54 protein-coding genes (2 of these 54 only partly in view) are annotated in these 56,038 nt (G+C 62.0%); 16 read left to right on the top strand and 38 right to left on the bottom strand.

All coding sequences use genetic code 11. The features are described 5' to 3' along the window. A protein-coding gene (locus ACSHT2_RS00470; RefSeq protein WP_440639912.1) for an acetolactate synthase large subunit crosses the window boundary here: on the bottom strand, positions 1-727 show its 5' end (the start). 938 nt of this gene lie to the left of the window's left edge; the window shows 727 of its 1,665 coding nt (coding positions 1-727); its start codon is at positions 725-727; its stop codon lies off the left edge, out of view. Between the two features lie 154 nt (positions 728-881). Here ACSHT2_RS00470 and ACSHT2_RS00465 point away from each other — a divergent pair, with 154 nt between their 5' ends. Next, a complete protein-coding gene (locus tag ACSHT2_RS00465) occupies positions 882-1,754 on the top strand; it encodes a bifunctional helix-turn-helix transcriptional regulator/GNAT family N-acetyltransferase (protein WP_440639910.1) in 873 nt (290 codons plus the stop codon). 55 nt (positions 1,755-1,809) lie between these two features. Then, a complete protein-coding gene (locus tag ACSHT2_RS00460; RefSeq protein ID WP_440639908.1) occupies positions 1,810-2,196 on the top strand; it encodes an ester cyclase in 387 nt (128 codons plus the stop codon). 21 nt (positions 2,197-2,217) lie between these two features. Here ACSHT2_RS00460 and ACSHT2_RS00455 read toward each other — a convergent pair whose 3' ends face one another. The 3 genes from ACSHT2_RS00455 to ACSHT2_RS00445 form a co-directional block, all read right to left on the bottom strand. Further along, positions 2,218-3,438 carry an MFS transporter gene (locus ACSHT2_RS00455; protein WP_440639906.1) on the bottom strand — a complete coding sequence of 407 codons (1,221 nt, stop codon included), beginning with the start codon at positions 3,436-3,438 and terminating at the stop codon, positions 2,218-2,220. Between the two features lie 453 nt (positions 3,439-3,891). Continuing rightward, a complete protein-coding gene (locus ACSHT2_RS00450) occupies positions 3,892-4,860 on the bottom strand; it encodes an NAD(P)H-quinone oxidoreductase (protein WP_440639904.1) in 969 nt (322 codons plus the stop codon). Further along, a complete protein-coding gene (locus ACSHT2_RS00445; RefSeq protein WP_028182088.1) occupies positions 4,857-5,408 on the bottom strand; it encodes a hypothetical protein in 552 nt (183 codons plus the stop codon). The genes ACSHT2_RS00450 and ACSHT2_RS00445 overlap by 4 nt, the downstream gene beginning before the upstream one ends. 123 nt (positions 5,409-5,531) lie before the next feature. Here ACSHT2_RS00445 and ACSHT2_RS00440 point away from each other — a divergent pair, with 123 nt between their 5' ends. Both ACSHT2_RS00440 and ACSHT2_RS00435 read left to right on the top strand, forming a co-directional pair. After that, the gene (locus tag ACSHT2_RS00440) at positions 5,532-6,449 is read left to right on the top strand and encodes a LysR family transcriptional regulator (RefSeq protein ID WP_440639901.1); all 918 of its coding nucleotides are present in this window, start codon (positions 5,532-5,534) and stop codon (positions 6,447-6,449) included. Between the two features lie 68 nt (positions 6,450-6,517). After that, the gene (locus ACSHT2_RS00435; RefSeq protein WP_440639899.1) at positions 6,518-6,979 is read left to right on the top strand and encodes a cupin domain-containing protein; all 462 of its coding nucleotides are present in this window, start codon (positions 6,518-6,520) and stop codon (positions 6,977-6,979) included. 18 nt (positions 6,980-6,997) lie between these two features. Here the strand turns inward: ACSHT2_RS00435 and ACSHT2_RS00430 are convergent, their stop codons facing one another. After that, positions 6,998-7,576 carry a DUF308 domain-containing protein gene (locus tag ACSHT2_RS00430; protein WP_440643007.1) on the bottom strand — a complete coding sequence of 193 codons (579 nt, stop codon included), beginning with the start codon at positions 7,574-7,576 and terminating at the stop codon, positions 6,998-7,000. A gap of 88 nt (positions 7,577-7,664) precedes the next feature. Continuing rightward, positions 7,665-8,249, bottom strand: coding sequence for a TetR/AcrR family transcriptional regulator (locus ACSHT2_RS00425; protein WP_440639897.1), 585 nt, complete (start codon positions 8,247-8,249; stop codon positions 7,665-7,667). A 75-nt stretch (positions 8,250-8,324) separates the two neighbouring features. Between ACSHT2_RS00425 and ACSHT2_RS00420 the strand changes: the two genes are divergently transcribed. Then, positions 8,325-8,825 carry a peptide deformylase gene (locus tag ACSHT2_RS00420; RefSeq protein WP_440639895.1) on the top strand — a complete coding sequence of 167 codons (501 nt, stop codon included), beginning with the start codon at positions 8,325-8,327 and terminating at the stop codon, positions 8,823-8,825. Positions 8,826-8,906: 81 nt separating this feature from the next. On the opposite strand, the gene ACSHT2_RS00415 is transcribed toward ACSHT2_RS00420, so the two are convergent. Then, complete coding sequence (locus tag ACSHT2_RS00415; protein WP_440639893.1) at positions 8,907-9,269, bottom strand: ArsR/SmtB family transcription factor; 363 nt, start codon at positions 9,267-9,269, stop codon at positions 8,907-8,909. Further along, on the bottom strand, positions 9,269-9,931 hold the full coding sequence (locus ACSHT2_RS00410) for an SRPBCC family protein (protein WP_440639891.1): 663 nt from the start codon (positions 9,929-9,931) through the stop codon (positions 9,269-9,271). The genes ACSHT2_RS00415 and ACSHT2_RS00410 overlap by 1 nt, the downstream gene beginning before the upstream one ends. A 182-nt stretch (positions 9,932-10,113) precedes the next feature. On the opposite strand from ACSHT2_RS00410, the gene ACSHT2_RS00405 reads away from it, so the two are divergent. Further along, positions 10,114-10,485, top strand: a complete 372-nt coding sequence (locus tag ACSHT2_RS00405) for a cupin domain-containing protein (protein ID WP_440639889.1) — start codon at positions 10,114-10,116, stop codon at positions 10,483-10,485. Positions 10,486-10,540: 55 nt separating this feature from the next. Here the strand turns inward: ACSHT2_RS00405 and ACSHT2_RS00400 are convergent, their stop codons facing one another. The 6 genes from ACSHT2_RS00400 to ACSHT2_RS00375 form a co-directional block, all read right to left on the bottom strand. Continuing rightward, a complete protein-coding gene (locus ACSHT2_RS00400) occupies positions 10,541-11,422 on the bottom strand; it encodes an AraC family transcriptional regulator (RefSeq protein WP_440639887.1) in 882 nt (293 codons plus the stop codon). Positions 11,423-11,638: 216 nt separating this feature from the next. Beyond that, positions 11,639-12,898 carry a serine hydrolase domain-containing protein gene (locus ACSHT2_RS00395; RefSeq protein ID WP_440639885.1) on the bottom strand — a complete coding sequence of 420 codons (1,260 nt, stop codon included), beginning with the start codon at positions 12,896-12,898 and terminating at the stop codon, positions 11,639-11,641. Between the two features lie 229 nt (positions 12,899-13,127). Further along, on the bottom strand, positions 13,128-14,201 hold the full coding sequence (locus tag ACSHT2_RS00390) for a linear amide C-N hydrolase (RefSeq protein ID WP_440639883.1): 1,074 nt from the start codon (positions 14,199-14,201) through the stop codon (positions 13,128-13,130). A gap of 248 nt (positions 14,202-14,449) precedes the next feature. Beyond that, positions 14,450-15,556, bottom strand: a complete 1,107-nt coding sequence (locus tag ACSHT2_RS00385; RefSeq protein WP_440639881.1) for a glutaredoxin family protein — start codon at positions 15,554-15,556, stop codon at positions 14,450-14,452. 362 nt (positions 15,557-15,918) lie between these two features. Next, the gene (gene cydB / locus ACSHT2_RS00380) at positions 15,919-16,929 is read right to left on the bottom strand and encodes a cytochrome d ubiquinol oxidase subunit II (RefSeq protein WP_440639879.1); all 1,011 of its coding nucleotides are present in this window, start codon (positions 16,927-16,929) and stop codon (positions 15,919-15,921) included. Continuing rightward, positions 16,926-18,374, bottom strand: a complete 1,449-nt coding sequence (locus tag ACSHT2_RS00375; RefSeq protein ID WP_440639877.1) for a cytochrome ubiquinol oxidase subunit I — start codon at positions 18,372-18,374, stop codon at positions 16,926-16,928. The genes cydB and ACSHT2_RS00375 overlap by 4 nt, the downstream gene beginning before the upstream one ends. A 111-nt stretch (positions 18,375-18,485) precedes the next feature. Between ACSHT2_RS00375 and ACSHT2_RS00370 the strand changes: the two genes are divergently transcribed. The 3 genes from ACSHT2_RS00370 to ACSHT2_RS00360 are packed head-to-tail and all read left to right on the top strand — an operon-like array spanning position 18,486 to position 20,104. Further along, complete coding sequence (locus ACSHT2_RS00370; RefSeq protein WP_271530325.1) at positions 18,486-18,782, top strand: ArsR/SmtB family transcription factor; 297 nt, start codon at positions 18,486-18,488, stop codon at positions 18,780-18,782. After that, positions 18,779-19,846 carry a permease gene (locus ACSHT2_RS00365; RefSeq protein ID WP_440639875.1) on the top strand — a complete coding sequence of 356 codons (1,068 nt, stop codon included), beginning with the start codon at positions 18,779-18,781 and terminating at the stop codon, positions 19,844-19,846. Before ACSHT2_RS00370 ends, ACSHT2_RS00365 begins: the two co-directional genes overlap by 4 nt. 21 nt (positions 19,847-19,867) lie before the next feature. Beyond that, positions 19,868-20,104, top strand: coding sequence for a thioredoxin family protein (locus ACSHT2_RS00360; protein ID WP_440639873.1), 237 nt, complete (start codon positions 19,868-19,870; stop codon positions 20,102-20,104). A 516-nt stretch (positions 20,105-20,620) separates the two neighbouring features. Here ACSHT2_RS00360 and ACSHT2_RS00355 read toward each other — a convergent pair. The 3 genes from ACSHT2_RS00355 to ACSHT2_RS00345 all read right to left on the bottom strand — a co-directional run bounded on the left by ACSHT2_RS00355 (position 20,621) and on the right by ACSHT2_RS00345 (position 23,234). After that, positions 20,621-21,334 carry an SDR family oxidoreductase gene (locus tag ACSHT2_RS00355; protein WP_440639871.1) on the bottom strand — a complete coding sequence of 238 codons (714 nt, stop codon included), beginning with the start codon at positions 21,332-21,334 and terminating at the stop codon, positions 20,621-20,623. Between the two features lie 451 nt (positions 21,335-21,785). Then, positions 21,786-22,556, bottom strand: coding sequence for an enoyl-CoA hydratase/isomerase family protein (locus ACSHT2_RS00350; protein WP_440639869.1), 771 nt, complete (start codon positions 22,554-22,556; stop codon positions 21,786-21,788). A 45-nt stretch (positions 22,557-22,601) separates the two neighbouring features. Then, the gene (locus ACSHT2_RS00345; protein ID WP_440639867.1) at positions 22,602-23,234 is read right to left on the bottom strand and encodes a glutathione S-transferase family protein; all 633 of its coding nucleotides are present in this window, start codon (positions 23,232-23,234) and stop codon (positions 22,602-22,604) included. A 108-nt stretch (positions 23,235-23,342) separates the two neighbouring features. On the opposite strand from ACSHT2_RS00345, the gene ACSHT2_RS00340 reads away from it, so the two are divergent. Further along, complete coding sequence (locus ACSHT2_RS00340) at positions 23,343-24,275, top strand: LysR family transcriptional regulator (protein WP_440639865.1); 933 nt, start codon at positions 23,343-23,345, stop codon at positions 24,273-24,275. A gap of 429 nt (positions 24,276-24,704) precedes the next feature. Here the strand turns inward: ACSHT2_RS00340 and ACSHT2_RS00335 are convergent, their stop codons facing one another. From ACSHT2_RS00335 to ACSHT2_RS00300, 8 genes are all read right to left on the bottom strand, one after another. After that, positions 24,705-25,496, bottom strand: a complete 792-nt coding sequence (locus ACSHT2_RS00335) for a crotonase/enoyl-CoA hydratase family protein (protein WP_440639863.1) — start codon at positions 25,494-25,496, stop codon at positions 24,705-24,707. A gap of 61 nt (positions 25,497-25,557) precedes the next feature. Beyond that, positions 25,558-26,658, bottom strand: coding sequence for an NADH:flavin oxidoreductase (locus ACSHT2_RS00330; protein WP_440639861.1), 1,101 nt, complete (start codon positions 26,656-26,658; stop codon positions 25,558-25,560). Positions 26,659-26,728: 70 nt separating this feature from the next. Beyond that, positions 26,729-27,928, bottom strand: coding sequence for an ABC transporter substrate-binding protein (locus ACSHT2_RS00325; protein WP_440639859.1), 1,200 nt, complete (start codon positions 27,926-27,928; stop codon positions 26,729-26,731). 100 nt (positions 27,929-28,028) lie between these two features. Continuing rightward, positions 28,029-29,624 carry a class I adenylate-forming enzyme family protein gene (locus tag ACSHT2_RS00320; RefSeq protein WP_440639857.1) on the bottom strand — a complete coding sequence of 532 codons (1,596 nt, stop codon included), beginning with the start codon at positions 29,622-29,624 and terminating at the stop codon, positions 28,029-28,031. Between the two features lie 387 nt (positions 29,625-30,011). Further along, entirely contained in the window at positions 30,012-30,791 is a 780-nt protein-coding gene (locus tag ACSHT2_RS00315) for an SDR family oxidoreductase (RefSeq protein ID WP_440639855.1), read from the bottom strand. Between the two features lie 110 nt (positions 30,792-30,901). Further along, the gene (locus tag ACSHT2_RS00310) at positions 30,902-31,606 is read right to left on the bottom strand and encodes an SDR family NAD(P)-dependent oxidoreductase (protein ID WP_440639853.1); all 705 of its coding nucleotides are present in this window, start codon (positions 31,604-31,606) and stop codon (positions 30,902-30,904) included. A 17-nt stretch (positions 31,607-31,623) separates the two neighbouring features. Beyond that, complete coding sequence (locus ACSHT2_RS00305; RefSeq protein WP_440639852.1) at positions 31,624-33,945, bottom strand: molybdopterin-dependent oxidoreductase; 2,322 nt, start codon at positions 33,943-33,945, stop codon at positions 31,624-31,626. Between the two features lie 19 nt (positions 33,946-33,964). Next, positions 33,965-34,585 (bottom strand): TetR/AcrR family transcriptional regulator, encoded by a 621-nt coding sequence (locus tag ACSHT2_RS00300; protein WP_440639850.1) that lies wholly within the window; start codon positions 34,583-34,585, stop codon positions 33,965-33,967. Positions 34,586-34,756: 171 nt separating this feature from the next. Here ACSHT2_RS00300 and ACSHT2_RS00295 point away from each other — a divergent pair, with 171 nt between their 5' ends. Both ACSHT2_RS00295 and ACSHT2_RS00290 read left to right on the top strand, forming a co-directional pair. Further along, the gene (locus ACSHT2_RS00295) at positions 34,757-35,956 is read left to right on the top strand and encodes an acetyl-CoA C-acyltransferase (protein ID WP_440639848.1); all 1,200 of its coding nucleotides are present in this window, start codon (positions 34,757-34,759) and stop codon (positions 35,954-35,956) included. A gap of 92 nt (positions 35,957-36,048) precedes the next feature. Continuing rightward, positions 36,049-37,260, top strand: coding sequence for a multidrug effflux MFS transporter (locus ACSHT2_RS00290; protein ID WP_440639846.1), 1,212 nt, complete (start codon positions 36,049-36,051; stop codon positions 37,258-37,260). Positions 37,261-37,270: 10 nt separating this feature from the next. Here ACSHT2_RS00290 and ACSHT2_RS00285 read toward each other — a convergent pair whose 3' ends face one another. The 6 genes from ACSHT2_RS00285 to ACSHT2_RS00260 form a co-directional block, all read right to left on the bottom strand. After that, complete coding sequence (locus ACSHT2_RS00285; protein ID WP_440639844.1) at positions 37,271-37,924, bottom strand: flavin reductase family protein; 654 nt, start codon at positions 37,922-37,924, stop codon at positions 37,271-37,273. Between the two features lie 135 nt (positions 37,925-38,059). Continuing rightward, positions 38,060-39,073 carry an NAD(P)H-dependent flavin oxidoreductase gene (locus ACSHT2_RS00280; protein WP_440639842.1) on the bottom strand — a complete coding sequence of 338 codons (1,014 nt, stop codon included), beginning with the start codon at positions 39,071-39,073 and terminating at the stop codon, positions 38,060-38,062. Between the two features lie 21 nt (positions 39,074-39,094). Then, entirely contained in the window at positions 39,095-40,282 is a 1,188-nt protein-coding gene (locus ACSHT2_RS00275) for an acetyl-CoA C-acyltransferase (protein WP_440639840.1), read from the bottom strand. 14 nt (positions 40,283-40,296) lie between these two features. Further along, positions 40,297-41,427: an acyl-CoA dehydrogenase family protein gene (locus tag ACSHT2_RS00270; protein ID WP_440639838.1), complete on the bottom strand. Its 1,131-nt coding sequence runs from the start codon at positions 41,425-41,427 to the stop codon at positions 40,297-40,299. A 23-nt stretch (positions 41,428-41,450) separates the two neighbouring features. Next, entirely contained in the window at positions 41,451-42,632 is a 1,182-nt protein-coding gene (locus tag ACSHT2_RS00265) for an acyl-CoA dehydrogenase family protein (protein WP_440639837.1), read from the bottom strand. Positions 42,633-42,642: 10 nt separating this feature from the next. Beyond that, positions 42,643-43,380: an SDR family oxidoreductase gene (locus tag ACSHT2_RS00260; protein WP_440639835.1), complete on the bottom strand. Its 738-nt coding sequence runs from the start codon at positions 43,378-43,380 to the stop codon at positions 42,643-42,645. A 498-nt stretch (positions 43,381-43,878) separates the two neighbouring features. On the opposite strand from ACSHT2_RS00260, the gene ACSHT2_RS00255 reads away from it, so the two are divergent. Together ACSHT2_RS00255 and ACSHT2_RS00250 are read left to right on the top strand one after the other, a co-directional pair. Next, positions 43,879-44,622 carry an SDR family NAD(P)-dependent oxidoreductase gene (locus ACSHT2_RS00255; RefSeq protein WP_440639833.1) on the top strand — a complete coding sequence of 248 codons (744 nt, stop codon included), beginning with the start codon at positions 43,879-43,881 and terminating at the stop codon, positions 44,620-44,622. A 1-nt stretch (position 44,623) separates the two neighbouring features. Continuing rightward, positions 44,624-45,301 (top strand): glutathione S-transferase family protein, encoded by a 678-nt coding sequence (locus tag ACSHT2_RS00250; protein ID WP_440639831.1) that lies wholly within the window; start codon positions 44,624-44,626, stop codon positions 45,299-45,301. 32 nt (positions 45,302-45,333) lie between these two features. Here ACSHT2_RS00250 and ACSHT2_RS00245 read toward each other — a convergent pair whose 3' ends face one another. Continuing rightward, positions 45,334-46,533, bottom strand: coding sequence for a CaiB/BaiF CoA transferase family protein (locus ACSHT2_RS00245; RefSeq protein ID WP_440639829.1), 1,200 nt, complete (start codon positions 46,531-46,533; stop codon positions 45,334-45,336). Positions 46,534-46,632: 99 nt separating this feature from the next. Next, positions 46,633-47,265, bottom strand: coding sequence for a 2-hydroxychromene-2-carboxylate isomerase (locus ACSHT2_RS00240; RefSeq protein WP_440639827.1), 633 nt, complete (start codon positions 47,263-47,265; stop codon positions 46,633-46,635). Between the two features lie 239 nt (positions 47,266-47,504). Here ACSHT2_RS00240 and ACSHT2_RS00235 point away from each other — a divergent pair, with 239 nt between their 5' ends. Then, positions 47,505-48,017 (top strand): winged helix-turn-helix transcriptional regulator, encoded by a 513-nt coding sequence (locus ACSHT2_RS00235; protein ID WP_440639825.1) that lies wholly within the window; start codon positions 47,505-47,507, stop codon positions 48,015-48,017. 33 nt (positions 48,018-48,050) lie between these two features. Here the strand turns inward: ACSHT2_RS00235 and ACSHT2_RS00230 are convergent, their stop codons facing one another. Both ACSHT2_RS00230 and ACSHT2_RS00225 read right to left on the bottom strand, forming a co-directional pair. After that, entirely contained in the window at positions 48,051-49,853 is a 1,803-nt protein-coding gene (locus ACSHT2_RS00230; protein WP_440639823.1) for an AMP-binding protein, read from the bottom strand. A gap of 55 nt (positions 49,854-49,908) precedes the next feature. Next, positions 49,909-51,108, bottom strand: a complete 1,200-nt coding sequence (locus tag ACSHT2_RS00225; protein ID WP_440639821.1) for an ABC transporter substrate-binding protein — start codon at positions 51,106-51,108, stop codon at positions 49,909-49,911. A 342-nt stretch (positions 51,109-51,450) separates the two neighbouring features. Here ACSHT2_RS00225 and ACSHT2_RS00220 point away from each other — a divergent pair, with 342 nt between their 5' ends. After that, entirely contained in the window at positions 51,451-52,611 is a 1,161-nt protein-coding gene (locus ACSHT2_RS00220) for an iron-containing alcohol dehydrogenase (protein ID WP_440639819.1), read from the top strand. Between the two features lie 722 nt (positions 52,612-53,333). Here the strand turns inward: ACSHT2_RS00220 and ACSHT2_RS00215 are convergent. The 3 genes from ACSHT2_RS00215 to ACSHT2_RS00205 all read right to left on the bottom strand — a co-directional run. Then, positions 53,334-53,873: a hypothetical protein gene (locus ACSHT2_RS00215; protein ID WP_440639817.1), complete on the bottom strand. Its 540-nt coding sequence runs from the start codon at positions 53,871-53,873 to the stop codon at positions 53,334-53,336. Then, positions 53,870-54,718, bottom strand: coding sequence for a TIR domain-containing protein (locus ACSHT2_RS00210; RefSeq protein ID WP_440639816.1), 849 nt, complete (start codon positions 54,716-54,718; stop codon positions 53,870-53,872). The genes ACSHT2_RS00215 and ACSHT2_RS00210 overlap by 4 nt, the downstream gene beginning before the upstream one ends. Before the next feature lie 230 nt (positions 54,719-54,948). Next, on the bottom strand, positions 54,949-56,038 hold the 3' end of the coding sequence (locus tag ACSHT2_RS00205) for a sacsin N-terminal ATP-binding-like domain-containing protein (RefSeq protein ID WP_440639814.1). 4,457 nt of this gene lie beyond the right edge of the window; the window shows 1,090 of its 5,547 coding nt (coding positions 4,458-5,547); its start codon lies off the right edge, out of view; its stop codon occupies positions 54,949-54,951.

Here is a 56,038-nt window from a genome sequence, read left to right as displayed (position 1 = left end):
CCTTCCCCATCTGCGTCGTGAAGAACGGAATGCCGGTCCGCCGCACGAAGCTTGCGATGCCGTGCGTCGAGCGCGGCCGGCTGGTCGCCGCTCCCATCATCACCAGCGGGCGCCGTGCGGCCATGATCATCTCGGCGGCGCGGTCGAGCGCGGCGCGATGGGCGACGGGGATCTCGATCGGATGGACGGGGACCACGGGAACGCCGGGCACTTCGTCGCCGGCAACGTCTTCGGGCAGCTCGAGGTGCACCGGCCCGGGCCGCTCCTCCATCGCGACGCGGAAGGCGTCGCGCACCACGGTCGGGATGCTGGAGGCGCTGACGATCTGCCGCGACAGCTTGGTCAGCGGCTTCATGGTCGCCACCACGTCCACGATCTGGAAGCGGGCCTGCCGGCTGCTCATGATCGGCTTCTGGCCGGTGATCAGGATCATCGGCATGGCACCGAGATGTGCATAGGCGGCGCCCGTCGACAGGTTGAGAGCACCGGGGCCGAGCGTCGACAGACAAACGCCGGGCTTGCCGGTCAGACGCCCATGCGTGGCAGCCATGAAGGCCGCGGCCTGCTCGTGGCGGGTCAGGATCAGCTCGATCCTGGACGCCCGCAGCGATTCGACAAGATCGAGATTCTCTTCGCCGGGAATGCCGAAGATGCGATCGACACCCTCATTCTCCAGGGCCGCGACGAACAGGTCCGATCCCTTCGCTTTGCATTCCCGCTCGCTCAATGTCGCCTCCGCCTGTTGTAGACCCGAACTCCCCGCGCGGGCGCATGGTAGCGGCTCGCGGCACGGGAACAACTCACAAAGAGGCGCGCTACCGGAAGCTCGATCGGCTCTCGCGCGATTGACAGACCATGATATCTGACTAAAGTCAGACATCATGCTCGATGCCGTCTCCCGCGTCCGCCGCTTCAACCGGGCCGTCACTTCTGCCGTCGGTGCGCTCGACAATTCGTTCCTCGGGCGCAGCCGGCCGCTTGGCGCGGCGCGGGTGCTCAATGCGATCGGGCACGGACGCTCGGACGTGGCGGAAATCCGCGACTATCTCGGTCTCGATTCCGGGTTGATGAGCCGGCTGCTCCGCAGCCTCGAGGACGAAGGGCTGATCGAGACCACCGCGCGCGAAGACGATGCGCGCCGGCGCATGGCAAAGCTGACGCGGGCTGGCCGTCGCGAGTTCGCGGCCTACGAGGCGCTGTCGAACGCGCAGGCGGAAGGTTTCCTCGCGCAGCATTCGCAGCGCGAGGCGCTGCTGGCGGCGATGGATCTGATCGCCTCCGCACTGACGCGCGAGCGGGTCGCGCTGGACGAGATGGATCCGCGATGCGAGGAAGCGCGCTACTGCCTCGGCGAATACTATGCCGAGCTCGGCCGCCGCTTCAGCCAGGGCTTCGACGTCTCGCTGTCGCGCGATCCCGATGCCAAGGACATGCGCCGCCCGCGCGGCACCTTCATCGTCGCGATGTCGGACAGGCTGCCGATCGGCTGCGTCGGCTTGAAGGGAACCGATCACGGCTATGCCGAGATCAAGCGGCTGTGGGTGGCGCCTGCCGCGCGCGGATTGCGGCTCGGCCGCCGCCTGATGGATGCGGCCGAGAACGCGGCGCGGGAACTCGGCATCACGCTGCTGCGGCTCGACACCAACAGCGCGCTGCCCGAAGCTGGTCAGCTTTATCGCAGCACGGGCTGGAGCGAGATCCCCCGCTTCAACGATGATCCCTATCCGGACCTCTTCTTCGAGAAGCGCCTCTGAGCTGGACCGGTTCGCGATCCTCGTGCGTTATGGTCGAAGCCGCTGGAGCTTCGCCATGACGAGAGACGACCTAGCTGCCATCTACCGCGATTACATCGCCTGCCTGAACCGGCGGGACTGGCCGGCGCTCGGACAATTCGTGCATGAGGAGGTCGCCCACAACGCGCGGCCCCTTGGGCTGGCCGGTTATCGCGCGATGCTGGAACGGGACGTTCGGGAAATACCGGATCTGCAGTTCCACATCGAGATGCTGATCTCCGATCCTCCCCGCATCGCCGCCCGGCTGAAGTTTGATTGCACGCCAGCCGGGACATTCCTGGGTCTTGCGGTCGATGGAAAGCGCGTGTCCTTTTGCGAGAACGTGTTCTACGAATTCCAAGACCGAAAGATCCGGCAGGTCTGGTCGGTGATCGACAAGACCGCGATCGAGGCGCAGCTCTGACGCCGCGCCTCGATCAGGAGCTCACGCCGCCGCCGGCGCCACCTCCCCTTGCGGCTTTGCGAAGGGGCGGAACGTCATCGCCATCAGGAAGGCACCCAGGCCCATCGCCCAGGAGGCGATGTAGAGCCAGGCATAGCTGGAGAAGGCGTCATAGATCAGGCCGCCGGCAAGCGGGCCGGTCGCCATGCCGAGGCTGCCGGCCATCGCGGTGCCGCCGATCACCGTGCCCATCATCTTGAGCGGGAAGTTCTCGCGGATGAGCACGGCGTAGAGCGGCATGGTGCCGGCATAGATGAAGCCGAAGATGGCGCCGACCGCATAGAACGTCGTGAGCTGATGCGCGAAGACGTAGGCGAGCGCGCCGAACGCCTGCAGCAGGAGGCCCGAGACCAGCACGCGCTTGGCGCCGAAGCGGTCGCCCATCAGGCCGAAGGCGATGCGTCCGCCGAGGCCGGCAAACCCCTCGATGCTGTAGATCGTCACCGCCGCGACCAGCGGGATGCCGCAGCTCACGGCGTAGCTGACGGTGTGGATGATCGGGCCGGAATGGGTCGCGCAGCAGAAGAAGTTGGTGGCAAGCAAAATGAGGAATTGCGGCGAGCGCAGCGCTTCGCCCATCGACATCTCGCCTTGCGCAGCGCCCTCGCCCGCCGGTGCGGCCGCTGCCTGCACCAGCGCGGGCGGACGGCGCACCAGGAACGAGACCGGGATCATGATGGCACCGACCACCAGCGCGACGATCTGCATCGAGGTCCGCCAGTCGTGGCCGGAGACGAGCCAGGCCGCCAGCGGCGACATCGTCATCGGCGCCATGCCCATGCCGGCGGAGACCAGCGACACCGCGAGGCTGCGATTTGTGTCGAACCAGCCGGTGACGGTCGCCATCATCGGCGCGAAGATTGCCGCACAGGCAGCGCCGACGAGAAGGCCGAATACGACCTGGAACACGAGAAGCGAGGTCGCGTGACTCGCCGCGAACAGGCTGAGCGCCAGCACGATCGATCCCGTCAGCACCACCGGCAGCGGCCCGAACCTGTCCGACGCCGTGCCCCAGGCCATGCTGGTGAAAGCCATCGCCAGAAAGCCGATCGTCATTGCGCTGGAGATGCCCGTCACCGACCAGCCGGTGTCCTTTGCGATCGGCTGCAGGAACACCGGCAGCGAAAACATGCCGCCGATCGCGACGCAGCCGAGCAGGCCGCCGGCGGCGACGATCACCCAGCGATAGTTGGAAGAAGTCATTTCGGTCTCCCGTCAGGTCTGTCCGGGTGGAAGACGAAGGAGAACGGCGCGGACCGACAACGCTCACGGCATTTTTGCCGCACGCTTATGTGCCCCGCCGACAAAAAGTCGAAAAACAACCCCATGCACAGTAGCCGACCATTGTGGAATCAATGACTTACGAGGTCCGTCATTTGCGATATGGGACGGCGAGTTGACCTGTCGGGCAAAACACCGGCACAATGTCATCATCCCGCCAATCGACAGCATCGCAGCCCGAAGGCCAACGCCGGCCTGCGCTCACCGCCTCGCCGCGCTCGGTCAAGCCTCGAACATTGCCTTGACGTCGTCCTCGGTGATCGATCGAGGTCGGCTCGCGCTCGCCCGGCTATCTCACGACATGCTCCGACCTGACATGATCAGCGCGAATTCAGACGGTCGGTTCATGCACAAGCACGATACCCCTGCCCGCGCTCAATCCATCGCCAAGATAACCTTTCCAAATCCTCCGCCGCGCTCCACGCTGCGATGGGCATCGGCGGCGCGTACCAGCGGAAACACCTGATCGACCAACGGTTTCAGCCCACCCGACTCAAACAGCGGCAAAAACCCTTCGGAGAAACGACGGACCATCGCCCGCTTCTCGTCCACGCCTCGCGATTTCATGACGGTGCCCACCAATCGCAAGTGGTTGTGCAGCAGCAGGTTGAGCGGAATCGAGGGGGCGTGCTGGCCGCTCAAAATGCCGACTTGAACCAGGGTCCCGCCAGGCCGAAGGCTGCGAAGGTTGCGCGGCAGGTAATCGCCGCCGACGAAATCGATCACGGCGTCCGCGCCGCGACGATCGGTAAGCCTTGCGACGACGCTTTCGAAATCATCGGCACGATAGTCGATCACAGCGGCGGCGCCGATGCTGCCGACATCCGCCAACCGCGAAGCGCTCGCCGTTGCGTAGACGGTGGCGTCCAGCGCATGGGCGACCTGCACGCAGGCGGAGCCCACTCCGCCCGCGCCGCCGTGAACTAGGACGGTTTGACCAACATGTGAGACCGCTTCGACGGCCGTCACAAATGATTCCATGATCGCCGCACCCTCGACGAACGAGACATTGCCTGGAATGCTGATCGCCATGCGACGGTCGACCCGGGCGAATTCGGCATACGCTCCCCCGCCGACGATCGCCATCACACGTTGCCCGATCGAGGCTTCGTCGACTTCGCTGCCGACGCCAACGACTTCACCGGCCAGCTCGAGGCCAAGCAGGGCGCTCTCGCCAAAGCTCTGGTTGCCGTAGGCGCCGTTTCGCTGGAGAATATCCGCGCGGTTGACGCCTGCCGCCTTCACACGCACCAGCAGATCCTGGGGACGAACCTCCGGCCTCGGCAGTTCGGCCAGGCGGAGAACCTCCGCCGGACCGAAGCCATCATAGACGACGCCTTTCATTTTGCCTGCTCCCGTGTATGGGCCTTGGCGCGCCGCGCGATGCTGGCGGCGAACAACGGCGTCTCGCGGCGATTGTGGTCGCTTCCGGCCGCTTGGCGTGCGTTGGCGGCGTCTTCGAAGGAAATGCCGTGCTTGTCCAGGAATGCCATGAAGACGTCGGTCGGGTGTGCCGTGACTCTGTTCGTATAGCGGGTGCGCCCTTCATCGATAGCTTCGGCCTGAAGCTCCCAGATAACATTGACCTGGGTCCGGCCATTTGTCGTAAACACGTCCGAGATTGAATTCATGCGGCAGTAGGTCTTGCTGGCCACTTCCGCCACATAGTGTTGGATGACCAGCCCGGTGCCGATCTGCTCGACGTTGATCATCATGCGGCGCCCGTCGTCTGTGGTGCTGACGCCGGCCGCAATGTGATCAGGCGGGCAGCAGCGCAGATATTCGGCTTCGGAAAGCGTGAACAGCCATTCGGCGATGTCCACTCGGTCGAGCGGTACATCAATGACCGCGGTATAGGCCGATTGCGACAGGATGCGATCGAGAGCCTTCATGATAATCTCCTTTCATTCAAGGGCTTAGGCCGGTAAGGCCCGCCTTCGAGGGAGGAGATACGGCTTTTGAGAGTCAATGATAATGAACCTTAGGCACGAAACCCTTTTGCGAAAGGCGCAAAGATGAAAGACCCGCGGTTTGCGGAACATCTGGCAATCTATGTTGACGTGGTTCGTGGCGGGAGTTTCTCCAGCGCCGCACGTCATCGCGGTGTGACGCCCTCGGCCGTCGTCCGACAGATCGACGCGCTGGAGCACAGTGTCGGGGTGCCGCTGCTGGTGCGCTCGACCCGCGCGCTCGCGGTGACCGATGCCGGAGAACGACTGTTTGAACGCGCGCAGCGATTGCTCGACGACCTGGCCGACACGCACGCAGAGATCGCCGCTTTCAATGGTGCGGTCGCCGGCGTTCTTCGTCTTGCCTGCTTTCCGACCTTTGGCAAGCGCTACGTGGTCCCCACCCTGGAAACGGTCATGCGGAATCATCCCGGCCTCACGGTCGAACTCGATCTCACCGAAAGGCTCGCTGATCCCGTGCTGGAGCGGCTCGATGCCGTGATCCGGATTGGCGAACTTGCCGACAGCACCCTCATCGCGACCAAGCTGGCATCGCAGAACAGAATGCTGGTCGCCACTCCTGCCTATCTCGATCGTCACGGCATACCGACCGAAACGAAAGACCTCACCGGCCATCGGCTGATTGACAAATTGCACGGCGCCGACCTGCTGGGCTGGACGGACGTGCTTGGTCACCCCGCGGGCGCAGCGCCCGGGCCGCAAGCCGTTTTTCGATGCGACGACTTCGAAGCGATGCGGCTCGCGGCACTCGCCGGCATCGGCATCGCATTCCTGGCAGACTGGGTCGTCGGGACAGACATACGCGCCGGTTCACTGACACGAATTCCGCTCGACGACGAACGGTGGAATGAGGCGAAGGCCGGCGTCTATCTGTTGCGTGCCCTGGCGCAGCCGTCTGCCAAACTGAGGATCCTGACTGCCGCGTTGCGGGATTCCATCGGGTCGCCGCCAGTGTGGGCGTAGTACCGACGCCAATGACATCGTGACCATCCACCCCATCATCCATGCCTTGAATTGCAGGAGATCCCTCCATGCCAAAGATCGACATTGCCGTCGTGCCGGCTCGCAAGGGCTCCGGCTACCCCGCGCCCTTCGATGCTCCTTGCGCTGATCGGATCCGGCAGCGTCTCGGCGATGCCGGGGGCCTGAAGGATTTCGGGATCAACCTGATGCGCCTGCCGCCGGGCGGCTGGTCGAGCCAGCGGCACTGGCATTCGCACGAGGACGAGTTCGTCTACATCCTCGAAGGCGAGGTGACGCTGATCGAGGATGGCGGCGAAACTCTGCTGCGCGCAGGCGATTGCGCGGCCTTCCCCAAGGCAAGCGGCAACGGCCATCACATGATCAACAGGTCGAATACGACGGCTGTCTATCTCGAGGTCGGCTCGCGCTCGCAAGCCGACCTCATCACCTGCTCCGACATCGACATGATGAGCCCCGCATCCGACGGCCGCTTCCTGCACAAGGACGGCACGCCCTATCCGGACGCGTGAAGCATCTGGAGCAACGCCTCACATGGCCGCGCTGCGGCGCCACGTGCTGACGGTGAGCCAGACCGCCGAGACGAGGAAGTAGAGCGCGCCGACCGCAGCATAGCCCGCGACGTTCGCGATCGATGGCACCGCAGGCATCGAGGCCTGGAAGATGAAGAAGCCGCCCGCCAGCGCCGACTGGCCACCGCTGAGCACCATGGCCCATTGCGCGCCGAAACGCTTCCAGCGCCGCACGGCCGTGCCGAGCTGAAGCAATCCGGACAGGATTGCCCAGGCCCCGAAGATTCCGAGCACCCAATTCATGCTCACCTGCAAGGCCAGGATGACCGCGATGGTGGTCGCCAGACTGACCAGCACGTTCAGGCCCTGCGTGCGATTCTCGTTCAAGCCGCCGCTGGAGAGCGCGTCGAGATAATTGGCGGCAGCGTCCCAGGCCGGATAGGCGACGAGCAACGCCGCTGCGATCACCGCGGACGTTGGCGCGATCACGAAGGCCGCAATGACCCAGGCGACGGAAAACGCGGCACGCAGGAAGTAATATTGCTTCAGCCATTGCGTTTGGTCGGCCGCGTCCAAAGCGATCTCACGATTTCTCATCATCGTCTCCTTACCTACTAGTTGGTAGTTTGGCATGTGAAGCGGAGGCATCGAGCCGCCCTGACCGGCATTGCCTGTGTCGACCTCGTCAGTGTCTGGTAGAAAGCCGATCCAGCAGCGGCCGGATGATGGTTCCGAACATCCTTGGATCGCCATAAGCGCGCGCCGACAGCATCGCGCCGTGAACGGTTGCCATGAATCCCTCCGCCTCGACCCGTGCCGTGCTGGCGAGGTGGAGCTGCCCTTGCCGCTTGCCGCGCTCCATGACCGATGCCAGCCAGGATCCCAGGAAACGGAAGTGCGCGCGGACTTCGAGCGCCACCTCCTCGGGCAGGATCGGTAGCTCGCTGGCAAGGAGCGCACAGACGCAGAACGGGGCCGTCGCGTCCTTGATGCAAGCCTCCCAATACGCGACGTAGCTCTTGAGCTGCTCGGCGGGGTCAGCGACATTGCGTTCGAGCGCCGACAACCCTGCCTGGGCCTCCTCGCGATAGCGCGACACGAGGGTGCGGACCAGGTCGACCTTGCTGGCGAAATGGTGGTGGATGCTCGGCTTGCGGATGCCCACGACATCGGCGATGTCGGCGTAACTGAAGCCGTTATAGCCGCCGGCGATGATCAGCGTCCGGGCACACGCAAGAATGTCGTCGGCGGTCGAGGAAACGGTGCTCATGGCGCCTAGCTACCTTCCAGTAGGTAGGTCGTCAAGCCAGGATGCTTCAATGATCCGTGAGTGGTAGGAGCCTGCATGACCATCCGCCCGATCGTGCGCTATCCCGACCGCCGGCTCGCGCTGCCGGCCCACTCCGTCACCGCATTCGACGATTCCTTGCGCGACCTCGCGAACGACCTGCTCGAGACTATGCGTGCCGCGCCCGGCATCGGCATCACCGCGCCGCATATCGGCGTGCCCTTGCGAGTCGTGGTGCTGGAGCTCGACGCCAAGGACGGCGCGCGGACTTACGTCAATCCGGAGATCACATGGGCCTCGCCCAAGATGATCCTGCACCGCGAGGGCAGTGTCTCGATGCCTGGGGTCAACGACGAGGTACAGCGCCATGCGCGGGTGCGGATCAGCTATCAGGATGTCGAGGGCAATATGCAACACGAGGAATCGGACGGCCTGCGCGCGGTGTGCCACCAGCACGAAATCGATCAGCTCGACGGCATGTTCTGGCTCCAGCGGCTATCGCGGCTGAAGCGCGAGCGGCTGGTGAAGAAGTTCGAGAAGTTGTCGCGGAATTCGTAGGGTGGATTGGCGACGGTGCAATTCACTGTGAGCACGGCGTCGAGAGAGTGTGCTCCAATCCACCCGACGTGCCTTGCAAGCTCAAGCCCTCTTCCCGCTCCGCTTGGTGATCGGAGCGTTGCGACGCGCACGTTTGCCACGCGCGATCTCGGTTGCCAGCGCGTCCAGCTTCGGCTCCCAGAAATTCCTGAACTGACCGATCCACGTATCGACCGCCTGAAGCCCGGCAACGTCGACCGAATAGAGGCGCCTTTGCGCCTCCGCCCGAACGCTTGCAAAGCCGCTCTCGCGCAGCACCTTGAGGTGCTGCGAGACGGCCGCCTGGGTGATTCCGAACTCGGCCGCGATCACTTCGACCACCTCGCCGGACGCCATCTCCTTGAGGCCGAGCAGCTCGAGGATGCGGCGGCGCACGGGATCGGCGAGGACCTCGAAGACGTGCATCAGCTTCCGGTGCCCGGATGCGCGATGTCGGGCGGCATCTCGCCGCGATAGAACGCGATGGTGCGGTCCGAGCGCTGTTTCGCGGTGGCCGGATCGACCCCGCTCGCGACGTGCGCCGCCCGCCAATACTCGCCGCTCGTCGTCATGAATTCCTTGCCCTCGGGCGAGCCCATCCAGGCCTCTGCCGTTTCATGGTCGACCGAAGCCCCGGTCACAAGATATCGCTCGAGCCCCGCAAGGGCGAGGTCCCAGCCGATGCCCACCGCACCGGGGCCGAACTGATTCCAATGATCCTCGATGATCGCGGTGTGCTCAAGGGTCAGGCGCACCTGGCTTCGTTCCGCGCTCAGCCTGACGTCGATCCAGCTCAAAGCGCCACCGAATTCCCACGTCGCGGCGAAATGGGTCGGCGGCGTACAGGCCGTGATGGTGCCGCCCGCATTGCCCTTGACCTGGTATCTTCCGCCGAGCTGGAGGTCGCCCTCGACCGGCGCGAACCAGCGCGGGATACGCTCCCTGCTGGTCACGGCGTCCCAGAGATCGTCGACGCCGGTGTCGTAGAGGCGCGTCAGAATCACCGCGCTCGCCGGTTTTCCGTCCTTCTCAAAGCTCCTCACCGAGCGCGTCACAAGCCCCAAGACCCTGGCGACGTCGATCTGCATCGTGCTTCTCCTTGTCGTTTCTTGCACGGAAGAATATCGGCCGGCACTAATATAAGTCAATACTTATATGATTCCCGCGCCGCTGCGTCAAACCGCCTCGCGAGGCGATGCGAACAAAACACCTACCCAGGCGTCTATCCGTGCCCACCACCCGCCAGGCCCGCACAAGACGGAATGAATTCATGAAAGTTCGCAAATTCGCCATCTCCGACGCTTCGCTTGAACGCTCGCCGGGACAGGACGGCGATATTTTCGCCGGCAATGTGGTCGACCAGCGCCACGGCGGACCGATCACGATCGGCTTCGGCCGCTACGCGCCCAACCAGAGCCTCGAGGAGAAGCTCGTGGTCGACGATGTCATGGTGGTCCTGGAGGGAAAATTGTCGGTCACGAACGACGGACGCACCGTCACGGCAGGTCCGGGCGAGATCGTCCATATGCCGAAAGGCGAGACCGTCACGATCCGCTCGCACGAGCAAGGCGCCGTCACCGCCTACGTCACCTATCCGCACTGGCAGGAGGTGCATGAGGCGCGAGCTCGTGGCAATCGTTGATGTCGACCTGCCCGCCTGCTGCGACCCGACGGAAAAGGGCCCGACCCAGAGACCGCTATTTCAGCGGGAGAAACAGTTCCGCGACCGTCTCGTGCTCAGGCACCTCCGGGAAGAAGCTCAGCCGCTGGCAATAAATCGGGAAGTCGCGCACTTCCTCGCCGCTGGCCGGCAGCCAGTTGCGATAGAGGTAGAGCGCGGCCGGCTCCAGATTGTCGGTGTAGCCGACGACGCGCAGCACGGCGCAGCGTCCGCCGGGGATCTCGCCGGCCTTGATCCCATCGCCATCAGCCGCGAGCGGCTGATCGGTGCCCACACAAAGATCCACGCTATAATCGGCTGGGCGCGCAGGACGCCGCTCGGAACGCCAGACATTGAAGGTCGGGTTTGTGCTGGGGTGCAGGCCCGCCGCCTTGCGCCAGGAGATGAAGCGCTGGATGGTGGCGGGGAGCGTCGCCGAGTCGCCCCGATGCTCCATGATCGCCACCTTCGTGGTGGGCACATCGCGGATCGTCACGTCGTCAGTCGTGAAAGTTCTCTGTATGAGCTTGCTCCTCGCGATATCGAGAGGCCCGAAGGCCGCAAGCCACGGCTCCCACTCGGGAGACTTCCGGAACGACGATGGCGATTGCCCGAATCGTTGCCGAAAGGCGCGGGCAAAGGCATCCGGTGCTTCGTAGCCGGCATCCATCGCAATGTCCGTGACGCTTTCGGCGTCGGTGAAGGCGAGTTGATGCGACGCGCGCTTCAGACGGGCCAGCTGGACGTAGCGGTGCACGGATAGCCCGAAGGTCGCCGTGAACTGCCGGTGGAAATGGAATTTCGAGAAGGCAGCAACACCGCTCAAACTTTCCAGGTCCAGATCATCGTCGAGATGCCGGTCGATATGGTCCAGCACCCGCCGCATCCGGACCTGATAGTTTTGCAGCGCCGCCTTCATCGTCCCTCCTCCGTGGCGGCCTCATATAGGCGCGAACGGCCGTGGCGTGCTCGACGGATCTTGCGGTTTTGGGCGCACTGTCGTTGCCCGGCTCGACCAGGCGACCTAGTACGCCGCGGCCTTTCGATTCAATCACAATGGTCTCTGGAATACTGATCGCCCGGCCAAAAGCCGGGCGATGACAGCGAGTGCGCGGCGCGAACGGACGACGCGCCCTCACCCGCCCGCCATCAGTGCCTTCGCCAGCGCCCTGTAGGCCGGCAGCGTCACGGGGTCGTTGGCGGCGTTGCCCGCCATGGGGTGCGAGGCGTAGCGCGCGATCACCATCTCGGCCCTGGGATCGACGTAGATGCCCTGGCCGTAGACGCCGCGCGCCATGTAGGCGCCGTGGGCGTTGTGCGTGACCCACCATTGGTTGTGATACGACGCGCCGGGCAGCGTGGTGTAGCCGGCCGGCTTGAATTTCTCGGGGTCGCCGCCGCGCGCGATGTCCTCAACGACCTGAGACGGCACGATCTGGCGGCCGTTGAAGCGGCCGTGATTGCGCATGGTCTCGCCGAAGCGGGCGAGATCGCGCAGCGTGGTGGAGAGACCGCCGCCGCCGCTCTCGGTGCCGATGCGGTCGACGTGATAATATGCGTCCTCCTCCGCACCCATCGGCTGCCAGATGCGCTCGGAGAGCAGATCGGACAGCGTCATACCGCTGGCGCGGCGGCAGATCCAGGCCAGTACGTCGGTGTTGACGGTCTTGTAGGCGAAGGCCTTGCCGTGCTCGCCCTGCTTCTTCTGCGCGATGAGGAAATCGAAGATGGTGGTCGGGCCGTCATAGTCAGGCGGAATTGGCGCCATGCCGTTGGCGCGCCGCAGGCCCCACACGTCCGAATTCTTGTCGGTATAGACCTCGGTGTAGGCGAGCCCCGTGGTCATATCCATGACCTCGTGCACGCGCGCGTCCCCAAACGCGCTCGCCTTCAGCTCCGGCACGTAATCCGTCACCGGCGCCTGCGGATCGATCTTGCCCTCGGCGACCAGAATGCCGGCGAGAACGCCGGTGAACGACTTCGTCACCGACATCCCGATATGCGGCTTGTGCGGCTTCAACGCGCCGAAATAGCGCTCATAGATCAGCCTGCCCCGGTGCAGCACGGCGATGCCGTCGGTGTACGTCTCTTCCAGCATCTTTTCAAACGTCATGGGCCGCCCGTCCATCGTGGTCGAGCCGACCGCGCCGATGTCGTGATCCTCGCGCGGCAGCACCGATGCGGGCCCTGCCCCGCGCCAGACGTTCACCGTCGGCACCAGCTGGCGGATGTTGCTCCAGGCCCAGCGCAGTTCGGGGAAGCTGCGAAACGAGCCGTTCTGGAAAGTGATGGTGCGGTCGGGTGCCGGCGGGAAGCCGCGCATCCAGCCGAGGGCTTCGGGATCGGTGGAGGTGGCAGTGGCGGACAGTTGGCTGGCGGCAGTAGCGACGGACATGAAGACGAGCTCCGAAGGGGACCATACGGATCACGTATCACGGGAGAACGTGACGGACATCCGACGTTTACGCCGGGGGGCTACGCGCATCAGGACGGCGGCAACGCGCCGAAGGGGTCAGCACGGCCTGGCTTATCGGGCGGCCCCCGCCCTCAATTCAGCAAGGACCGGCCTGAACCGCGAAAATCCTATATTGGCCTCGTTGCAACGCTGTCGCAGCGGGTGGTGCTCACATCGGCAGACCCAGGAACTTGAATGGCTCAGCCTCCTGGAAATTCGCCGTCGCATCGCCGGCAAAGGTACGTGACTGTTGGGGCCCAAGATCGAGCTTCTTCACTTTTCCCTTCTCAGGTGAGAAATCGATTCCCTTGAGATCCACCCAGAATACATTCGGGGTCAGCACGGATTCGAAGAAGTACAGCTTGCGCTGATGGTCGGCGACGGTGCGCCACCGCGTCGAGGAAATGTTCGGCTGATCCGACGTTGAAATGCCGAACGGCACGGACACGTTGCGGATCACGCTGAAGACGCTGGCCAGGGCGCGGTCGGGATTTTCATCTTTCGGAATCGCATTGACGTAGAAGGACGCGCGCGCGAACCGATCTGCGGCGCGGTTCGTGCCCGGCAGCATCACCGTGCCGCCGATCTCCTTCCAATATTCGTTCAGCGCCAGCTGCTGCTCGAAGGTCGGGGAGTTGGTCATCACCTGGTACTTGCGGTCGTGATGGATGACCGGCCGGCCATTGATGTATTCGACGATTGCGCTGTCACCCGTGGCGTCCGAAAGAGACAGGTGAAGCGTGGCGAGCAATTTCTGTCCGGGCACGTTGTCGGTGACGATCGTGAATGGATCCGTCTCGAGTACTGCAACTGCATCCTGAACGGTGGCGAAATTGTCGAGCACGTATTGGGCCCAGGCGGCGATGGACAGGCCGGGCTTGGTGGAATCAAACTTCGGGTATTCGGATTCGGTGAGCCAGAGGACGTTGGCGACCAGTCCCGCCTCGTTCATGCCGTCCGAGGTCGAAACGTCGTAAGCGGAGGCAACAACGCTGCCGAATTTGGATTTCCATTTCAGCGAGTTCGGCCCGACCTCCCCGCTGCGCGCCATGCCTCTCGGGAAGATCCAGAGACTGGTCGGCATCTCAAACCGCCAGTCCATCGTCCGCGCAGTGACGACCTGATTGTTGGCGCCGAGATAAACCAGCCGCGTGCAAGCGAGCGAGAGCGATGGCGCAACGGCGATCACAGCCGCCAAGCTCGCCGAGAAAATGCGCGATAGGGCCAGACTCTTCATTGTCATCGACCTCGCAACAGCGTTTGAACCGACAGGAGCACGCTACCAGCTTCGAGGATCGTCACAATGACGTAGGTCAAACCGGGAAGGCCTTTCGCAAACAAGCCGTCGCGGAACGGGCAACGAGCAGAACGCCCTCCGACACCAATTCATCCGGCGATACGACCGACTTTCGCCCCCTGCTCCCACTCTATCCAAGTATTGGCAATACATTGATTCAAGAGATAGCAGTTCGCTTCTCGGGAAGCTCATCCTCAGCGCGCCAGCATCCAGAGGCCAAGCCCGATCAGGACCACGCCGCCGGCCCCGCGGCTCAACGCGGCATAGCGCGTATCAATGACCTTCTGCACGGTGAATGCCGCGAGTCCAAAAATGACGAGATCGTCGAGCATGAAGAACGTTACGTACAATCCGATGTAGGCGTAGTATGCTCCGGTCGAGAGGTCTGCCAGCGCGAGCATATGCGTGTAGATCGCCGGTAGCGCCGCCGAGCACGCGAACTCAATAGCGTTGACGGCAAACGCCAGACCGACGATCAGCAGGAGACTCACCATGCCGACGGGCGCGGCGACGATCTTGCGGATCCGCTGCATCGTGTGCTGCCGCTGTTCGGCATTACCAACGTCGCAGACGATCACGCCTCGCGTCACGGCAAGCTCATAGAGATGATCGATGCCGATCCCGATCGCCACCAGCCCAACGATCTGCGTGAGCGGACGGATATGACCGACGACGAGGAATGTGTTCAGCCACGCCGTCATGAACAGGAAGTAGAGCACGCCTGAAGCGAGCACGAAGGTTCCCACCAGCCACCAGATCTTGCCGTAGTCCTTGATGCCCGCGATCAGCGAGATCAAATAGACGAGGACCCACATGGCGCAGGGATTGAAGCCATCGGCGAGGCCCATCAGAATGCCCAGCGTCGGAAGCGAATAACCGACGGGGTCGATGTCTCCCAGCCACGGCAAGCTTATTGTGCGTGCGGAGCCCGCCGGACGCGCAATCGCGGTCTCATCAGCCGCAAGAGCCAGCAGGTCCCTGCCCGTTTTCTCCGCCGACTCGAAGCCGAGCAGGTAGCGCGAGCCGCGCACGAAGAGGGGAACGCCAAGTTCGTTCTCCGGTATGGCGTGCTGACGAGCAATGGCAAGGAACAGGGCTTCGTTGGCCGAATTCGACACATCGTGCAGGACGAAATCGACACGCGGTTGTGTCCTGAGAAACTCGATGGCCCTGTGGCAATGAGGGCAGTCCGGATGAAAGAAGACGTGAAGTCTTCCATCGTGCTGCCAAGCAGATGTGCTTTCAGGCGACGGCGCAACGTTTGCTGCGAGTTGCAGGGCCGCAAAGATCAATCCGAGCACGATGACCAGCGCAATGCGCAGCCGTGTCGAACTCAATGCCGAGAGACGGATCATTCAGGCAGGCTCCGAGAACGCGAACGGCCTGAGCTACCGCCTACCGGTGCCTCTTGAAGTTGATCTTTGTCAAACCGCGCCAGCTGGACTCCCGCTCGTGGTGCGGAGTGAAGCCTACTCGACCGGTTTCACGGTCAGTGTGCTTGCGCTTGCCGCGACCTTGACCACGCCAATCGATCGGCAGCTTCTCTACCCCGTCTTCAGTAGCCATCGGATCGGCATTGCGATCACCAGCAGCGTGATCACACCTGCCGCCCACAGCGCCACGAACCATAACAGCTGCCTCCAGGTTCGAGACACACGCAGCATCAGTGATACCCCTCACCGTGCCGCACCTTGCCGCGAAATATCCAGTAGACGTAGCCCGTATAGACAAGGATCACCGGCACCAGCACCGCCGCGCCGACGAGCAGGAACAACTGGCTGCTGGGATGCGTGGCTGCCTGCCAGATCGTAATGGAGGGCGGCACGATCATCGGCCACATGCTGATCCCAAGCCCGATATAGGAAAGCACGAAAAACCCGAGCGCGCAGAGGAAGGGCACCACATCCTCGCCCTTGCCGAGCGCGCGGTGAAAGCGCCATGCCAGCAGCGCCAGGAGAACTGGCACAGGCGCTGCGTAAAGCATGTTTGGCAGCGTCAGCCATCGCGCGCGGAACGCCGGGCTTTGGATGACCATCATCACGGATATGACGGCGATGAATCCGAGCGTCGCAAAGCCGAGAACGCGGGCATAGTTGCGGCAGCGTGCCTGAAGCGCGCCGTCGGTCTTCCAGATCAGCCAGCACGCGCCGAGCAGGCCATAGCCGACAACCAGGGCAACACCGGTCAGTACCGAGAAAGGCGTCAGCCAGTCCCACCAGCCGCCGGCGTAAGCACGCCCCTCCACGCGAATGCCCTGCACGATGGCGCCAAGGCAGACGCCCTGGAGGAATGCGGCGGCAAAGCTGCCCCACGAGAAGGCGCGGTCCCACCATAACTCGCCGGCGGAAGTCCGCGCGCGAAACCGCATTTCAAAGGCCACCCCGCGAAACACCAATGCGAGCAGCATCAGAATGAGCGGCATGTAAAGCGCCGGAAAGATCGTCGCGTAGGCCAGCGGAAACACGGCGAACAATCCGCCGCCACCCAGGACGAGCCAGGTTTCGTTGCCATCCCAGACCGGCGCAACGGAATTGACCATGACATCGCGGTCGGCTCTCGCCGCCTCGGCCGGAAACAGGATGCCCACGCCAAGGTCGAAGCCGTCCATCATCACGTAGAGCAACACGGCCGTCGCGATCAGCAGGGCCCAAATCAGTGTGAGGTCGATGCTCATGGCCTGATCCCCGCCGGCCGCGGTTCTGCTCCGTGCGTCTCTGGCGCCAGGTCTATCAAGCCCGGCGCCGGCGTAATGCCGGCCGTGCGCACCGGCTGGCCCTGTGGCGGTCCGTGCTCGCCGGCTTCAGGCGTCTGGCGGAAGAGATGAAACAGGTAAGCGATACCTGCGCCAAACACGACGAAGTACACGACAACGAATGCGGCGAGCGATGCAGCGACGGCTGGCGCGGCGATCGGCGAGACGCTATCCACGGTCCTCAGGAGTCCATAAACGGTGAAAGGCTGTCGTCCAGCCTCTGTCACCGTCCATCCGGCGGTCACCGCGATCAGCCCGGACGGCCCCATGGCCACGGCAAAGCGGTGGAGCCATGGCGTGTCATAGAGCCTGTTGCGCCGACGCAGCCAAAGCGACGCCACACCCAGCACGATCATCAACATCCCCAATCCGACCATGATGCGGAACGCCCAGAAGACGAGTGGGATATTGGTGGGCCATGTATCTTTCGGGAAAGCCTTGAGCCCCTTGACCTCTCCATCAAGGCTATGCGTGAGGTAAAGACTCGCGAAGGCAGGAATGGCAATCTGGCCGCGAGTCACACCGGCTTCGGCATCCGGCATGCCGAACAGGATGGAAGGCGCGCGGCGCTCGGTTTCGAAGTGACCTTCCATGGCGGCGACCTTGGTGGGCTGGTGGTGGTACGAGTTCACGCCATGCAGATCGCCGATCAGGAGCTGCATCGGGGCCACGATCGCGGCCATCCACATCGCCATCGAAAACATGATGCGAGCGCGTTCGTTCATCCTGTCCCGCAGGAGATGCCAGGCGCCCACGGCGCCCACGATCATTGCGGTCGTCAGGTAAGCCGCCGTGACCGTATGGGCGAAGCGATAGGGGAACGACGGATTGAAGATGATCGCGAGCCAGCTATCGGGAATGAACTGGCCGTCCGGTCCCGTCGCATGTCCCATCGGCGTTTGCATCCAGGAATTCGCGGCCAGGATCCAGAAGGCCGAGAGCAAGGTGCCGCCCGCGACGAAGCACGTCGCGACGAAATGCAGGCGAGGACCAACGCGGCCGAGGCCAAACAGCATGACCCCCAGAAAGCCGGCCTCCAGAAAGAATGCCGTCAGCACCTCATAACCAAGGAGCGGCCCGAGCACCGGGGATGTCTTGTCGGCAAACACGGACCAGTTCGTCCCGAACTGGTATGACATGACCAGGCCGGACACGACGCCCATGGCGAAGGCAACGGCGAAAATTTTCAGCCAGTATCGGTAGGTATCAAGATAGGCCGTCCGGCCAGTCCCCAACCATAAGGCTTCGAGCACGGCGAGATAGCTCGCCAGTCCGATGGTGAAAGCGGGAAACAGGAAATGCCAGACGACCGTAAAGGCAAACTGAAACCGCGCGAGATCCAAGGCACTGGGCAGTAAGTCAGACACGGCTTCGCCCCCCAACAACAACTGCGGCTTGAGTCTAACGCTTCAAGCTCGCCGCTGGTTCCAAAGGCCTATGCGCTTGAACGCATATGCGCATGACCTTATATAACGTCTATGCAAACTCCGGAAGACTTTCTCGCCGCTCTTGCGGAACCCACCCGCCTCGCCGCGCTCCGGCTCCTCTGGGATGGCCGGGAGTATTGCGTCTGCGAGCTCATGCGCCACCTCGGTGCCACACAGTCGCGCATGTCCAGGCACATGGGCGTGCTCAAGGCCGCCGGGCTCGTCATCGACCGACGCGATGCCCAGTGGGTTCGTTATCGGCGCAACCCTGATCTACCGCAAAGCGCTGCGCGCATCGTCGATGCAGTGATTGCCGCAACGGACGTCAAAGGAAGGATTGCCGCATGAGCGTTGAAGGCGTCGCGATCCGCACCGATGAGCCGAGGCGGGAGCCAAGATGGAAATGGCTGGCCGGCCTCGGCATGGCCCTTGCCGCATGGGGCTTGGTCTATAGCCAGCTCATCCCCGCTTCGGAATGGGCGGTTTCGCTTCTGCCCGTCGACCGGGCGAGCCGTCTTGGCGAAGCACTTGCCTTCTTCTTGTACGACACTCCAAAGGTCATCCTTCTCCTGACGCTTATCGTCTTCGTGATGGGCGTCGTGCGCAGCTACTTCTCGCCGGAAAAGACCCGCGCTCTGTTGGCTGGCAAAAGGGAGGGACTCGGCAACATCATGGCCGCCGGCCTCGGCGTCTTCACGCCATTCTGCTCCTGCTCGGCCGTGCCGCTGTTCATCGGTTTCGTCTCTGCCGGCATCCCGCTCGGCGTTACCTTCTCCTTTCTCATTGCCGCGCCGATGGTGAACGAGGTGGCGCTCGGTCTGCTGTTCGGCCTCGTCGGTTGGAAGGTAGCACTCACCTATCTCGGTTTCGGACTCGGCGTCGCCATCGTCGCCGGCTGGGTGATCGGCCGCTTGAAGCTCGAGGGCTGGCTGCAGGACTGGGTCAAGGACATCCATGCCGGTGGCGCGATGGTGGTCCCCGACGAACGGCTGACCTTCGTTGACCGCATCCAGCTCGGCATTGAAGCCGTCAAGGACATCGTCGGCAAGGTCTGGATCTGGATCATCGCTGGCATCGCGGCCGGCGCCCTGATCCACGGCTATGTGCCGGCCGACCTGATGGTCCGGATCATGGGGGTGGATGCCTGGTGGTCTGTGCCGGCCGCGGTGCTGATCGGCATCCCCATGTACACCAATGCGGCCGGGGTGATCCCGATCGTGGAGGCGCTGCTCGGCAAGGGTGCGGCGCTCGGCACGACCCTCGCCTTCATGATGTCGGTGATCGCCCTGTCGCTGCCGGAGATGATCATCTTGCGCAAGGTTCTGACGCTGCGCCTGATCGCGGTGTTCGTCGGCGTCGTCGGCACGGGCATCCTCGCCGTCGGCTTCTTGTTCAACATGCTTTTCCACTGAGACACACAAGGAGTGCGCAAGATGAAGGACGTGAAGGTGCTCGGCCCCGGCTGCAAGCGCTGCGAGGCCACGGAGGCAATGGTAAAGAATGCCGCGTCGAAACTCGGCATCGACGTGAAGGTCGAAAAGGTCACAGACTATGCCGAAATCGCGAAATTCGGCATCGCCTCGACGCCGGGCATCGTCGTCGATGGCAAGGTCGTCCACGCGGGCGGATTGCCGAAGGAGGATGCCCTCGAGACATGGCTGCGAGCGTGATGCCGGAATAATCAGTAGAGGCGCCGCATTGACGCCCACGGCAGTGTCGCCACCACGAAACAGGCGGAAATCCCTGGCGTTGCCCTTGTCGGCATCGTGATCAACACCGGAACGGCACTGCTATTTCGCACCAGCCGGCGCAGCGACTGCGCTCCAGCCTCGGCCTTTCATTCGACGGCATGCCCTCATCCATCGACCGCACAAAAGTCGCGGCATGGCTGAGGTCGCGCCCGGGAATTGCCAGCGTCCACGACGTGCACATCTGGTCCTTGAGCACGACCAGAGCGGCGCTGACAGCACATCTGATCATGCCAGCAGGACATCCCGGCGACGGTTTTCTGGACAAGGTTGCGGACGAGCAGGCGCATGATCAGTGCCGGCGTCCACCTTTGATAGTATCGTTGGCACACTACGATCACAAATCAGACGGGTGTCGCGCCAAGCGCACGCTTTGCCCCGAAAGACGGAAGGAAGAGCTACGAAACGAGTTCGATGCGGACAGACCGTTCAACTGCATCAGAATGACAGTTTGCCGATCGAGGCTCCGCCATCGACGTGCAGAGTCTGACCGGTCATGAAAGCTGCGTCGTCGGATAACAGGAATGCGACTGCCGCAGCGATTTCCTCCGGCTTGCCGAAACGCCGCATCGGAACGCCGGCGAGATAGCGCGCTTCCCCCTCGCTCCCAGGGGCGTTGTTCGCCCTGAACAGTTCGGTCTCGGTCGGTCCCGGTGAAACGGCGTTGACCGTGACGCCCGTCGCGGCAAGCTCCAGGGCCCAGCTTCGGGTGAAGCTCACGAGGGCAGCCTTGGCCGCCGCATAGCTCGTGCGCTCGATGCTGCCGAGCACCGTGAGGCTGGAGATATTGACGATCCTCCCCCACCCGCGTGAGCGCATGTCCGGAAGAGCTGTCTGCGTCGCAACCAGCGCCGGATGCAGATTGACGCGCATGACTTCCTCGAGAGTCGAGACAGCGATATCGCCAAGAGGTGCCGCACGCACGAGGCCGACATTGTTGACGACGCCGTCGACTTCGGCCTCCCGGATGATCGCCGCGAGCGTGTCGCCGGATGCCGGATTGGCGAGGTCGAGGGGATGTAACTCACCGGGGAATCCTTCCGACGCGTTGCGCGCAATGCCGACGATGGCGTGTCCCTGTTTTGCGAGGCGGTGTGACAGTGCGAGGCCGATGCCCTTGCTGGCGCCGGTGATCAGGAAGGTTCTCTTCATGTGATATCCTTTCGGCCCCCGCTTCTTGTGGGGCGAGGCCTATTGAACAGGTTTCGATCAGGCGGCGAGACTCGCGGCGCAGCGCCGGCAGCACGTCTTCCGGTTCGGGACGGCGGGTACAGTCCGGGTTCAGCTCGGCATAGAGGACTATGCCGTCCTGGCTGACAACGAAGCGGACCGGCATGGGCAGGGTCCAGCTCGGATCACCGTTGAAGGCCGGCAGATCGTTCTTCAGTGACTTGTAGAGATCGACGAGATTGCGCGACATCTCGCACCGAAAGCGATCAGTTCGGCGGTGGCACGGTGCGTCGTCTCGATGACGGAGTGAGGCACATTACAAGGCGGTCTGCCGGCTTCGAAAGCGGTCTTGAAGGCGTCGAGCTTGGATTGCAGGGTCATGATGGTTCTCAGTGAAAAACTTGATTCTGATGAATGCTGGAGTGGACGACGGTCAGCCGTTGGCCGCCATGGAGCGCGCAACCTCGGCAGCGCTGATGCCTTCCAGCGCGAGGCCATAGCCGGCACCTTCATCGATGATCCGGCGCAGCTTCTGGGTGAGCGCGATGCGGGTGTAGCGGCTCGTCAGTGGCGGCAGAGCGGCAAGGCCTTCAGCGATCTTGCGGGCGCGGGCAAGCAACCCATCGGCAGGTACGATCTCGTTCACGGTGCCCCAGTCCTTGGCCGTCTGGGCGTCGAGGATCTGCCGGGTGAGAATGAAATAGCGGCCGCGAACGCTGCCGATGACTTCCGGCCACAGCAGGTTGACACCGTCGCCGGGCACTATACCGAAGTCGAAATGTGGCTTGTCCTGGAAGACGGTCTCAGGCGTCGCCAGCACGATGTCGGCGAGCAGCGCATATTCCGAATGCAAGAGAACGGGGCCGTTCAGGGCGGCAATCAGAGGCACCTCGATGTCGAGAATATTCATGAGGACTTTCTTGCCCTCGCGATAGATCTTGTCGTAACCGCGCGGAGAGAAGAAATCGAAACCGTCAGGGCTGATCGCATCCATGAAGGCATCACCGGAGCCGGTCAGGATTACGACGCGGTTATCCGGATCGGAGCCGATCTCATGGAAGAGATCGACGAACTGCTCGTGGGTGTGGCCGTTGAATACGAGCTTGCCACCGTCGGTGTGCAGCGCGACCTCCAGTACACCGCTTTCCGAGCGGACCAGGCGGGCGTTGGCGAAGGAATCCTTGTAGGTGTTGAAATTGGACACGGTGGTTCTCCTGCTGTTTCGAATTGGACGGATGTTCGGGAAGGATCAGGCGGCGGGCACGAGCGCTTCGACGCGGGCGATGGCACGCTGGACGGCCGGGCGTGCCGCGACGTCGTCGTACCAGCGGGAAAGGTTCGGCCTTTCGGCCAGCGTCAGGCCGGGAAACTGGCGTCGCCACAGCCAGCCGAAGTGGGCAATGTCTGCGATTGTGAAATCGTCGCCGGCGGCGAAGGCCTGATCGGCCAGCTTCGCGTCGAGAAGACCAAGCACGCGTTCGGCCTCGCTGGTGAAGCGGGCTTCGGCGATCGGCTGCGGCTCCGGCGACGAGCGTTTGAAGAAACCGGCATTGCCGAAAGCAGGGCTAAGGCCCGAAGCATGAAAGAAAAGTTGCTCGAATACGCGGGCGCGGGCGGCGCCGCTCTCCGGCAGGAGCTTGCCGGTCTTCTCTGCCAGATAGACGAGGATAGCGGCGCTTTCCGTCAGGATGAACCGCTCGCGGTCCACGTCATCGACCAGCACAGGCACCTTGCTGTTGGGGTTGAGAGCAATGAAGGCCGGTTCCTTCTGCTCGCCCTTACGGACGTTGACCGGTTTCAACTCGTAGGCCAGCCCCATCTCTTCGAGCGCAATCGGTACCTTGACGCTGTTGGGCGTGGCGAAGGCGTGAACTTCGATCAACTCTGTCTCCATCGGACTGCTTGTTGTCGCTGGAGCTATGACCATTCCTGCTATATTGAGGCAGAAGCCTTGAAGCGATATTGCTTATTCCTATAGAGAATAAGCGACATGGACAGATTTCAGGCGATGGCCGCCTTCGTGCGCGTGGTGGAGACGGGCTCCTTCTCGGAAGCGGCCCGGCAGATCGGGGTCGGGCAACCGGCGATCTCGAAAACGATCGCGCAGCTTGAAGACCGGCTTCAGGTGCGGTTGCTGGTGCGCTCGACTCATGGTCTGACGCCGACGGATGCGGGACTCCGATTCTACGAGCGCGCCAAGACGGCGATCCAGGAAGCGGACGAGGCGGAGTTGGAGGCGCGAGGCGCGGGAGCAAGCCTGACCGGTCAGCTTCGCGTCTCGGCCGCAACCACCTTCGCCAGGCTTCTAGTCGTGCCGCGGCTGCCAGAATTCCTCACCCAGCATCCTGATCTGGAGATCGACATCGTCCTCGACGACCGCGTCATCGACCTCGTATCCGAAGGGGTCGATGTGTCATTTCGGATGGGCCAACTGTCGGACTCCTCGGCGGTGGCAAGGCGGCTTGCGCGCGGGCGCCGGTCCGTCATTGCAACGCCCGCCTATCTCGAGCAGGCCGGAGTTCCGGCTGTGCCAGCCGAGCTCGCGACGCATGAGGCAATCGTCTACAGCCAGCTCGAAAACAACTGGATATTCCGAAAGGATGGCACCGAAGCATCGGTCGCAATCCGCGGCCGCGTCCGGGTGAGTGCCGCAGAAGGGGTCCGCGCCGCGGTCCTCGCCAACATTGGGTTGACGGTCAACTCCGACTGGATGTTCGCGCCCGAGTTGGAAAGCGGCGCCGTCGTTCGCGTGCTGAAGGACTGGGAGCTTCCGCCAGTCGATCTGTGGGCGGTCTTCCCGACTGGACGGCTGGCAAGTGCCAAAGCACGGGCCTTCGTCGATTTCGTAGAAACCGCAATAGGAAAACCAGATGTCCCTAATGCCGCTTCTGAGTCAGAACAACGCCAGTGCGGCTACAGATAGCGAAAACCACCGCCGAAACTACGAAATTCCGCCGCCTGTATCCGTCATTCCCACTCTATCGTTTCGAACGCCGCTTCGTCGTTGATTTGTAAGCACAATTCTCCACGTGTGACGGAAAACTCCCGACGATGTACCCGCTGCAATTTTCCGGTCTTGAATTCACAGAAAAATTCGAGCCGCTCGCAACGCCGGCAGTTCCGATACCTATCGGGGTCAATCGACTGTCGGCGTTGCCTGGGCAGCGAAGATTGCCGTGCACGCACTGGTGCGGTGTAGATTCAGATACCGTCAGAGATCGGAATGGCGCTTGGCCGCTCGGTCCGCACAGACAAAGGCGTTCTTGCCGAGGAGATGAATATTCTCTTGATGCCGCTGCTCGTCGACCCCGCCGACCCGCAAGCGAACGTGTATCGGGGTGGCCAGACGGACCTATTTTCCGCGGAACACCGCCGAGCGACGTTCCACGAAAGACTGGATGCCTTCTTTCATGTCTTCGCTGCTGAACACACGATCCTTGATCTCTGGAATGTAATCGATCGCAGCTTTTTCACCGGCCTCGATGTATTTCAGCGCGGCTTCCTTGGTCACCTGAATGCCAATCGGTGCGTTCTTCGCGATGAGCTGGGCGATCTCCATCGCGCGACCGATCTGCTGGCCGGGAGCGACGACCTCCTGAACAAATCCGACCTTGTAGGCTCGCGCCGCATTGAACTCGTCGCACAAGAACAGGTGATACATCGCATCTCCCCAGCCGGCCCGGGTCAGATAGCGAAAATGGGCGCCACCGAGTGGCGCGATCCCGCGCTTGGATTCCATCTGGCAGAACCGGGCGTCGTCGGCCGCTACGACGATGTCGCCAGCCAGCATCATCTCGATACCGATCGTGAAACAGATCCCCTGCACTGCTGTCACGATCGGCTTGCGGCACCGGCTTTTCAGCGCGAACGCATCGATGTTGCCTGGCTTGATCTCGGTATTTTCGGCCTTGGGTCCGAAGAACTTCGGCATATCAAGTCCCGCCGTGAAGTCCGGGCCCTCGGCGCAGAGCACTCCGACCCAGTAGTCGTCGGTGCGATCGAGAAGGGTCATCGCATCCGACATCTGCGCCATCATCTGCGGACTGAACGAGTTCTTCTTGGCAACGTTGTCGATGACAATCTTGAACACATGCCCGTGCACCTCGGTGCGGATTTGGCCGACTTGGGTTTTTGTGTCGTTCATTTCCAGTCTCCGAATTTGGTCCAGGCGACTGCGCCGTGCCCCGACACCGCCATCGCTCGGATTAGCTCAGCGCTGCGAATGCAGTTCGTTCGAAAGCCATCAATTCCTCTGTGCGGCCGTCGCGTATCTTCAGGAGCCATTGCGGATCCTGAAGCAGCGCCCGACCCACCGCGACAAGATCGAACTCCTCGCGGTCGAGGCGGCGGATCAGCTCGTCGAGGGACGCCGGACGCGAGCTCTCTCCGCCGTATGCGGCGATGAATTCGCCAGTCAGACCGACCGACCCGACGGAAACCGTTGGTACCCCCGTAACCTTCTTCGCCCACCCGGCGAAATTCAAATCAGAGCCGTCAAACTCCGGCTCCCAGAAGCGCCGTTGCGAGCAATGCAAGATATCGACTCCGGCGTCGACCAGAGGCTTGAGCCAGGCTTCCAATGCGCGAGGCGTATCGGCCAGCTTCACGTCATAATCCTGCTGCTTCCACTGGCTGATGCGGAGCAATATCGGAAAGTCCGCTCCAACCGACTTGCGCACCGCTTGAACAATATCAGAGGCGAACCGCGCTCGGCCCGGCAGATCCTTGCCTCCGTAGGCATCCTCCCGGCGATTGGTACCTTCCCAGAAGAACTGATCGATCAGATAGCCGTGCGCGCCGTGCAATTCGACGGCATCGAATCCCAGGCGCTTGGCCGCAAGCGCCGCATCGGCGAAGGCGCGAATGGCGTCCGCGATGTCCTCTTCGCTCATCGGCTCGCCGAACTTCTTTTCCGGTCGCGACAGGCCGGATGGACTGTCGTAAGCACCGGGAGGAGACCAATCCCGGGCGCGCGTGCGAACGGCTCCAACATGCCATAGCTGCGGTGCCATCAGGCCGCCCGCGGCGTGCACCTCGTCAACCACACGCCGCCACCCTGCCAGTTCCTCCTCACCATGAAAGCGGGGAACATTCGGATCGTTCAAGGATGCCGGGCGATCCACGCCGGTACCCTCCGATATGATCAACCCGACGGCTCCTTCGGCGCGGCGGGCGTAATATCGCGCGACGTCTTCGGTCGGAATTCCGCCAGGAGAGAATGAGCGCGTCATCGGCGCCATCACCACCCGGTTCGGCAAGTTCAGCCCTTTCAGCCTGAAAGGCCGGAAAAGTACGTCGCTGGACATTGGTCCTCCACAATTCGGCTGGCCGCCTTGCGGGCTCAGATCACCCGCGTTGCGCCTTCAGACGGCCAATTCACTTGGTCTCGGCGCTTAGTACGTTACCGAACTGCTCCCACGTGGTGCCATTCCAACGCTGCAGTTGCAGCTGCGTGTACGCCATGCTGCTTTCCGGGCCCGTGTTGATCATAATGCCGGGTATGAGAGTGGGAAGCGACAGCCCGCGTATGCTTCGCGATTGCTTGCCGATATTCTCGCGCGAGAGATCGTTGCCGCACTGCTTGAGCACCTGCTCCAGGATCTGTCCCTGCTGGGTACCGAACAGATAATTGTTATCGCCGATATCGGCACCGGGCAGGTATTTGGCAAAGAAGTCGCGGTACCACTTCATGCCGGGATCGTCGGCCCACTTCTTGTCGTTCGGGTCCTTGAACATTGTTGCAGTGATTATGCCTATGGCCTTTTCCGGTCCCGCCGGGACGATGGTCGCCGACACGGAGCTCGAAACGAGATTGATCAGGAACAGCGGCTTCCAACCGATCTCGTCGGCTTTCTTGATGGCCTGCGCTGCGAATTTTGGCGTGCCGGCCACCAAAAAGGCCTCAGCGCCAGACGACTTCAGCGACACGACGTGGGAATCAATGGTCGGCTCGGTCACCTCGTAGGAGGACACGACGACTTTCTTGTCGAAATCGTCCTTCAGGTAGCCCTTGAATGCGTTGACGAAGTCCTTACCCAAATCGTCGTTCTGATACAGGATGGCAATCTTCGCGTCCGGACGGGTCTGGGTGATATACTTCGCGTAGATCCGTCCCTCGGTGTCGTAGCTCGGCAATCCAGTCGTGGTCATCGGAAATTCAGCGAAATTCGTGAACTTGGTGACTCCGCTCACGACAAACAGATGGGGTACTTTCTTCGCGTTGACGTACTTGATGGTGGCGCTGATGCCGGGCGTGCCCAACGGACCGAACAGGAAGGCCACCTCATCGCTCTCGATGAGTTTCCTGGTCTGCTCTACCGTCTTGGGAGGGCTGTAACCATCATCGTAGGTGACGAGGTTGATTTTCCGTCCGTTGATTCCGCCACGCTCGTTGATCGAATTGACGTAGGCAATCATGCCCTTTCCGGTGTTGCTGAGCGGCGAAGCGGGGCCGCTAAACGGAAAGGTCGCCCCTATCTTCACCTCGGATTCGGTGACTCCCGGCGTCTCCGCACGAGCCGACGCGCCGCCTACAGATACCGCGAGCGCAGTCGCAATGATGATCTTCCCAAACATGGACATCTCTCCTCCCGGCGACGGCTCGCGCCGCTTCTCGATTTCTTCTCCCAGCGGTCAAAGCGTGTTCTGAACGCCCTGGTTATGTTCCCTGCATGCGTCAGACCGCAGCCGCCACATCGGACCTGGTTGCGACCGCCGGCGCGACCGCCATCTCGCGCAACTTGTGCTTGAGTATCTTGCCGGTGGAGGCCGATGGCAGAGCCTCGAGCACGATCACCTCGGTCGGACGCTTGTACGACGCGAGCTGTTGAGCCGCGTACGACTTCAGGTCCTCGGCGCTGACGCGTGCGCCGGGAAGAAGCTGCACGAACGCGACGACCTCCTCGTTGCCGTCGACCGATCGTCCAACGACGGCCGATTGCACCACCTTGTCGTGCGAGTTCAGCACAGCCTCCACCTCGGCGGGGTAAACGTTGAAGCCGGAGCGGATGATCAGTTCCTTGGTGCGGCCGGCGATATACAGATGCCCTGCGCCGTTCACCCGGGCGAGGTCCCCCGTGTTGAACCATCCCTGGTGGTCGATCGCCGCCGCCGTCAATTCCGGGGCGCGATAGTAGCCGAGCATTACATTGGGGCCCCGGACGTGCAATTCGCCGACCTCACCGGCCGCGACTTTGTTGCCTTGCATGTCCACGATCCGGTGCTCGATACCGGGAAGAAAGGGGCCAACTGACTCGTCTGTGACAGGCTGCTCTGAACGGACACCAGACAGGCCCGGCGAGCATTCGGTGATGCCGTAATTGTTCAAGAGCGGGATTCCAAACTCGTCCTCGATCCGTTTTTTCAGATCGAGGTCGAGGGGAGCGCCGGCGACAGACATGAGCCGCAACCTGCCCCGATCGAGCCGTTGGATACCCTTGACAGCCTTGTATTCGAGCAAACGCTGATATGTGGCGGGCACGCCGAAGAGGCTCGTAATACCCTCCTCGGCTATGGCATGCGCCAGCGCAGCCGGATCGGCCTTGGCTACGACGTGCAGGGTGCTGCCATGCATCAGCGTTGCAATCAGCAGAATCGAATAGCCGACGATGTGGGACATCGGCAGCACACCATAGATGCGGTCGGCCGGATCGTTCTTCCGCAGCAGCCCCGAAACCCTTCCGGTGAAGAGGAGATTGCGGTGGCTCAACATGACCCCCTTCGGGGCACCGGTCGTGCCCGATGTGTAAAGGAGACCCGCAACCTGCCGCGCGCCATCTCTCTCGACGGGCTCCGGTTGCGCATCGGCATTGAGGGGACCGATGCCAATTCCGCCAAACGGCCCCACGGCGCTGATCTTGGCCCCGATGCGGCTGGCGTGATCGGCGGCTTCCTTCGAAACCGCCGCGTTGATCAGCACGCGCCTGGCGCCGCTATGCGTCCCGATCTGGTCGATCTCCCGGGCCGAGAGGCGGGGATTGACCGCGATGCCCCATGCATCGAGCTTGCTGGCCGCAAACAGGATCGCGCCCAGAGCCACGCTGTTCTCGCTCGCAATCATCACGCGATCGCCGGGCCTGATCCCGAGATCGGCGAGATCATTCGCCGCGGCGTTCACGGCATCGGAGAACTGCCGGTAAGTCCACGAACGTCCCCCTTCCACGAACGCCGGATGATCCGGGATGTCCCGCACGAAGGGCGCGTAGACCTCGTGTACCCTGGACGGTAGTTCATCCAGCAACTCGGCCGCAGTGATATCGTCCACGCTCCTCATGCCGTCCTCCCTGGTGCTTTGTTTTTGAGATCGCAGAGCGGCCCCTTCAAACGGAAGGTCCGCACGGTCACTCCATCTACGACGAGTAGATCGTTCTAAAACAGAACTGTCAACCCGAATGGCTTTGATACTGCCACAAAAACCGGACATGCCGGTGCAATCGCCTAATTCCTATTTGGAATTGAATGTTGCGACGCAGATCGTTCGGTGAAGCCGAAAGGCGACACTGGCTCGAACGAGCGCAGTGCTTGTTCGAACGCAGCCGCAGTAATTGGCGCTCTTTGGAGTCTGCTCATCCCGGCTCAATGCTCGCGGGCGCTCAGGTTTGAGAAGCTTCTGTCGGGAATTGACATACGTTCGCCGAGTTGAGAGTTCGCGCACCCAGGGTCACCATTTCTCGACCCATGGCCGGAGCACGATTTCGAACGCCCAGGTCGACCGATGCTGCCGATGAAGCTGCAGATAGGTTTTCGCGATATGGTCGGGGTCAGCCATATTGTCGTCGACAGTCGTCCCTGCCAGCCGATGCGCACGAGTGCCGTCCTCCTGAGTCCAGCCGATCGCGGCGTCGATCGGCACATTCGCTATGTGGACGCCCTGCGGCATCAGTTCTCTTGCCATGCTTTGCGCGAGTGCGGACTTGGCATGACATGCCATTGCAAACGCGCCACTTGACGGGAAGCCCTTGAGCGCCGCGCTGGCGTTCGTGAAGATGATCGTTCCTCTCGCGCCGTTGCCGTCCGGTTGGTTTCCGAGCATGAGCCGAGCTGCTTGTTGACCGACCAAAAACGCGCTGAACGCCGAGCTTCGAAGAGTTTCGAGCACCATGACCGGGTCGGCTTCGATCACGTTCTTGCGGAAGATTCCGGGAACCCGGCCGTCGATGTTGTGCACGACAAGCCTTGGCGTTCCGACGTCCCGAACGACATTCTCGAACAGCCGTGCCACGGCTGCCGGTTCGCTTGCATCGCAGGCGTACCGACGCACACCATAGGTCTTCTCGAGAGTTTCAAGCACTGCCTTTTCGGGATTCCTAGCTGCAACACCGACACGCATGCCGCTTTCCGCGAACAGCCTGGCGCAACTCGAGCTGATACCCGGGCCGCCGCCGACAATGAGAGCAGCCTCCTGGGCGGAAGTCTGGATGTCGCGGTTGGATTGAGTCATGTTGCTGCCTCGGATGCGTTTGGTGACCTATTGCTTCACTGCAATGACGACCTTGCCCTTCGCGCGCCCAGCCTCGACCGGCTACGACCGTGGTCGCGTCGGCCAAGGCATCACCAATTTTCTCGGAATGGACGCAGCTCCGTGAGGAATGACCAGGCCGAACGGTCCTGATCGTAGAGATGGTAAAGTTCGTCGGCGATCGCGGCCGGCTTGATGAAGAATTCATCCGGCTTGTCGCCCATCCGCGCGCGCATCCGAGGCGTGTCAATCACGGCATCGATGAGCACATAGGAGACGTGCACGCCGAGCGGCCACATCTCGCGCGCGATGGATTCGGCCAGAATGCGCTGCGCCGCCTTTGTCGGGGCGAAGCCGGCGAAATTGGCCTTGCCCCGGATCGACGACGTGTTTCCGGTCACCAGGATTGCTCCCTTGCCGCGATTGATCATGTCAGGAGCCACTTCGCGCGCCAGGTACAACAGGCCCATCACGTTGACTTCGAAGTTGCCCTTCAGCATCTTCGGATCGATCTCGCGAAAACTCCCCCAGCCCCCTCCTACTGCGTTGTGGATGAGAACCTCGGCCGCGCCAAAGCGGCCCTTTATATCGCTGACCACGGCATGCACTTGGCCCTCATCTGAGACGTCGCAGGTCATCGCGTGCACGTCCGGGAGCTCTTGCGCAAGGCGATTGATGAGCTCCGCTGAGCGCGCGAGCGCCATGACACGGAACCCGCCAGCGGAGAAGCGCCTGACGATGGCAGCTCCCGTGCCGGGCCCTACCCCCGTCACGATCGCGATCGGTTTGTCGGTCATTTGACTCTTCCCTCCAGCTATTGTCCGGCAGCTCTCATATGAATTCGCTCGGACTGCGACTGATAGGCGGCAGCCTCGTGCGTGGACACCAGGGCCAGCCGAACCGCGACGTTCTTGTGGTAGGGCGTACCCGCGATAGGATCGCGGTTGCCGCTCTCGGTGAGCAGATTGATGCGGGGCCCATTGATCAAGCGCTCTCCGTCCGGCGCAGGATACGCCTGACCGTAGCCGTGCGGGAGCGCGAGCTGCCCATTGCGCATGCCGTCGTCGACCTTGCAGCGCACCACGAGCCGGCCAACCACCGACTCGACTGCGATCCAATCGCCATCTTGCGCGCCCAACTGGCTCAGATCGCTTGAATTGATCAACAAGGCGCCGTCCGGATCCTCGCGACGCCACGCGGGATCGCGAAAGATCTGGTTGGCATTGAACATGCGGCGGCCACCAGCCGCCAGCATGAACGGGAACTCCTTTGGCGCGCCCGCGGCTTGCGGATCGAGACGCGCCAACCATTCCAACATCTGGGGGACGACCAGTCGAACCTTGCGATCCGAATGGCCGATCAATGACCAGACCTCGTCATAGTCGTGGCGTGTAATGGCCGTGCCCTGCCGGGCGGACACGATCGTATCGAACAGGAGGTCGCCGAGCTGATGATCCGCCACGTCGTCCGATGCGCCGATCGCCCGCCGCACCGCTTGCGGTGTTCGTTTCGCGCAAGCCAACGCCGCGCCCCACAGCGGAGCCGCGGCCGCCGTGCCGTCCGGAAGCGTCTGCCCCAGCGTGTGATACAGCACGAGGGCAGCCACTGCCCTAGGATTTTCTGCAACGAAGGCACGAAAGGCGGTGGCGAACTCGGCTCGCGAGCGCCGCGCGGCCTCGCGCAGGGGTGCGAGCGCATTGTCACCCGGTAGAAGCCCCAGGGCAATGGCAAGCCCCGTGTAGATCTCAGGCTCCGGCAAAGTCCCGGCGAGTGGCGGCAAGGCGGCCGCACGAACATGGAAATAGTTCGTCGGAAACTCGAAGTTGAACAAGGTAAACTCTGTTTTCTCAAATTGCGAAGACGCAGGGAGAACATAGTGCGCGAGCCGCGCGGTTTCGGTCATCGCAACGTCGACCACGACACATAGGTCGAGCGAGCGCAGCGCACGTTCTACAGCCTCGGTGTTTGCTGCCGTGTTGGCGGGGTTGGAACTGTCGACCCAAGCGCAACGCAACCGGTCGGGATGGTCATTGAGCACCGCTTCAGGAAAGATGTTGGGAGGCAACAGTCCCCCAATGATCGCGTCGCCAGTCGGCGCAAACGTCTGGTTCGGTGAGTTGCCCCACAGTGGTTGAAGCCAGCTATGCAATTGGTTTGTACCTTTCCGGCCGAAATTTCCGGAAAGCATGATCAACAGCTTCTCGAGATAGGAGCTGAGTGTCGAGTTGATGCCTTGCTGGATGCCAAGCTCGACCCGCACCACCATGGCCTTCGCGGCCGCAATCATCGCGGCACAATGCTCCAGATCCGCGATCGAGATATCGGCGGCTGCCGCCCATTCCTCGACGGGAATGTCTAGTAAGGCCTGCCTCACTTCTGCGAAGCCGATCGTGTGCTCCTCAATGAACGTGTGGTCGATCCGATCGGACCGGACTAGCGTGGCCAGCAATGCGCCAAGGAGAAACGAGTCCGTGCCGGGGCGGACCGCGAGATGCAGATCCGCCATTTCCGCGGTTTCGGTTCGCCGGGGATCAATGACGATCAGCTTGCGTGCAGGATCCTTGCGGATTTGATTGAGATGGTCGCGCGCATTGGGGAAGCCGTGCGCGATCCAGGGATTTGCACCGATGACAAGGAGGAGATCGCAATGATGTACGTCTTCGGCGGTATGGCACGTCTGGCTGCCGAACATGTGGCCATTGATCCAGAAGTCGCCGGTTTTTTCCTGCGAAAGCGCGTTGAACACGCTGCGCGAACCCAACGCGCGCAACAATCCGCTGGCGTAGGCGCCGCCGGCGTGGTTGCCCTGCCCGCCTCCACCATAAAGAGCGATACTCTTGCCACCATATCTGTCGACGATATCTCGCAGCCGCTCGGCGATTTCCGCGATCGCCACGTCCCACTCGATCTCGTCAAATCCGCCGTCGGCGCGACGACGCAGCGGAGACGTGAGCCGATCCTTGTCATTCGCATAATATGGAATTCGAGTCGCCTTGTTGCACAGGTATCCCTGTGATTTCGGACTCGAACGGTCGCCGCGCACTTTCTCCAGGCGACTGTCATCCACCCAAACTTCGATCCCGCAATTGATGTAGCATAGATTACATGCTGTCTTGAGCCACTTTCCGGCCGTCATGGTGACCTCCCTGATATTGCTATTTGTCGCAGCGCATCGTCCTTGTCGCTCTGCGCCGAGGCTTTTGAATCCGGCCAGAGGCAGTCATGCGTCCCGCCACGAGAATGCCGTCGGAAAGCTTGCCAGCACCAACGGCACGCGACAGCACGATCGATCCAACCAGGGTTGCGATAGTGCCGGTTGCGATTTGGCGGGCTTGTCGAGGTGGCTCATCGGGAAGCAGCTCGACAAAGACATCGATCATCTTCTCCAGCTTGGAGGCCAGGGCTTGCTGCTCGCTCGAGCCCGATCGACCGACATCGACAGCCAAGGTTGGAAGAGCGCAACCATGTTTGGGATTGTCGCGATGGCGGGGACTAAGATAATCGGCAATCAAGGTCTCGAAGCGCTCGTCGTCGGCCTTCCCGTCGGCCAGCTTTTTCCAACGCGCGGTGGTCTGGTCCATTGCGAAGCCTATCGCCTCGCCAACAAGCGCTTCACGAGAATCGAAATGGTTATAGAAGCCGCCATGCGTCAGACCCGCAAGCTTCATCAAGTCGACCACACTGAGCCCTTTGGCGCCCTTCTGGCGTAAACCGTAAGAGGCATTTTCGACTATCCGACGGTAAGTCCGACGCCTGTGGTTCTCTCCGTAACGCATCGCCACTCCGTTGCAAGCTCCCAAGAGGACCGGCTGTACGACCGTACTCGCCCCCTCCGAACAGTTCTGGAACCGCAGTTCCTGGAAGCCTGCGGCAAGATTTCATTGCAATGCCTGCCATGTTATATGACTATCATCATATCACAATAGACATCAGCAGGAGAACCCGCCATGGCCGCCGCATCCGATCCCATCGTCATTCTTTCCGCCGCGCGCACGCCACTTGGGCGGTTCATGGGCGAGTTGTCGTCCCTGAGCGCCCACAAGCTCGGCGCTCACGTGATTGGCGCAGCGCTGGAGCGGGCGAAGCTGGCGCCTGAAAAGATCGACGAGGTGTTCATGGGCAATGTGCTGCCGGCCGGCCAGGGCCAGGCCCCGGCACGCCAAGCCGCCCGCGGCGCCAAGCTGCCGGACGCCACTGGCGCCACGACCGTAAACAAGGTCTGCGGTTCCGGCATGAAGGCGACTATGCTCGCTCATGACATCATCAGCGCCGGATCAGCGGAGATCGTGTTGTCCGGAGGAATGGAGAGCATGAGCAATGCTCCCTATCTGCTGACGAAAGCGAGGGGTGGCTATCGCGCCGGGCACGACCGGATCATCGATCACATGCTGATGGACGGGCTGGAGGACGCCTATGAGACCGGGCGCTCGATGGGCGATTTCGGCGAGGCGACCGCGGAGGCCTATCAATTCACCCGCAAGGACCAGGACGCCTACGCGATCGAGACGTTGACCCGCGCGCGCAAGGCGGTCGAGGGCGGCGCGTTTAACGCCGAGATCGTGCCAATCACACTATCCGAAAAGGCCGGGCCGCGGATCATCGCCAATGACGAGCACCCGCTCAAGGTCGATCCCGCCAAGATCCCGGGGCTGAAAGCCGCGTTCCGCGCCAACGGCACCATCACGCCGGCCGCCTCCTCCGCCAATGCCGATGGCGCCGCAGCCCTCATTCTCGCAAAGCGCTCGCTCGCGGATCGCGACGGCCTCCCTGTGCTGGCCGAGATCAAGGGCCACGCCACCCACAGTCAGGAGCCGCAATGGTTCACCACGGCGCCGATTCCGGCCATTCGCAAGCTGTTGGATAAGATCGGCTGGAGCGTCGGCGATGTCGATCTGTTCGAGATCAACGAGGCCTTTGCCGTGGTGGCGATGGCGGCGCAGAAGGATCTCGGCATCCCCAGGGAGAAACTGAACGTCAATGGCGGCGCTTGCGCGCTCGGTCATCCGATCGGTGCCACCGGCGCGCGACTAATTGTGACGCTATTGCATGCGCTCGAAGCCCAAAACCTCAAGCGGGGCGTGGCTGCACTCTGCATCGGTGGTGGCGAAGCTACCGCCATCGCGATTGAGCGCGTTATCCGCCGATAGCACGGACAATCGCTATAAATGGCCCGGCGAGCAGCGCCAATCGCGACGCTCGCCGTATAATCTGCCTACCCCCTATTACCGCGAAAGATCAAATGGCTGACCAGTGCGAAGCAATCGAGTCGGCGCCGCCGAGTGTTAATATCTCCGGCGCGCTGCCGATTGCAATCCTTTCCCTCCTGGCCGCCATGGGAACGCTTGCGACCAACATTTTGCTGCCTTCGCTGCCACAAATTGCAATCTCACTGAATGTTACGAGCGCGGCGGTCACGTCCGCCATCACCGCCTTTCTTGCAGTGTTTGGGCTGGGCCAGCTTCTGGTCGGGCCGCTTTCGGATCGCTACGGAAGACGCTGGCCGGTCCTGATCGGATTTGCCGTGTTCTTTGGCGGCAGTGTTTGGTGCGGTTTGGCGAACGATTTATCTAATCTCCTGGCCGGCCGCATCGTGCAGGCTGCCGGCGCTTGCGCGACATCAGTGCTGTCTCGCGCCATCGCCCGCGACATGTTCAGTGGCGCGGCGCTGGCACGCGCGATGGCGCTGATCATGATCGTGATGTCGGCAGCTCCCGGATTTTCGCCGCTGCTTGGCGGCGCACTCGATCACAGCTTTGGCTGGCGCTCCGAATTCGCGCTCGTCGCGGCGTTCGCCGCTGTTGGCGCCATTGGCTACGGCATCGTCCTCGGCGAAACCCACCATTCGACCCGCACTCCGCTCAATCCGGCCGCTATCGTCAGGACCTATGCTGGCCTTTTTGGTGATCGTCGTTTCGCTATCCCTGCCGCAACCGGGAGCCTGATCATAGGCGGCTTGTTCTCGATGTTTTCGGCTGCACCGCGCTTATTCATCGAAGCGCTGCACTTCACGCCGATCCAGCTCGGCCTCTTCTTCGCTGGCACTGTCTTTATCGTATTCGCCGCCGGTATGCTGGCGACGAGATTGGCACCACGCTACGGACTCGATGGCCCGATTCGGGCAGGCTTGTGGGCGACGGCGGCCAGCAGCCTTGCGATCCTGCTCATCTCGATGGTCAGCCCGACCTTCCTGCCATTTCTAGGCGCGATGAGTGTATTTCTCCTCGGCATGGGCATTGTCAGTCCATTATCCACCGCGCGAGCGCTCTCTCCATTCGGGGAGAAAGCCGGGGCGGCGTCGGCGCTGCTGGGCTTCTCGCAAATGATGACTGCCGCAATCGGCGTATGGCTTGCCGCCACGGTGTCGCATCAAGCCATGTTGGCGCTGGGCATCGTGTTGAGCACGTTTTCTCTGCTGGCTCTTTGCCTGTACGCGCGGCGCCCGGGGTCTTGATTAGTTTCAATCAAGTGCCGTGGAATTCCGGTTTGCTGCTGCCAGGCGGCCGCTTCATCTCAAACATGTTTTCCGTCCTGACCTCGAGGTAATCTCCACCACGGCCGGCGCGCAGAATGGGACGCGCAAGTGCCGTGTTGTAGACGCCGTCCTCGATCAAGGACTTGTCGATGTATACCGCGACGACCTCGCCGAGAACGAACCACCCTTCGACTTTCTCGCCGCGCGCATTCGCCAACTGAGAGACGTCGACGACCTTGCATTCCATTGCCGCCCTGCTCTCGCCGACCCGCGGCACAGCGACGTTTCGCCCGGGTACTGGCGTCAGCCCTGCTGCTTCGAACTCGCTCACGCCGTGATCGAGAGGCGCCGCAGTCGCGTTCATGCGCTCGCCCAGATCCATCGTAACCAGATTCCAGACAAACTCCCGGGTCTCGCTGACATTCTTGACGGTGTCCTTCCATGAAATAGAGGAGAACCCGATGATTGGAGGGTCGTAGAGAAACGCATTAAAGAAGCTGTACGGAGCAAGATTCAGTTGCCCGGCCGCATTCCGCGATGAAATCCAGCCAATCGGACGCGGCGCGACGATCGCGTTGAACGGATTGTGCCGGAGTCCGTGGCCCTTCGAAGGCTCATAGTAGTGGAAGTCGGCCGGATCCATACGTTCTCCTTCCCAAGGCTGCCGACGGTCGGCCGCTCGCCAGTCGAGCCTGATCGATAGTAATCAACGCACGCACGATCATGCGTGCGCAAGCGCGTCAAAGCATACGGTAGCAGCACAAGGGACCGGAAGCGCTTACGCAATTGCGCGGGCGACAGCCGGCCTGTGCTCGGCACCATCGAGGAACCCGATCAGACGCTCCCGGATGATCTGCTCGGCCTCCATCATGATGCGGTCGATCAGCTCCTTCACCGTCGGGATGTCGTGGATCAGTCCGACCACCATGCCGCAGCTCCAGGCGCCGGCGTCCATGTCGCCGTCGACCATCACCTTGGGGTAGACACCCGCCACCTGCTCGTGGATGTCCTCGATTTTCAGCGACGCCCCTTTCTCGCGCTCGACCTCGAGCAGGTGATCGACACCCTTGTTCTTCAGCACGCGCTCGGTGTTGCGCAGCGCACGCATCACCAGCACCGTGTCGAGCTCGGTGGCTTCGACCAGGGCCCGCTTCACGTTGGCATGGACGGGCGCTTCCTTGGTTGCGACGAAGCGGGTCCCCATGTTCATGCCGGCCGCGCCCATCGACAACGCGGCGACGAGGCTGCGCGCATCCGCCATGCCCCCCGAGGCCACGAACGGAATCTTCAGCTCATCCGCCGCGCGCGGCAGCAGGATCATGTTCGGGATATCGTCCTCGCCGGGATGGCCGCCGCATTCGAAGCCGTCGACGCTGACGGCGTCGCAACCGATCCGCTCGGCTTTGAGCGAATGCCGCACCGAGGTGCATTTATGGATCACCTTGATGCCGGCGGCCTTCAGCGCCGGCATGTACTGCTCGGGACTGCGTCCGGCGGTCTCCACCGCCTTGACGCCGCCTTCCTTGATGGCAGCGATGTACTCCGGATAAGGCGGCGCGGTGAAGCTGGGCAGGAAGGTCAGGTTCACGCCGAACGGCTTGTCGGTCATGTCGCGGCAGCGCGCGATTTCCTTGGCCAGCAACTCCGGGGTCCGCTGGGTGAGGCCGGTGATGATGCCGAGACCGCCGGCGTTCGACACCGCGGCTGCCAGCTCGGCAAAGCCGACGTAATGCATGCCGCCCTGGATGATCGGATGCTGGATCCCGAACAGTTCGGTAATTGCTGTCTTCACGTGCGCTTCTCCGCTTTCCGGTCAGTTGACGATTTCGAACAGGCCGGCCGCGCCCATACCGCCGCCGATGCACATGGTCACTACGCCGTACTTTGCCTTGCGCCGCCGGCCCTCGATCAGGATGTGCCCTGCGAGCCGGCTGCCCGTCATGCCGTAGGGATGGCCAATCGCGATCGAGCCGCCGTTGACGTTGAGCCTGTCCGGATCGATGCCGAGCTTGTCGCGGCAGTAGATCACCTGGACCGCATAGGCTTCATTCAGCTCCCAGAGATCGATGTCATCGATCTTCAGGCCGTGCCGCTTGAGAAGGCGCGGGATGGCCGCGACCGGACCGACGCCCATTTCGTCCGGCTCGACACCGGCGGCGACGAAGCCGCGGAAGATGCCGAGCGGCTTCAGGCCCTTCTTGGCGGCGATCTTGTCGCTCATGACCACACAGGCCGACGCACCGTCGGAGAGCTGGCTGGCGTTACCCGCCGTGATGGTCTTGCCCTCGAACACCGGCTTGATCTTCGCAAGGCCTTCCGCCGTGGTCTCGGGGCGCGGGCCTTCATCCTTTGACAGCGTCACCTGCTGATAGGTGACCTCCTTGGTGTCCTTGTTGACGACGGCCATCCTGGTCGTGATCGGGACAATCTCGTCATTGAAGCGACCGGCCTGCACCGCGGCACCGATACGGCGCTGACATTCGAGGCTGTATTCGTCCTGCCGGTCGCGGCCGATCTTGTAACGCTCGGCGACGATCTCAGCGGTGTCGAGCATCGACATGTACATGTCCGGCTTCATCGCCATCAGCTCGTCGTCGACCGCGTGGAATCTGTTCATGTGCTCGTTCTGCACCAGGCTGATCGATTCGATGCCGCCTCCGATTGCGATCTCGACACCATCAAGCATGATCGAGCGTGCCGCGACCGCTATGGCCTGCAGGCCGGATGCGCACTGCCGATCGATTGTGGTGCCGGCGACCGTGACCGGCAGGCCGGCACGAATCGCCCCCTTGCGTGCGACGTTCATCACCATGGTGCCCTGCTGCATCGCGCAGCCCATCACCACGTCCTCAACCTCGCCGGGCTCGATGCCCGCGCGCCTGACCGCTTCGGCCATCACATGACCGGCCATGGTCGGTCCCTCGGTGTTGTTCAATGCACCCCGATAGGCCTTGCCGACACCGGTACGGGCGGTGGAAACGATAACTGCCTCTGTCGTCATGCTTGCCTCTTTTGTTACGCAGCCGCGTCGAGCTGCACATAACGCAGCAAGTGGTGTGCGGGATCGCCAAACTGGATGTTGATGGAGGAGATTCGCTTGAAGTAGTGGCCGACATTCAATTCGTCGGTCATGCCCATGCCGCCATGGAGCTGCACCGCCTGGTCGGCAATGAACCTGCCGGCATAGCCGATCTTCGACTTGGCGCCGGACGCTAGGCGGGAGACGCCGCTCTCGCCGGCGCCGAGGCTGAGATTGAGATGCTGCATCAGGGAGAGCGCCTCCTGATGAGCGATGAACATATCGACCATCCGGTGTTGCAGCACCTGGAAGCTGCCGATGGTGACGCCGAACTGCTTTCGGGTCTTGGAGTATTCCAGCGTCGCGGAGTTCAATTCGGCCATGGCGCCGACTGCCTCGGCGCAGAGCGCGCCGACGGCCCGGTCACGGCAAGCTTCCAGCAGGGCGACGCCCTCGCCCTCGCTGCCGAGCAACTCGCCGCGCACATCGCGGAAGGTGATCTCCGCGGCACGGCGGCCATCGATGGTCTTGAAGCTGCGCAGATCGAGATTGGCCGCCCGGGCGTCGACGACGAACAGGCTGACGCCGGCGCGATCGTCGCGCTTGCCGCCAGTCCGGGCGGAGACGATGAGATAATCGGCCCAGGGCGCGGCGATGACAGCGGTCTTCTCACCACTGAGGATGTAGTCCTTGCCGTTGCGCCGCGCCGCAGTCGCGACATTGGCAAGATCGAAACGCGCGCCCTTTTCCGTCCAGGCCAGCGCCCAGATCTTCTGTCCGGCGATGATATCGGCAATCAACGCCTGCTTCTGCTCATCTGTCCCTGCATGCTCGATCAAGCCGCCGGCCAGAACGACGGTTTCGACGTACGGCTCCACGACGAGGTGACGGCCGAACTCCTGGGCGACGATCATGATGGAGAGTTGACCGCCACCAAGGCCGCCGCTCTCCTCGGAAAACGGCGCGGCGAGCAGGCCGAGCTCCGCAAAAGCACCCCACTGCCTGCGGCTCCAGCCCTCTTCGCCGGCGACGATCTTGCGGCGCGCCTCGAAGCTGTATTTGTCCCGCAGCATGCGCTGTACGCTGGAGCGCAACAGTTCCTGCTCTTCCGTGAACTGGATGTCCATCCGATCCTCTTGTTGCGCTGTTGCTAGAGACCGAGCACCGCTTTGGCGATGATGTTGCGCTGGATTTCGTTCGATCCGCCGTAGATGCTGAGCTTGCGCGCGTTCAGGTACTTCTCCGTCGCGGTGCGACCGTAATCGGGACCCGGCATGAACTGGTTTGCGCTCAGCGGCTGCTCCCGAAGCGCCAGCCCGTAATTTCCGATGGCACGGTGCGTCAGCTCAGTGATCCCCTGAAAGATCTCGGTGCCGCGGATCTTGAACAGCGAGGCCGCAGGACCCGGATCGATGCCGCGCGCCATCTGGGCAATGACGCGCAACTCGGTCGCCTCGAGCGCAAGGACGTCGAGCTCGATCCGGCCGATCTCCTTGCGGAATTCGAGATGGGCCGGGTCGTCCGCTGCGATCTCCGCCTTCACGATCTTCTTCAACCGATCGAGATAGCGCGTCGACCGGCCGATCCCGGCCATGCTGGTGCGCTCATTGCCCAGCAGGAATTTTGCATAGGTCCAGCCCTTGTTCTCCTCGCCGATCAAATTCTCGACGGGGACGCGGACGTCCTCGAGGAAGACGTCATTGACCTCGTGCGATCCGTCGATCGTGATGATCGGACGCACCTTCACGCCAGGCGACTTCATGTCGATCAGGAGGAACGAGATGCCGGCCTGAGGTTTTGCGCCCGCATCTGTGCGCACCAGGCAGAAGATCCAGTCGGCGTGCTGGGCCAACGTCGTCCAGGTCTTGTGGCCATTGACGATGTAGTGGTCGCCGTCGCGCACGGCCTTGGTCCGTACGGTGGCGAGGTCCGAGCCCGAGCCCGGCTCGGAATAGCCCTGGCACCACCAATCCTCACCCGAGAGGATCCGCGGCAAGAACTTCTGCTTTTGCGCGTCGTTGCCGAAGGTGTAGATGACCGGACCAACCATGGTGACGCTGAATGCCAACGGCGGCAGCGTCCCGGCTCGGCTCGTCTCCTGCTCGAAGATGAAACGTCGAGTAAGCGACCAGCCGGGGCCGCCATATTCCTTGGGCCAGAGCGGCGCGATCCACCCCTTCTTGTAGAGAATGCGGTGCCAGAGCAAGGATTGCTCCTTGGTCAGGTCGGTCTCCGGATTGGGGACCCGCATTTCCTTCGGATAGTTTTCGGCAATGAAAGCGCGCACCTCATCACGGAAGGCTGCGTCTTCAGGAGACAATGCAAGTTCCATCGAGCGCGTCCTACCACTTCTCACCGAAGGGGCGGATTTCCAGCTCGAAGGTCCAGGCGCTCTTCGGCTGCTGATAGAGCTGCCAATAGGACGTCGCGACCGAGGCCGGCGGCATCAGCGCATCGGGATCGTCGAGTGCATTGGGCCCGAGTGCTTCCAGGCGACGCTGCCGAACCCACTCGGTGTCGACACCGGAATCGATGATGAGGTGAGCGACATGGATATTCTTCGGGCCGAGTTCGCGCGCCATCGCCTGCGCCACAGCGCGCAGCCCGAATTTGGCACTGGCAAAGGCGGCATAGCCGCTGCCACCGCGCAAGGAAGCGGTCGCACCGGTGAAGAAGATGTTGCCTTGACCGCGCGGCAGCATCAGCCGGGCCGCCTCGCGCCCGGCGAGGAAGCCGGAGTAGCAGGCCATCTCCCAGACCTTGCGGAATACGCGCTCGGTCGTGTCGAGGATCGGGAAGTTGACGTTGGCACCAATGTTGAAGATGCAGACCTCCAACGGCGCGTGCTTGTCGGCGTCGTTCAGGAAAGAGATGATCTCCTCCTCCCTGCGCGCGTCGAGCGAACGGGCCTGAATCTCGCCGCCGGCGGCCTCGATCTCCTTGACCAGCGGCGTCAGCTTGTCCCCGTTGCGGCGGCCGGCGAAGACGGTAAAGCCCTCGGAGGCAAACTTCTTGGCGATCTCGCCGCCGATGAAATCGCCGGCGCCGATCACGGCGACGGTTGCATTTCTCTTTTGCAAGGAACTTCTCCCGGTTAGGTTAGGCGCACTGTGTGCGAAGCTGTTCTATCGACTCTGGAACGTGGATCACGGTGCGTTTGAGCCAGACCACAACGATGGGGATTTCGCCATCGCGCTGATCGAGGCTACCATGGCCACGGCGCAGTCCTCGATCGGCGCGATTTGGTCCAGGGCTTTGGCAAGATGGCTGCCGGTCGATTGCTCGATGCGGCCCGACAGACCGGAAAGCAGTCGGATCGAGACCGAGTGCTTGCGACAGCTTCGCCACGACTAACCGCCTCCCGACTGAAGAACATCGGCGCCATTTTCAGCATTGCGCCTCGCTGCGAAACATGCGTTCTTTTTTAGAACTCGTCAATCGATATTTTGTTATTGTGGTCGGATCAGGAAACGGCAAGTTCGCTGCCCCATTCAGAGGCTCTCGAGAACCCCGTTTACAACGCGGCTTTGAGACGGTACCGATAGCGTATCAAATAAGAACTTATGGGAGAGGCGAGCATGGGAGAAAGTCGCGGAGTCGCGATGCTGGTCGGCGCGGGCGATGCCATAGGTGCAGCCGTTGCGCGGCGGTTTGCCAGCGGCGGGTACACTGTTTGCGTCTGCAGACGCGATGCGGCCAAATCCCAAGCGCTTGTCGATGAACTGAGGGCCAAAGGCCAGGGCATCCACGCCTTCAGCGTCGACGCCCGCCAGGAAGCGGAAGTTCAGAAGCTGTTTGCGGATGTCGAACGCGAGATCGGGCCCATCGAGGTCTGTCTGTTCAATGCCGGATCGAACGTCAACAAGCCCCTGTTGGAGACCACGGAGAAGCTCTTCTTCAAGGCTTGGGAGCTGGCCTGCTACGCCGGGTTCCTGGTCGGACGTGAGGCCGCGCGCGTCATGCTTCAGCGCGGACGCGGCACCATCTTTTTTACCGGCGCGACCGCAAGCATCCGCGGCAGCAAGGGGTTTGCCGCGTTCTCATCGGCAAAATTCGGCCTCCGCGCGCTGGCCCAGGCCATGGCGCGCGAGCTTGGGCCCAAGAACATTCATGTCGTCCATCTCATCATCGATGCCGGCGTCGATAGCGAAGCCATTCATCAGCGCATGAAGGCGGCCAAGGGGATCGAGGCCAGCGAGATACCTCCCGACAGCCTGACCAAGACCTCCTCGATTGCCGAAGCCTATTGGTTTGCCCATCAGCAAAGCCGCGATGGCTGGACCCATGAACTCGATCTTCGCCCCGCTGTAGAGAAATGGTGACATGAGCGATAATCCAGACCTCACTTTGTGGGGCGTCGGGACGAGCCGCACAGTTCGCCCACACTGGGCGATGCACGAGCTCGGCCTGGCCTACAAGATCAAACCGATCGGCCCGCGGACGGGTGAGACCAAGACAGCCGAATATACCAGGCTCAATCCGCGCCAGAAGATTCCGTTGCTGCAGGACGGTGACTTCCGCATCGGCGAAAGTGCGGCGATCGTCGCTTATCTCTCGCGCATGTACTCCACGCCGGAACGTGCATTGATCCCGGAATCCACCCGTGACTATGCCGCGTGGCTGGAATGGTGCTTCTTCATCGTCACCGAGCTCGACTCCACCAGCCTGTACGTGATGCGTCGTCACAGCGCCGATGCGCTCGGCCCGATCTACGGCGTCGCGCCGGAGGTCGTAGCTCAAGCCGCGGAATATTTTCGGGCGCAGCTGCGCCATGTCGAAGTCGCGCTGGCAGACGGCCGACATTTCCTCATGGGCGACCGCTTCAGCAGCGCCGATATTCTGCTGACGACGTGCCTGGATTGGGCAGTCGCATACGGTGTCGGCATTTGCGACAATGCCCAGCCCTATCTCGCGCGTATGCGAAACCGGGAGGCTTACCAGCGCGCGGCTGCAGCGAATGTTCCGCAGACACCGATCACGCCGATCCCTGCCGAGGCTTGAGAGCCGATCCGAACCGCGCGAAGCGCTTTGGCCTATCCGGCCACGCGCAGCGTGCGTGCAGCGATCATATCGTCGATCGCGTCATCATCGTAGCCAAGTTCGCGCAGCACCTCGCGCGAGTGCTCTCCGACGCGAGGGGCCGGCCCGCCGATGGCAGCCTGGTTGACCTCGAAGCGGGCCGCGGGCTTTGGCTGGCGCACACGGCCGACCTTCGGCTGGTCGAATTCCGCGATGATCCCACGCGCCACCACCTGCTCATTGTGAATGATTTCGCCGCGCCGCAGGATAGGCGCGCAAGGGACGTCCGCGGCATCCAGACGCTCCAGCCATTCAGCCGTGGTGTGCTGACCGATATATTCCGCCATCTTGTTGATGCGCGCCGTGGCGTTGACCGAGCGCGCTGACGGGGTCGCAAAGCGGGGGTCCTTGGCAAGCTCGGGATCGCCGGACGCGCGGCAGAAGCCCTGCCATTCGGAATCGGAGATGGTGCCGGCCGTGATGTAGCCGTCACTGGTCTTGAACACGAGATCCGGCCGATCATTCGGATCGGCGGCAGCGGCCTCGGCTCCAACCACCGTGTACTGCATCATGCCTTCCGGCCAGAGATAGGAAATCATCGCATCCAGCATCGCCACCTGGATATGATCCCCCTGCCCGGTTTTCTCGCGCGCATAGAGTGCGGCCGCCACCGCCTGCGCGGTGAACACGGCTGTGGTCTTGTCGCACACGATGGTGCGGATCATCTGCGGGCGGTTGGTGACCGGCTGCGACTGGATATCGGCAAAGCCCGAGAGGCCCTGAATGATCGGATCGTAGACGCGCTTCTTCACGTAGGGTCCGGTCTCGCCGACGCCGCTGATCGAGACGTAGATCAGGCGTGGATGCCGCCGGCGCAGCTCTTCGACGCCGAGGCCGAGGCGCTCCATGGTGCCCGGCCGGAAGTTTTGCACCAGGACATCGGCCTGCGCGACCAGCTTGGCCAGGACCTCGCGCCCGGCCGGGCTCTTGACGTCGATCGAGAGCGAGCGCTTGCCGCGGTTTGACGAGATGAACAGCGCTGAGAACTCGCCGTCCTTGTCGATGGTGGCCCGACTGCGACGGGTGATATCGCCGCCGATCGGCTCGATCTTGAGCACGTCGGCGCCCTGATCTGCCAGAAACATGGTCGCAAACGGGCCCGACACCACGCCGGTCAGATCGAGGACACGAACGCCGCCAAGCGGACCAGCCATTTCACTCTCCCTGGATCTTTTTTCTGCCAACGGGCCGAGGGTGAACTCCAGCGTCCCGCCGGTCCTTCGCCGCATTATGCGCGGACCACAAGTCCGTAACTAGCCGGTTTTCGAGACGGGCTGCCGTGTCTGTTCGAGGATGGATTCCTCGACGTCCCGGAGCTGATCCTTGCCGAAAAACATCTCCTTGCCGACGAAGAACGTCGGCGAGCCGAAGGCACCGCGGGCGACGGCGTCATTGGTCAAGTCGATCAGCTTCTTTTTGACGTCGTCCTGCTGCGCGCGCGCAACAAGCCTGTCGATGTCGATGCCCGAGGAGGCAAATGCGGCCCGGAACACTTCGGGATCGTCCATCTTCTTGGGCTCCTCCCACATGTGGTGATAGGCAGCGCGGAAATAGGGTTCGAACACGCCTTCGAACTGGGCCGCGACGGCGCAACGCATCAGCATCAAAGTGTTGACTGGAAAGAAGGAGTTCTGGCGAAATTTCGTGATGTTGTGACGCCGGATAAACCGTTGGGTTTCGAGCGCCTGGTATTCCGGCTTGTTCTTGATCCCGCGAAGCGAATCGAACGGCGACATGTTGCCGGTCGCCTTGTAGATCCCGCCGAGCAGGACCGGGACGTATTCGAACCTCACGCCCGTCCGCCGCTCGATCCCTGGGATGGCGACCTCCGCCAGATAGGCGTTCGGGCTGCCGAAATCGAACTGGAATTCAACCTTGAGGGTCATGACCGCTTTCTCCCGCAGAGCGTATTGGATGGTCAGGGACCGGCGATCCAATCGCATGGCTTGCCTGTCCTCACTCTTACAGTTCTAAAATTGAACTGTCAAATTCGGCCGGATTTATGCTGGTTTGACTGACCTATCGGGTATTGTTTGGAATTCAGTACCTATCTAGAATGCTAGGGAAATGCGGCGGCCTCGGCGGCGATTCGAGAGGGTCTAGCCGGGATGACTGGAGAGTACGGATGAAGTGGAAAGAATTGGAGGAAGAGCCGTGTTCGATGGCCCGAACCATCGGCGTGATCGGTGACCGCTGGACGCTTCTGATCCTGCGCGAATGCTTTCTGCGCACGCGGCGCTTTGAAGGATTTCAGTCGGCGCTCGGAATTACACGCCATCTGCTCGCCGAACGCCTGAAGAAGCTGGTTCGGCTGGGCATCCTGCGCCGCATTCCCTACCAAGAAGCGCCCAAGCGTCACGAATATATCCTGACCCAGAAGGGCCTCGACCTCTATCCGATCATGATGGCGCTCGTGCATTGGGGCGACACTCACATGGTCGACGAGCGCGGCCGGCCGCTGTTGCACCAGCACCGCAAGTGCGGAAAGGATTTCGACCCGGTCATGGTGTGCTCTGAATGCGGCGAGCCGCTCCTGGCCAGGGAGGTTCATACCCATCCAGGGCCAGGCGCCCAAAGCCCGCGGATGATGGAGGCACCTGAAAAGCCGAAGGCAAAGGCCCGCCGCAGCGCGGCTTGAGCAGGCCACCGGCGTGACGCACGAAACGCATCCTCAGACTCGAATCACAGCTGCGTCGGGTTCGTTGCAGTGGAGACGGTCCGCTAGTTCAGCCCGGTGTTTGAGCACAGCACGTTGATTGACATAGGCCTTGTCGGTGATTTCTCCCGCGGCCAATGAGGGCGGATCCTTCAGCAGGGTGAACGAGCAGATTTTTTCGCTACTTCCAACAACCTCATTATATTCCTGCAGACGATGTCTCAGGAATTCGATCACTTTGGAGTCGCAGGTCAAATCCGCAGCCGGCGCGTTCGAAATCCGCGCCGCCTCGGTCGGGTTCAGCCAGCACAGCAGCGCGCAGGCTTCACGGTTTTCTCCGGCAACGACAATGTCCAGCAGGACGCCGCGCGTAGCGGCCAGGATCGCGGCGCGCATATTGCCGATCGCAACCCAGGTGCCGTTCGCGAGCTTGAAGTTCTCCGAAATTCTGCCGGTGAAACGAAGACCGAGTTCCGGCTTCTCGGGATCGAGAAACGACACGGTATCGCCGATGCGGTAGAACCCCTCCTCGTCGAAGGCCTTCTCCGTCAGATCTGCCCTTCCGAGATAGCCGGGGGTGACGTTGGGGCCCTTCACCCTGGCCTCATACGTATCCGAAACCGGGACCAGCTTCAGCTGCACGCCCGGCGCGGGAAGACCAATCCCTCCGGGCCGATCCGTTGCCCAATGTGTCGTGCTGATTGTCGGCGCGGTTTCAGTCGTCCCATAGCCCGACATGACCGGAATCCGCCAGCCTGTGATCGATAACGTCAGCCGGTACAGTCTTTCAAGTGTGCCTTGCGAAATTGCAGCCCCCGCGTAGCTCAATCGATCCAGCCGCTTGAAGATGCTCGCGCCGAGGGCCGCGTCGTTCTCGATGGCATCGCACAGGAGATTGTAACCGGCAGGAACGTTGAACATGGCCGTCGGCGAGATCTCCTTGAGGTTCGCCACCGATTTGTGGAAGAGCTGAGGCAGCGGGCGGCCGTCATCGATGTAGAGCGTCCCGCCGTTCTTGAGAATGCCGTGAAGAATGACGTTGCTGCCCATCGTATGGTGCCACGGCAGCCATTCGACCTGGACCGGCGCCTCCGGAGGCGACACGAGCAGGCTTCCCATTTGCAGGGAGCTCGCCATCATGCGGTGCGTGTTCAGGACGCCCTTTGGCAGGCCGGTCGAACCGGATGTGAAGAGGACTTTCGCAATGGCATCGCTGGAGACCGCCCCCGACGCCTGCGCGAACCCTTCGCAGTCCGTTCGATCCGTCAGGACGCGGAAGGGCGTCGTCTCCGGCGCGCCATCGACGCTGATCCAGGCAGAGTCTGCCAACTCGGGAATGGAGCGAGCCGCGGAAAAGTCGCGTCCGCTCTGAACGAAAACAAAATTCGGCCGCAGCACCTGCGCGATGTCCTTGAGGCGCGCAAGGCCGCCGGGCATCAGCGTGTAGTTCGGCGATATTGGTGCCAGAATGACGCCCATCGACATCGCCGCAAACGAGATCACCGCGTTCTCGATGGAGTTACCCGAGAGCACGGCCAGCCTGTCGGCCGGCTTTGCGCCCATATCGATCAGGCTCTGGCCGACCGCCTGGACCTGCGACCATGCTTCGCCATAAGTGATCTCGTCCCATCCCCCATTGGCATTGCGTTGCGCGAGAAATATTCTGTCCGGAACCGCGCTTGCCCAGCGCGGCAGAAAATCGGTGACCCGCCAGTCGCATGGCCCCAATTCGAGCGGCGATCTCAATAAGAGCGTGCCGTCGGTCCGGCGCTCGACGGAGAGCTCCCTTGGAGCAAACGTCAATGGCTTCGTCGACATCGAGAACGATCTCCTGAATTACCGCGGACGGATAGAACGGCGGGCGACGCCAGATTCACTCGGACCTGGCATCCAGGACTTCTCCGAAGGCTTGCCACGTCGTGCCGGTCCAGCGCTGCAGCCGCATCTGCGTCCAGATCATGTTCTCGGTCTCGCTGGTGTTGACCTTGATCCCGGGCAGCACAGTCGGAACGACGACGTCTTTCAGGTTCTTCGCCTGCGCCAGAATATTCTTCCGCGACAGATCATCACCGCATTGCTTGAGGATCTGCTCGAGCAGGATGCCTTGCTGATAGCCGGTCAGATAGCTGCCGTTGGTGATATCGGCGCCCTGCAGATACTTGTCGAAAAATGCCCGGTAGGCCTGCATGCCCGGGTCGCCCTTCCATGTCTCGTCGAGGACATCCTTGTTGGTCGTCCCGACGATCACGCCAACCGATTTGTCGAGCCCGGCCGGTGCAAGCGTGCCTCCGACCGATCCGGACGGGAAATTGATGATCACGGTCGCCTTCCAGCCGATCACGGAGGCTTGCCGGATGGCCTGTGCCGCGAACTTCGGCGTGCCGGCGATCACCAGGGCTTCGGCACCCGAGCTCTTCAGATTGGTAATCTGCGAATCAATCGTCGGTTCGGTGACCTCGTAGGAAGCACTGACGACCTTGCGGTCGAAATCCTTGCCGAGAAACGCCTTGAAGGCAGCGAGGTAATCTTTGCCGAGATCGTCGTTCTGATAGAGAATGGCATACTTGGCGTTCGGCAGCGTCCTCGTCAGGTATTTGGCGTAGATTTTTCCTTCGGTGTCGTAGCTGACAAGACCCGTGGTGATCAGCGGGTAATTGGTGACGTCCGTGAACTTGGACGAGCCACTGACGATGGCGACACTCGGCACGCCCTTGGCCTTCAGGTATTTTGCAGTGGCCGAGATGCCGGGCGTGCCGAGCTGGCCGAACATGAACGACACTTCGTCGCTCTCAACGAGCTTGCGGACGTGCTCCACCGCCTTCGGAGGACTATATCCGTCATCATAGGCGATGTAGTTGATCTTGCGTCCGTTGACGCCGCCGCGGTCATTCAGGGCCTGGATGTAGGCCATGAGCCCCTTGCCCACGAGACCGATCGATGATGCCGGTCCGCTGAAGGGAAAAACCCCGCCGATCTTGATCTCGGTAGCAGTGACTCCCGGCTCTTCGGCGGCGAATGCCGGGCCGCTCAAAAACAGGGTCAGAGCCGCAACGATCTTCCATTTCACCAGCATTGCTCGTCCTCCCAAACGTGCACCCTTTTCGGGTACGTGGCTTTGTTTTTTCGCCGGTCGCTGCTCGTCTCACGTCCTTGCGAAAGACGCATCGCGCTGAACGGATCCAGCCGTAATCCGGCACTTCGCGGCCATTGCGTCCGGCCATCTCGCGCTCGTATCCTACAGTTCTTTTTTTGAACTCGTCAAGCGATCAGATTGTCGGCGACCCGGTCCAGGAGCGATACGGCCGCTTTAAGCAATGGTATATATCAGATCCTACGGGTCACAGCTGGTTCATTGCACGCTTCCATCGTTGAGCTTATAGTTACTTCTGTTTTTGAACTTACTGGGAGGACCGCAATGCGCAAAGTAGGGATACACAATTTTCCGGCAATCGATCGTGTCGTTTACGGCAAAGCTGCGTCTGACGCCTTGAACGATGAAGCGGTGCGACTGGATGCCAAGCGCGTCTTCCTGATCGTCAGCCGCACCTTGAACACCAAGACCGACGAGATCGAGAAGATCCGGCACGCGCTCGGCGGAAGACATGTCGCGACCTTCGATGGAATTGCAGAGCACACCACGCGCAAGCAAGCTGCCGAGGTTGCCCGTCAAGCCAAAGACGCCGGAGCCGACCTGGTCGTCGCTATCGGCGGCGGCTCGGCGATCGACCTCGCCAAGATAGTCATCATGGCGATGGAACATGACATCCCAGACGAAGCGGGTTTCGATCCATTCCCGATGGGCCCTGGCGTCACCGTCTCTCCGTTCCGATCGCCAAAAGTTCGACAGATCGCGGTACCATCCACGCTGAATGGCGGCGAATACAATGCAGCAGCGCTCGTCACCGATGAACGCAACAGGCTGAAGCAGATTTTCTTTCATCCCCGGATGATGCCGGTCGCGATCATTCTCGACCCTGCCCTCACCGTTCACACGCCTTCCAAGCTGTGGATGGGATCGGGAACGCGCTCGATGGACCACGGCATCGAAGCATTGTGCTCGCCCGCCGGCACGCCGCTCGCCGACGAGGTCGTCCTGGCAGGCATCCGCACCCTGCGCGAGGGAATGCTCCGGACCTTGCAACAACCCGATGATCTGGAGGCGCGTCGGCTATCTCAATACGGCGCGTGGCTCGCCGCTTTTGGCCTCCAGGCGCGGGTCCCGATGGGCGCCAGCCACGGCATCGGTCATGTGCTCGGAGGGACCTTCGGCGTTCCTCACTACTATTGCACACCTGTCATCATGCCGAGCCTGCTTCGCTACAACAAACCGTTCACCGAGGATGCGCAGCAGCGCCTGGCGACGGCCCTTGGCGAGCCCGGTATGGAAGCCGCCGCCGCCTTCGCGCAATTCACCAAGAAACTTGGATTGCCCGGCCGTCTTGCCGACGTCGGGATTGGCGAAGACAAGTTTGACCAGATTAGCAAGATTGCAATCAATCATCGCTTCGTCCTGGCCAATCCACGGCCATTCAAGAGCGAAGCCGACATCGTCGATCTGCTGCGAATGGCCGCTTAGCTACTAATCAGCGAAGTATCTCCACACCGATCGCTACGCGAAGCCGCAACGTGCGATCGGCTCATGAGAGCAAAAACACCCTGTTGAGCTCGTGGGCACGCCGGAGCGCGCCACAATACGCTGCTTGCGTAAGCCTGTGGGATTCACACCCTGATAGGGGTTAAGTGGAGGCCGCAACTCGGGTCAACGCTCGGATATGAGAGGAAGTGAGAACATCCTCACCAAACCACGCCAAATTGCGCGGCAGCCGCCGCCCCCCCTACTCCCACTCAATCGCTTACGGCGAGATGTCCGCGTTGATTTGTAAGCACAAATTCGCAACGCTGACGGATAAATCCCGACGGTACATCCGTCGCAATTTTTCGATCTTGAATTCACAACAAAATTTTCGTTGCTTTGAGAGATGGCTATTTCGCCAGCTATCGTAGTCAATCGGTAAAGTGAGCGCATGTGCTTCGAGGCAACCGAATATGTCGCTCCCTCCACTCTTTTTGTCCGATACCGTCAAGCGTCGTCGGCCCTCCGGCTAAGGCCCCCTTTGAGCTGAACGGAAAAGGCTTGCCACCGCACTGGTTTCACAATGCGTCATTTCTCTTCCGAAGGTGCATCGAGAAGAGCGTTCCTCACATTGCCCAAATCAGAGCAGGCAATTTGCGGGCGAACTCTTGGTTATACCCGAGGCACAGCACCCGGGAGCCTTAGGCCCTCCTCGTCCTGTCCGGTCACTCGTGTTGCATGTAGAACAACTCGACCAAGTCCATGATGAGGTCGGCCGGATCGTCCCCGCGTTCCTTGATCGCGATCATCTCGATCAGCTCATCCGGGGTTAGGAAGAGAATAAGCTTCTTCTCTTCGCTGAAGATTGTGTTCCGCTTCACGTGAGCGGCATGGTTTGGCTTCTTGTTCACGCACAGGACAGCCAACCGCCCCATCGGTTGGGTCAGGTAGTTGCGGGTCTGATTGACCTCATCCTTCCCGACTTCGCTCGTGTCGTAGTTTTTGAATTCGAACAGCACCATCCTGGCGCCGAGTTCCTTGTAGAGATGTGGCCAATGCCCGGGGCCTTCGTGGTTACGGTTAGCGAAAATCGCGTCCCGCCGGTCAATCTGAGAATACGACCGCGGCTGTATCTTTGGTGCCGCCAACGGCGGCACAAGCAGGTAGGTCAACGTCTCGATGCAGACGTCCTCAAATTCCTTCCAGCCCGCAAGGCCCGGTGGACAAGCTTTAAGGCGGGCGCGCAGCGCGATTGGGTCGCTCATTTGAGCCGCCGGTCCACATGCTTGGCGACCAAATGGTGGCGCGTCAGCAGGATCCGCTTCAACTCCACGCCTTCTACGACGCGCAGGTGAGCGGACTTCAAGATTTCTCGGCCGGCGGACGTAATCTGGCCGCTCGCGATCAACGCGAGCTTGGTATTCTCGAGTGCGTTAATCGAATGTGCGAACCCGATAAATTCCCTAATGGTTTGAACACTGACCCGACCGCTGCTGTGGTGCTTCGCCTCAATGAGCCATTGTTCCGTTACGAGGGCGCCAAACGGATCACGCACCGGCACGCTCGCCCTGAAGTCAAACTGCTTACCATGCACCCGGGGCTCCCGCTCGACCGTGAACCCCAGATCGACCAGCAAGTCTCCTACGAGGCCTTCGAAGGCCTGCGGCGTGAACTCTGAAAAGTCGATGTCGACACTCGCGGAGAGACGCGACACCAAAGCGTCCATGGCGCGCTGTTTGTCACCCCGAAAATCGAGATATTGTATCCTCGACAAGGAGAGCGGCATCTCCACGTTCTCGAGGAGCACCGGGACGACCGTCACTGCCCTGTCGCTGAATTCGCGAATGGCCTGGGAGGTCTCGGCCATCACCCAGTCGGATGCCAACGCCGCGTGCGTCACGAGGATTATGAGGTAGTCGGCGGCCCGAAGGCGCCCCTCGATCGCCGACGCCCAGTTCTCCCCAGGCGTGACGTGTGAGTCCGTCCTGACGCCGATGCCAGCAGCCTCGAGCCGCGTCGCAAGCTCGGCAGCAATGTCCGCATCGGATCGAGCGTAGCTGATGAATACAGATGGGCTTGATCGGGAGCCGTCGTTGGGCGCCTCAGCCATTCGTTTCCCCTGACCAATCCGTGTTGCCGTCGGCTTTGGGACGTGAATAGCCGACATCGTCGTCTTCGACAACGAAATCGTTGTCAGCAACGTTATCCAAGGCGAATTCTCGAACGCGTCTCGAGTACCTGACCACTTCAACTGGCAAGACTGGAGGTGAACCGGAGTGCAACGAGCTTGGACTGCGCCGCCTCCCACTGGTTAACGTTGCAGATCCGAGTTGACCTCTTCTATCGGCGCCGGCTGAAATTGTAGCGGATGCTGTCGCCGGCAATGTTCAGAACCCCATCGGCATCGGGGCTTAGCGGGTTGGGAAGTATGTCGACCATCGTCGAGCCTGTCTGACCGACGTTCGCCACATAAGCGATCACGTAGCGCTCGGCCGACCTGGAGCGGGCAACGTCGCGCGCTTTACGAACCTCGGTCTCGCCGAGCTCGAATTGGCACGGATCCTCCGTGCTGGCCTTCACCTCAATGTACCAGGTCTGCTTGTTGAAGCCGATGCAGAAGTCGTAACCGAGTCCGTCGTTGCCCTCCTGTCCGTTGAATAGCGTCGCATTGCCGGACGCCCAGCAGCGGTCGATGTCCTGACCAGGTTGCCGCGCCTTGAGCCAGTGGTACACGGTCAGCTCGCCGAGCCGACCGATCATGTCCTTCTTCTCCTGCGGAATGCCGCTGTAGGCGCCGCCGCCGCCACCTGCGCCGGAACCGCGATTACGCTGCCGCGCGTCCTCGGCGGGAGCGAGATTGGCGAAGGTACCGATCGGTCTGTTGAGCACGGTCTTCGGAAGCTCACTCGCAATCTCCTCAGACAGCTTCAGCCAATCGACCGTCTGAGGATCGCGCACCTCGCCGTTCAGTCGCAGCGACCGCGCGTCGCGATCGCGACGTTCGCGCTCCTCGCGCGCCTTCTGCGCCGCGGCCTGGACCTCCGTCTCGGGAACACCGAGCCTTTCCCGATCAAGCGTCAGCTCCATCCCGGTTGGCCAGAGCCCAAGCCGGCCGAACCAGGTCAGCATCTCACCCTCGCTCCAGGCCCTGCAATCGAACACCCCGGCATCGTCGAGCCGCCGGCGCAGGTCCGATTCGACCACTCCAGGATCGCGCCATAGGTCGTGGGCCGGCACGGCATGCTGGACGCTCCACGCCCGCACGAGCGGCTGCGCCCTTCGTCCGGTCTGTCTGACGACCATCGTGTTCGCGGCCCGGACCGCCGCCACATCCTCGAGCCGATGTGGATTGCTTCCCATCGGCGGGGCCCCCTCCGCCGAGAGCCATTTCTCCACGTGCTCCTCGAGCAGTTCGTCTGGCACGCGTTGG

Origin of the sequence: Bradyrhizobium sp. PUT101 (assembly GCF_052043945.1) — a bacterium.
In the GTDB taxonomy this organism is placed as follows: Bacteria; Pseudomonadota; Alphaproteobacteria; order Rhizobiales; family Xanthobacteraceae; genus Bradyrhizobium.
Note: the sequence above shows the minus strand (reverse complement) of the source record. Positions and strands in the feature narration are given on the sequence as shown.

Excerpts from the sequence above, each read along its gene's own strand:
- ACSHT2_RS00465 (WP_440639910.1), top strand. The coding sequence starts at position 882 with ATGCTCGATGCCGTCTCCCGCGTCCGCCGCTTCAACCGGGCCGTCACT.
- ACSHT2_RS00460 (WP_440639908.1), top strand. The coding sequence starts at position 1,810 with ATGACGAGAGACGACCTAGCTGCCATCTACCGCGATTACATCGCCTGC.
- ACSHT2_RS00455 (WP_440639906.1), bottom strand. The coding sequence starts at position 3,438 with ATGACTTCTTCCAACTATCGCTGGGTGATCGTCGCCGCCGGCGGCCTG.
- ACSHT2_RS00450 (WP_440639904.1), bottom strand. The coding sequence starts at position 4,860 with ATGAAAGGCGTCGTCTATGATGGCTTCGGTCCGGCGGAGGTTCTCCGC.
- ACSHT2_RS00445 (WP_028182088.1), bottom strand. The coding sequence starts at position 5,408 with ATGAAGGCTCTCGATCGCATCCTGTCGCAATCGGCCTATACCGCGGTC.
- ACSHT2_RS00440 (WP_440639901.1), top strand. The coding sequence starts at position 5,532 with ATGAAAGACCCGCGGTTTGCGGAACATCTGGCAATCTATGTTGACGTG.
- ACSHT2_RS00435 (WP_440639899.1), top strand. The coding sequence starts at position 6,518 with ATGCCAAAGATCGACATTGCCGTCGTGCCGGCTCGCAAGGGCTCCGGC.
- ACSHT2_RS00430 (WP_440643007.1), bottom strand. The coding sequence starts at position 7,576 with ATGAGAAATCGTGAGATCGCTTTGGACGCGGCCGACCAAACGCAATGG.
- ACSHT2_RS00425 (WP_440639897.1), bottom strand. The coding sequence starts at position 8,249 with ATGAGCACCGTTTCCTCGACCGCCGACGACATTCTTGCGTGTGCCCGG.
- ACSHT2_RS00420 (WP_440639895.1), top strand. The coding sequence starts at position 8,325 with ATGACCATCCGCCCGATCGTGCGCTATCCCGACCGCCGGCTCGCGCTG.
- ACSHT2_RS00415 (WP_440639893.1), bottom strand. The coding sequence starts at position 9,269 with ATGCACGTCTTCGAGGTCCTCGCCGATCCCGTGCGCCGCCGCATCCTC.
- ACSHT2_RS00410 (WP_440639891.1), bottom strand. The coding sequence starts at position 9,931 with ATGCAGATCGACGTCGCCAGGGTCTTGGGGCTTGTGACGCGCTCGGTG.
- ACSHT2_RS00405 (WP_440639889.1), top strand. The coding sequence starts at position 10,114 with ATGAAAGTTCGCAAATTCGCCATCTCCGACGCTTCGCTTGAACGCTCG.
- ACSHT2_RS00400 (WP_440639887.1), bottom strand. The coding sequence starts at position 11,422 with ATGAAGGCGGCGCTGCAAAACTATCAGGTCCGGATGCGGCGGGTGCTG.
- ACSHT2_RS00395 (WP_440639885.1), bottom strand. The coding sequence starts at position 12,898 with ATGTCCGTCGCTACTGCCGCCAGCCAACTGTCCGCCACTGCCACCTCC.
- ACSHT2_RS00390 (WP_440639883.1), bottom strand. The coding sequence starts at position 14,201 with ATGACAATGAAGAGTCTGGCCCTATCGCGCATTTTCTCGGCGAGCTTG.
- cydB (WP_440639879.1), bottom strand. The coding sequence starts at position 16,929 with ATGAGCATCGACCTCACACTGATTTGGGCCCTGCTGATCGCGACGGCC.
- ACSHT2_RS00370 (WP_271530325.1), top strand. The coding sequence starts at position 18,486 with ATGCAAACTCCGGAAGACTTTCTCGCCGCTCTTGCGGAACCCACCCGC.
- ACSHT2_RS00365 (WP_440639875.1), top strand. The coding sequence starts at position 18,779 with ATGAGCGTTGAAGGCGTCGCGATCCGCACCGATGAGCCGAGGCGGGAG.
- ACSHT2_RS00360 (WP_440639873.1), top strand. The coding sequence starts at position 19,868 with ATGAAGGACGTGAAGGTGCTCGGCCCCGGCTGCAAGCGCTGCGAGGCC.
- ACSHT2_RS00355 (WP_440639871.1), bottom strand. The coding sequence starts at position 21,334 with ATGAAGAGAACCTTCCTGATCACCGGCGCCAGCAAGGGCATCGGCCTC.
- ACSHT2_RS00340 (WP_440639865.1), top strand. The coding sequence starts at position 23,343 with ATGGACAGATTTCAGGCGATGGCCGCCTTCGTGCGCGTGGTGGAGACG.
- ACSHT2_RS00335 (WP_440639863.1), bottom strand. The coding sequence starts at position 25,496 with ATGAACGACACAAAAACCCAAGTCGGCCAAATCCGCACCGAGGTGCAC.
- ACSHT2_RS00330 (WP_440639861.1), bottom strand. The coding sequence starts at position 26,658 with ATGTCCAGCGACGTACTTTTCCGGCCTTTCAGGCTGAAAGGGCTGAAC.
- ACSHT2_RS00325 (WP_440639859.1), bottom strand. The coding sequence starts at position 27,928 with ATGTTTGGGAAGATCATCATTGCGACTGCGCTCGCGGTATCTGTAGGC.
- ACSHT2_RS00320 (WP_440639857.1), bottom strand. The coding sequence starts at position 29,624 with ATGAGGAGCGTGGACGATATCACTGCGGCCGAGTTGCTGGATGAACTA.
- ACSHT2_RS00315 (WP_440639855.1), bottom strand. The coding sequence starts at position 30,791 with ATGACTCAATCCAACCGCGACATCCAGACTTCCGCCCAGGAGGCTGCT.
- ACSHT2_RS00310 (WP_440639853.1), bottom strand. The coding sequence starts at position 31,606 with ATGACCGACAAACCGATCGCGATCGTGACGGGGGTAGGGCCCGGCACG.
- ACSHT2_RS00305 (WP_440639852.1), bottom strand. The coding sequence starts at position 33,945 with ATGACGGCCGGAAAGTGGCTCAAGACAGCATGTAATCTATGCTACATC.
- ACSHT2_RS00300 (WP_440639850.1), bottom strand. The coding sequence starts at position 34,585 with ATGCGTTACGGAGAGAACCACAGGCGTCGGACTTACCGTCGGATAGTC.
- ACSHT2_RS00295 (WP_440639848.1), top strand. The coding sequence starts at position 34,757 with ATGGCCGCCGCATCCGATCCCATCGTCATTCTTTCCGCCGCGCGCACG.
- ACSHT2_RS00290 (WP_440639846.1), top strand. The coding sequence starts at position 36,049 with ATGGCTGACCAGTGCGAAGCAATCGAGTCGGCGCCGCCGAGTGTTAAT.
- ACSHT2_RS00285 (WP_440639844.1), bottom strand. The coding sequence starts at position 37,924 with ATGGATCCGGCCGACTTCCACTACTATGAGCCTTCGAAGGGCCACGGA.
- ACSHT2_RS00275 (WP_440639840.1), bottom strand. The coding sequence starts at position 40,282 with ATGACGACAGAGGCAGTTATCGTTTCCACCGCCCGTACCGGTGTCGGC.
- ACSHT2_RS00270 (WP_440639838.1), bottom strand. The coding sequence starts at position 41,427 with ATGGACATCCAGTTCACGGAAGAGCAGGAACTGTTGCGCTCCAGCGTA.
- ACSHT2_RS00265 (WP_440639837.1), bottom strand. The coding sequence starts at position 42,632 with ATGGAACTTGCATTGTCTCCTGAAGACGCAGCCTTCCGTGATGAGGTG.
- ACSHT2_RS00255 (WP_440639833.1), top strand. The coding sequence starts at position 43,879 with ATGGGAGAAAGTCGCGGAGTCGCGATGCTGGTCGGCGCGGGCGATGCC.
- ACSHT2_RS00250 (WP_440639831.1), top strand. The coding sequence starts at position 44,624 with ATGAGCGATAATCCAGACCTCACTTTGTGGGGCGTCGGGACGAGCCGC.
- ACSHT2_RS00245 (WP_440639829.1), bottom strand. The coding sequence starts at position 46,533 with ATGGCTGGTCCGCTTGGCGGCGTTCGTGTCCTCGATCTGACCGGCGTG.
- ACSHT2_RS00240 (WP_440639827.1), bottom strand. The coding sequence starts at position 47,265 with ATGACCCTCAAGGTTGAATTCCAGTTCGATTTCGGCAGCCCGAACGCC.
- ACSHT2_RS00235 (WP_440639825.1), top strand. The coding sequence starts at position 47,505 with ATGAAGTGGAAAGAATTGGAGGAAGAGCCGTGTTCGATGGCCCGAACC.
- ACSHT2_RS00230 (WP_440639823.1), bottom strand. The coding sequence starts at position 49,853 with ATGTCGACGAAGCCATTGACGTTTGCTCCAAGGGAGCTCTCCGTCGAG.
- ACSHT2_RS00225 (WP_440639821.1), bottom strand. The coding sequence starts at position 51,108 with ATGCTGGTGAAATGGAAGATCGTTGCGGCTCTGACCCTGTTTTTGAGC.
- ACSHT2_RS00220 (WP_440639819.1), top strand. The coding sequence starts at position 51,451 with ATGCGCAAAGTAGGGATACACAATTTTCCGGCAATCGATCGTGTCGTT.
- ACSHT2_RS00215 (WP_440639817.1), bottom strand. The coding sequence starts at position 53,873 with ATGAGCGACCCAATCGCGCTGCGCGCCCGCCTTAAAGCTTGTCCACCG.
- ACSHT2_RS00210 (WP_440639816.1), bottom strand. The coding sequence starts at position 54,718 with ATGGCTGAGGCGCCCAACGACGGCTCCCGATCAAGCCCATCTGTATTC.